Source organism: Thermoanaerobacterium sp. PSU-2 (assembly GCF_002102475.1).
In the GTDB taxonomy this organism is placed as follows: Bacteria; Bacillota; Thermoanaerobacteria; order Thermoanaerobacterales; family Thermoanaerobacteraceae; genus Thermoanaerobacterium.
This window is the reverse complement of sequence record NZ_MSQD01000015.1, coordinates 1-49,247: the sequence shown is the minus strand read 5'-3', so window position 1 is coordinate 49,247 and position 49,247 is coordinate 1. Positions and strand designations below refer to the sequence as shown.

Here is a 49,247-nt window from a genome sequence, read left to right as displayed (position 1 = left end):
GGGAGATTTTTTATATCTTGCTATTAAAATATTCTTCCGTTTTCCACCGTTCCCAACCGTCTCTTTCTAAAAAGCGCTTTAATTCCTTCCATGTTGGCATTTAATAAGCTTTTTAACTCCTTCAGGATTATCTTGTAGCAGTATATTTAATACATAAGGTAGATGCTCTCTACGGTTGGGAGCCGAATACCAATATTGAAAATCGTTATAAAAGTCTTCTGCATATTCAATCATGTCAGCAACAAGTAAATTTAATGCTTCATTTTCGTCTTTGCCATTGACAACAATGTCGATTTCATTTAAAGAAATTGTTACAGTACCATCATCTTCATTTAGAACATTTGCTGTAAAAGTATAAGCTGTTAACATTTCTTTAATCATGTCTATATTAGAAACAAAGACGTAATCCTTTGTTCGCTTTATAATTTTAGGTTTTTCCCGAACAACTGAATTGATGAAATCTGCCCATTCTTTGCGTACATCTGTAGCATTAACTGTAAACATCTTATTCATTCCCCCTATCACCTCCCATTATATCATATTATGTATATTATGTACACTATGCACATTTTATAGCTTTGAGTGTAAAAAAATTTTTTATCAAAGAAGGAAAATTATGTTTTATGTCGAATATTTAGAAATATAAACAAAATATATAGGATTCTGTGAAGCATAACCTGTATCTGGGCACCTGGGTTATGCGGAGATAGTGGTGCAACCGGCCGTAGTCTTTACTGCGGCTTTTTGCTTTATGGGGATAGGGGTTTATATACGGCAAAAGGATAAGCTTATGCTTATCCTTTTAGCGTATACAGCATAAAAATATACTTATATATGCTATAATATAATAAAGATTGATTTTGAGGTGAATTATTATGCAAGCTGCGGAGTTAATTGATTATTCACTGGAAAAGGAATTAAAAATTATAATTGATGCAATTATAGAAAAGTGCAATCCTGAAAAAATAATTTTATTTGGTTCGATGGCCAATGGAAAGTCAACTGTCTGGAGTGATATAGATTTAGTGGTTATAATGAACACAGATTTGAGATATATAGATAGGCTATTATATGTTTCTAAAGCTATAAAATCTGATGTACCTATTGACTTTTTTGTATATACGCCTGAGGAAGAAAGACGTTTTATAGAGACTAATAATTTATTCTACACAAAAGAAGTAATAGAGAAAGGTAAAGTTTTATATGAAAGAAAATCATGATGAATATAAACAATGGCTTAATTATGCAGAGGATGATTATAAAGCAGCCAATGAATTATTAAAAGCAAAGTTATACAACGTTGTTTGCTTTCATTCTCAACAATCAATAGAAAAATACTTAAAAGCATATCTAATATATAATGGAATAAATCCGCCTAAAGTACATCATTTAATAACTTTAATAAGAATTATAAATAAATTTTCAGATGCTTTTGATGAATTTATAGACGATGTAAAAACTGTTGATATGTATTATATACCATCTAGGTATCCAGATGCTCCTATAGGAAGTCTTCCTGATGGTATGCCTAATGAGAATGATGCAAAAAAAGCATTAGAGATTGCTTATAATATAAGGAAGCGTATTAAAGAAATTATAAAATAAAAGCAGGGAAAATAAAATCTCCCTGCCTTTATTTTTATATCTTGTACGGTATTCTTTTTCTCTTGTCAAAATAATTAAGTGTGTCAATTCCAAATGATTTCACGTAATTATATGCTTTGTCAAAATCTCTTGCCACATCTTCCGGCGTATGGGCGTCAGAGTTTACAAGAATAGGGATATTGTACTTTTTAATCATGGACATTATCTCTTTAGATGGATATATTTCACCTACAGGTTTTCTCCAACCTGCTGTTGAAACTTCCACAGCTATTCCGGTCTTTGCTATATTCTTAATATTTTCTTCTATTTTATCATAAACCATTGGCGTTGGTCTGTACTTAAAAATTTTTACCAAATCGATATGGCCTATAAAGTCAAAGATACCCGTTTCAGCCATTTTTTCAACCATATTAAAATACTCTAAATATACAGAGTCCACATCGCAGGACTCCCAGATATCAAGGCAGTCATCAAGATCTATGCCCCAGTCATCGATCCAGTGGATGGAGCCTATCACATAATCCCATGGATATGGCTTTAAGAAATCCATAAGCTCTTTTTCTTTGCCTGGTATATAGTCTGCTTCTATGCCTAATTTTACAGGAAGTCCCATAGACTTTGCTTCATTTATAAGCGATACATATTCATCTATGTCTTGACCGTTGTACTTTTTAATCCATTCCCCTCTAAAGCCGTCGCTTCCAAATGCATCGTATCCTTTATCAAATCTGTATCCATGCTCTGATATGCCTATCTCTTTAAGGCCTTTATCTAATGCCGTATCTACAAATTTTTTAAGCCAATCAATCGTGTACGGTCCTCTTTCTATGTGTACGTGATAATCTGATGGCATATATTTTCCCCCTTTACATTGATAAACTAATTATAATATCAAAACAAAAACATTGCAATAACTCAAGAAAACGTATGATATAATAATGGTAGCCTCCAAGAAGGGAGGTGAAACAATGGCCACTGGTGGCAAAAGGCGGAGAGAAAACCGCCAAATAGACTGGTACAAGATCACAGAAATACTGCTTAAGTTATTAGAGATAATAATTAAGTGGTACACGAAGTGATATGTACATAGTCGAGAAAAAGGTGAGGGTAGCAGCCTCACCTTTTTCTATAAACAATGACCACTGGTTTAAAATTTGCCTATATATATTATACCATATTATTTTATTTTTCAAACATTTTTCAGTAAAAACATTGCAATAACTCAAGAAAACGTATGATATAATAATGGTAGCCTCCAAGAAAGGAGGTGAACATTGTGACCATTGGTGGCAAAAGAAGGCGGAAAAGAAGCCGCCAAATAGACTGGTACAAAGTCATGGAAATACTGCTTAAATTATTAGAGATAATAATTAAGTGGTACACGAAGTGATATGTACATAGTCGAGAAAAAGGTGAGGGTACCATCCTCACCTTTTTCTATAACATTGTGACCACTGGTTTTAAATTTGTCTATATATATTATACCATATTATTTTATTTTTCAAACATTTTTCAGTAAAAACATTGCAATAACAGGTAAAAACGTATGATATAATAATGGTAGCCTCCAAGAAAGGAGGTGACAAAGTGTCCACAGGTAGCAGAAGGCGGAGAGAAAACCGCCAAATAGACTGGTACAAAGTCGCGGAAATACTGCTTAAATTATTAGAGATAATAATTAAGTGGTACACGAAGTGATATGTACATAGTCGAGAAAAAGGTGAGGGTAACGGCCTCACCTTTTTCTATGCAAAGTGTCCACAGGTTTTAAATTTGTCTATATATATTATACCACATTATTTTATTTTTCAACCCCCTTTACATTCAAAAAAATCTCATATATAATAAAAAAGTATTTATTTTTTTTGGGGTGTTTTTGATGAGTCATTATCGAAGAAAATTTAAAAAACTATCAAAAAATTAAAGGGATAAGAGTCTCTATTTTTAAGAATAGAGATTTTTTTAATGCCTTTCACTTAATTAAACGCATTTAATGCACGATATAAGATAAAATAAAAGATGAGGTGAGACGATGTCAAAGTATATATTTGTGACGGGCGGTGTTGTGTCATCATTAGGCAAAGGAATAACAGCAGCGTCATTAGGGAGGCTATTAAAAAGCCGCGGCATTAGCGTGGCTGTGATAAAATGCGATCCGTATATAAACATAGATCCTGGGACGATGAGCCCATACCAGCATGGGGAAGTATTCGTCACAGAAGACGGTGCAGAGACGGACTTGGATCTTGGCCATTATGAAAGATTTATCGATATAAACCTTACAAAAAGCAGCAATATAACGACAGGTAAAGTGTACTGGTCTGTCATATCAAAAGAAAGAAAAGGCGATTATTTAGGAGCTACGGTTCAGGTAATTCCCCACATTACAAATGAGATAAAAGAGAGAATAAGGCGAGTAGGGAAAGAGCAAAATGTTGATTGCGTCATCGTGGAGATAGGCGGTACCGTAGGTGACATAGAAAGTTTGCCGTTTTTAGAGGCTATAAGGCAGATAGGCGTCGAAGAAGGAAAAGACAATGTCATGTTCATACACGTCACACTTGTGCCACATCTCGGCAAGACTGGTGAACTTAAGACAAAGCCTACACAGCACAGCGTGAAAGAATTAAGATCCATTGGCATACAGCCAGACATGATCGTCTGCAGGACGGAGTTTCCTCTTACAGATGACATAAAAGAAAAGATTGGCATGTTTTGCAATGTAAAACCAGATGCTGTCATTGAAAATATCGATGTAGACTCCATCTATGAAGTCCCACTGGAGCTTGACAGGCAAAAAGTAGATGAATACGTCATAAATAGGTTAAACTTACCGGCAGGTGAGCCTGATCTTAAGGAATGGAGAGCATTTGTTGAAAAAGAGAAAAATCTGAAAAAAGAAGTAGAGATAGCTTTAGTCGGCAAATACGTCGAACTGCACGACGCGTATATAAGCGTTGTAGAATCGTTAAGACATGCAGGAATATACAACGACGCCAATGTAAAGATAAGGTGGGTAAACTCTGAAAATGTAAATGACGATACGGTTGACGAGCTTTTAAGAGGTGCGAAAGGCATCCTGGTGCCTGGAGGATTTGGCGATAGAGGCGTAGAAGGAAAAATAAGGGCAGCTCAGTACGCCAGAGAAAACAAGATACCGTACTTAGGGCTTTGTTTAGGCATGCAGTGTGCGGTGATAGAGTTTGCAAGAAATGTAGCAGGACTTAAGAACGCCCACTCTACAGAGTTTAACGGTGCTACGCCATACCCTGTCATAGACCTTATGCCTGAGCAAAAGGACATAGACGAGAAGGGCGGCACAATGAGGCTTGGAGTATATCCTTGCAAGCTAAAGGAAGGCACAAAGGCTTATGAAGCATATAAAGATGAGCTTATATATGAACGTCACAGACACAGGTACGAGTTTAATAACGAGTATAGAGAGCTTCTCACATCAAAAGGACTTGTATTGTCAGGCTTATCGCCGGATGATAGACTTGTAGAGATAATAGAAGTGAAAGACCATCCATACTTTGTGGCATCACAATTCCATCCAGAGTTTAAATCAAGGCCACTAAGACCACATCCATTGTTCAGGGATTTTATAGCTGCAGCATTGTTGATGAAGTAATAAGGATCCGCATTTGGGTCCTTTTTTGATTTGTACCTTTTTTGTGATATAATGACAATGAAAATTAGTAAATTGGTGATAGTTATGAGAAATTTAACAAATATCAAAAAACAGATTGATTTGCTTGTAGATTATGTAAAAGAAAATCCTAATGTACTAGCTTTGTATATCTTTGGATCGTATGGGACGGAATATCAAAATGACAATAGTGACATCGATTTTGCTGTTTTATATGAACGTATGCCAAGCCTTAATGATGAGCTTTCATTAGAAGTAAAATTTTCAGAAATATTAGGCACAGATGATATAGATTTAATAAATCTAAATAAAGCATCTCTTGAGTTTAAACATAAGGTAATCTATACAGGAGATCTATTGTATTGCAAAGATTTTTTAAAATTAGCCGATTTTAAAGAAAATGTTTTTAAATTTTACGGTGATTATGGAATAACAATGAAATTTTTTTACGACGATTATTTGAAAGGACTGAAAGAAAATGCCCTATGATATTGAAAAAATTCTAAAAAAAATTACCATCATAAAAAATTGCATAAAGAATCTTGAAGAACTTGCAAATTTAAAACCAAAGGAATTTGTATCAGATTTTATATATTATGACTCTGCTAAATATAATTTGCAAATAGCTATAGAGGCGATGATAGATATAGGAAATCATATCATATCAAGGAAGGGACTAGATTCCCCAAAAACTTATGCTGATACTTTTGAAATTCTAGGGAAATACAATATTCTGCCTATTGATATGGTAAATACATATAAGCAAATGGCGAAGTTTCGCAATAGAATCGTACATTTTTATGATGATGTCAATGAGGAAGAAATTTATAGTATCCTACAAAATAATTTAATTGACTTTAAAAAGTACATTAATTCTATAGGTACGTTTTTAGGTCAGAAACTAATATGAGTTGCACATGATATTTTTAAGGAGAGAGATTGATGACGAAATCACGCATAGGCGAGATCGATATACTTAAAGGGATAGCTATAATAGCGGTTTTGATGATACATACTACTTCAAATGCTGTTGTTCAATTAAACAAATCATCTTTATCTTATATCATATTTGCTATTATAAACAGGCTTACACAGTTTGCAGTGCCAGCATTTATATTCGCATCAGCTATGCTTCTTATGCACAATTATGGCGATGGGTGTGATTGGAAGTTATTTTACAAAAGACGGCTTAAAAACGTATTGATGCCGTATGCTGTCTGGACAATAATATACGGTGCATATTTGCATATAGTACATCATGTGCCATTAAGATCGATATTGACAATTAAAAATATCTTCTTTGGTGGCATGTTTTACCATCTCTACTTCATAATCATAATAGTACAACTGTATGTTTTGTTTCCTGTACTGCTTTATATATATAGACTCATAAATAAAAACATACATACGATTGTGTTATCTATTATAATACTTCAGGCAGCAAGTATATTGCTGTTCAAATACTTCATAAGTAGATATTACCAAAATTCTGGCGATCTTTTTATAACATACATATCATTTATAATCGCAGGCATGTATGTCGGTGAAAACATACATAAGTTAGGAGAACATTCCAGCAAAAGATTGATTAATTCGTTTTTTGCCGCAATTTTATTTGGCTATCTTTTTGTTGACATATCCCTTAGGGCATTTGCAAATAAGCATATAGACTCTAACCTGTACAATATTTATTATTATACATTTGCACTTTTAGCTTCGCTGTTCTTTTTCACTTTGTCGACAAAGATATTGAATTACCATGCTTTAAGCGGAATATTGTCAAGTACAGGCAAGCTTTCATTTGGCATATATCTGTCACATCCGCTATTTTTAGATGTGGTAAATCACTTTTTAAATACAGGCAACCCATATCTATACGATATTTACATTATAATGACATTTATACTGATTTACGCAGTGTCTTATCTTTTCGCAATGATTATTAAAAAACAAAAATTTGGTGTGGCTGTCGTCGGAAAGTGATTATTCACTTTCCTTCATACATCTCTATTTTTTTTACTATATCTTCTCCTGTATCAGTATTTCTCACAGTTATACGCTTCACTGCGTATGTGTCCCCTTTATACACATTGACGCCTTCTTCCATCGTAAATATTACTTTATATCCTAATGATGCCGCCACATCTTTAGACGTATCGCTGCCGACACCATACGGGTATGCCAAAGCAATGACCTCTTTCCCTAAGTTTTTTTCTATTTCTTTTTTTGCCTTTGAAAGATCATCCGTTATCCTTTTTCTGTATTCATCCATCGTTTCAAGCTTTCCATTTATATCTATAGGTCCTGCCAGCATAGGTATATTATGATTTCCGCTTTTCGCATACTTGTGAGAATCGTATGTATGGCTTTCGATCTCCATTACACCGTTTGACGACATCTCTTTCGCTTCTATCCAGTCAAAATGCGGATATGGAGTCACCACTTTGTTGGTAGGTGATGGTACATTCTTTACTATGACGTTTATGACACCTTTATACCCGATTTTTTTGAATAATGGATACGCATATTTATAGTTTCCCAAATACCCATCGTCAAATGTAATAAGTATAGGCTTCTTTGGAAGCATTTTGCCGTACTTCATAAAGTTATATAAGTCCTCTACAGTTATAGTTTCATACCCATGGCTTTTAAGGTACAAAATCTGCTTTTCAAAGTTTTGTGGAGTGATAAGCACACCGCTTTTGTTGGGAGGGATATTTCCAGCGTAGATGTTGTGATACATAAGGACAGGGACGCACTTTTTTAAATTTTCAGCTTTCTCATACCTATAAAAACCGAATGCGGCAATTATCACAATTAAAGAGAAAACAATCATGTATTTCTTCACTTATTTCACCTCGCAATAGCATTATATCACAACATATTGTAAAATAATATAGAAAGCGTGGACGATGGTTGATAAATGATAAAAGGAGAAATAGGTGACAATGAAGAAATTTTTTGTATTCATAATGATACTTATGATAACAATAAGCATAGTTTCCATTGACACATCTTATAAAGACAGTATGAAATATGTGTCAAAAGACAAGATAGTTTTTGTTCCTCTTGATACAAGACCTGTATCCCTTCAAAATGTAGAGATAATAGCAAAGGCAGGCGGAAAAGAGCTATTAGTACCTCCTATGGATGCACTTGACAATTACAAGAAAAAAAGCAACCAAGATATGATTTATGATTGGCTTAAAGGAGCTGTAGAAAGGCCTGACGTAAGTGCTATCATAATATCTACAAATCAGTTTATATCAGGTGGTCTTATAGGATCGCGAAATTATATTAATGATATTAATTACAAAGAAAGCCTTGAAAGATTAAAAGAGATAATAGGCTTGTCGGGAAATAAAAGGCTTTTTTTAATATCTATAATGTCACAGGTATCACCAGTTCTTTATCAGCAGGACACAATATACGTCCAAAATAATGCTAATATAAATTATTATGTTCAAATAAAAAAAGCCATATCAGAGAATGATACAAAGACGCTTGAGAGATTGAAATTAAGCATGCCATCTTATTTGTTTAACTACATGTCTGTAATAGCCTCGGAGGTTCTTATAAATGAAAAAATGGTGTCAGATTTAAAGCCAAATGTCACTTTGACAATCGGCCTTGACGATACCACCATGAAAAGCATGCTTAAATATTCCTATGATGATCTAAAAAGTGCCATTAAAGATTACAAAAATGTCTATATGCTTCATGGTGCAGACGAAATAAGCATGATGACTGTCGCAAAAATATTGAATGAAGAAAATGGTTTAAAACCATCTTATAAGATAGTGTACGAAGAAAGTGGCGATGAAAATAGTTATTTGCCTTTTGAGGGCGGGACAGTAAAAGAGATAACAGAGGAGAAGATAGGCTACATAGGTGGGGTGGTGTCGCAAGATGCAAAAAATATCATCTACATTCACATGCACAAAAATTACAAAACAGGAATAAAAAATGTAGTAAGCAAATATAAAATTAGTGGACAAAATTTTGGTATATCAGATGTAGCCAAGACAAACGGAGGTGATAAAGATCTTGTAGATGAGATACTTAAAGATAAGCTTATTACCAATGTCGACGCATATTCTGGCTGGAATACTCCCAGCAACACTATAGGGACAGTGGTAGCAGAGCTAAGCATAAAATCATATATTGATACGAAAAAGGATAAAAATGCTTTAGAAGATATGCAGAAATACTATTATGCATTTGCATTCATAAGATATGCTGATGACTACATATACCAAAGCATAGTGAGAGATGCGATGCAAAATTGGGCAAAATCAAATGGGTTAAACCCAGACAATTTGACAAACAAAAGTGAAGCAGACGCAGTGCTAAGAGAAAAGATGAAACCGTATCTCGATATGCTTATGTCTATATACGACGATTGCGGTATCAAGATAAAAGGCGCAGATGTAGAATATCCATGGAACAGGATGTTCGAAATAAAAGTTGCACCAATTTTGGACTAAAAATTTAATAATTTGTTAATAATTTTATGTTAAATTTGAGAAGGATATTTTAAAAGTTTGTCGTATATATCTAATTAATGCACTATTTGGTGACATAAGCATTGTTAATCGATTATTACAGATTTATTACAAAATGGTAACATTTATTGACTTCATGATTGACACGATGATATAATTAACTCAGGTTGGCAAAGAGCCACCCTACATAGTCAAAAGCTTTTTGGAAGGTACCACCTTTCAAAAGAAAAATATACATTATATATTAAGGAGGAGGATTTATTCCATGAAGAACCTTAAAAAGTTAATAGCAGTGGTTCTCACGTTCACATTGGTGTTCAGTGCAATGGCAGTAGGCTTTGCAGGAACATTCTCCGATGTGAGCAGTAGTGCACCGTATGCGAGTGCAGTTGCTCGTCTGCAGCAGTTAGGTTTAGTATCAGGTATGCCAGATGGCACATTCCAACCTGACGGTGCTGTGACAAGAGCACAGATGATCGCTTTTGTTAATGCAGCAGAAGGTTTACAAAATGCTGCAAAAGTAGCAGTAGGTCCAACAAAGTTTAAAGATGTTCCAGCAAGCTATTGGGCATCAGGCGATATAAATATTGCTGATCCAAGTGGTTATCCAGATGGGACATTTAGACCAGACAATACTGTAACATATCCAGAAGCTCTTGCTATGTTATTAAGAGCATTGGGTATTACAGGAGATCTTTCATGGCCATATGGCGTAATAGCTAAAGCTGCTGATGTAGGATTAACAAATGGTGTTAATTTATCAGCAAATGCTACAATAAATCGTGGCCAAATGGCTATATTAGTAAACAACGCTTTAGATTTGCCTTTGTACACATATGATACAAATGGTAACTTAGTAAAAGAGACAGATAAGAGTGGCAATGAAATTGATTTAATATCAAAGATTGCTACACCAACAGAATATGTAGTTTTAGCTACAGCTAATCAATCAAATGCTGGTACAGGCAATGTTAAACTGTACGATGTTACAAATAAAAAGGTTGTAATTAAGAGTGCAGGAAACATTGATTTCTCACAATATGTTGGTGAAGACGTAAATGTATATTTCACAAGCGATGGAACACCAGTATATGTTTCAGAGAATACAAATCCAGTAAAAGAATATGACAATGCTAAAATAGTATCTGGAGAAGTATATGACAATAGCACAACAACACCTACAGATACAGGTTTGTCATTAGCAAACACAGATTATATTCTCTACAACAATTATTTGACAAATTGGTCACACCTTAATGGCAAAGTGCCAACTTATGGTAGTGTTAAATTCATAAGCAATAAAGATGACAGCAATGGCAATCCAGTTTACAACTATGCAGTTGTTACAGCTTATGAATATCCAGATGCAAATGGTGAATATGGTAAGTTAGTAACATCAAATGTTGCTTCAGGTGCAACTTATATTGCAACAGATAGTGGTAACTATACATTAGTTGACAGCAACGGAAACGCATATCCTGTGACAGTTGCTGGCGATGTATCAAGCTTAACAGATATAAAAGCTAATGATGTATTGTACTATGGCAAGCAGTATGATGATAGCGGCAATCAAGTTGGTTTGTACTTGTATGTTGTAAGAAAGACTGTTACTGGTAAAGTTACAGAAACAGCAGGTACATCTTCGATAAAGATTGACGGAACATCATACGATTTAACAGATTCATATAATGCATCAAGCAACATAGCAAGTGTCGGTGATTCTGGTACATTTGTACTTGACAAAGATGGAAAGATATTCAGATTCTTAGGTACATCAACAGTATCAACTAATTTTGCTATAGCTTTAAATAATAGCAATACAAGTTCAAAACTTACATCAAAGATAGAATTATTAACATCTGATGGAAGCGATACTGTTTATACATGGGATCCAACAAATGTTTATGGAGCAGTATATAATGACAAATTAGTAGAATTTACATTTAATAGTGACAAGACAGTCGTATCAAATGTATATGGTACTAACACTGGTACAATATCAGATGCTAACAGCGTGTCAATTAATAACTTTGCTAGCAATCAAAGTGCATCATTTGATACAACAACAAATACTTTGAAATTTAATAGTGGAATCCTTAATAATAATAGTCAATACGGCTATTTAAGTGCTAGTACAGCTATATTTGTAGTTGATGCTAGTGGTAACTATTCAGTTGCAAAGCTGTCTGACTTAACAAGTGGTAGTTATCAAGTTCAAGCAATTGCTTATGACACTGTAAACAACGTAAAAGCAGTATTGTTGTATAACCCAACATTTGTATCAAGTAATACATCTACAGTTAATGCTTATATAACAAATGTTGTTCCTGTTACAACTTCAAGTAGCACATTTGATAGAATAACTGCTTATGTAAATGGCGTTCAAACAACGTACGATACAACAGGTACAACGGGCACATCAGGGACAGCTTATGCTAAAGGTGCTGCTTATACTTTGACAATAGATAATAATACTGGCAAGGTTGTGGATGCTAAAGCTGCAACAACAAATGGTATGACATCAGTAACAGTTTACAATAGCGATATAAATACTGTAAATATGACAATAAAAGTTGGAACACAATCTTTTGCATTAGCACCAGGATATCAGTTTATAGCTGTTGATAACTTGGCATCACCTACAACATATTCATTAGGATATGCATCTGATATAGCATCTACTGGAACACTAGTTAATTTGTATTTCGATGCTACAGGTAGAGTAGTAGCTATAGTATATGCAAAATAATAAAAGCAACTAAAGTTTAATCCAAAAGTCCTCCTCCTCTGGAGGACTTTTTTATGCCTAAAAATCGAATCATTTCTACCGAAACATGGCGGACTTTTATCTATTCGCCATGTTTTTTATTTTCACATACCTTTCACACAATTTCTTTATACATTTGTTATTTTTATGTGATAAAATAATAGACAAAGTAAGTATAGTGTAAAAGCTGGTGATTAAGTTGCCGAGAAAGATATATCTTGTAGAGGATGAGAAAAGCCTAAACCTTCTTTTGCAGAAGTATCTTGAGAGGGAAGGATATAGTGTTACTACCTTTTTTGATGGAAGCACAGCGATGGAGTGGATAAATGACATGCCTGACCTATGGATACTTGACATAATGCTTCCTGATGTAGATGGATATGAGCTTATAAAAGCCATAAAGGAGCACAACAAGTCCACGCCAGTTATATTTATGTCAGCCAGAAATGAGGAGCTTGACAGGGTGGTAGGCTTAGAGCTTGGAAGCGATGATTACCTTTCAAAGCCTTTTTTGCCTCGGGAGCTTGTCATTAGGACAAACAAGCTTATGGAGAGGATATACGGAAAAGAAGAAGATGGCAGCGATGATGCTTTGCAAGTGGGAGATTATACGCTTTATGAGAAGCAAAGGACTGTCTATTTAGGCGATAATGAGATACAGCTTACGAATAAGGAGTATGAGCTTTTTTGTTACCTTGTAAAAAATAAAAATATCGTGGTTTCAAGAGATCAGATATTGAATAACGTCTGGGGAGAGGACTATTTCGGCTCTGACAGGGTGGTTGACGACACCATAAGAAGGCTTAGGAAGAAAGTGGATAGATTGAATATAGAGACCGTATACGGATACGGCTATAAATTGGTGTGTAAATCATGAAGAAGATATTTAGATTTCGTTCACTTGCGATGCGAATATGGATGACATTTACCGCTGTCATACTTATCATAGTCTGCAGCCTGTCTATGCTTTATATCTTTGCATACAGGAGAGTAGAAGAAAACAACAAGATACAGGATTTAAAAGTTTCCCATGAGATGCTTCTTAAAAATAATAATAATTTCAGTGGCAACTACAACAATTTTTCCAGATTAAGAAATCTAAGAGGAGGAGACAATTTCATTGTTGATTTTGATACTGCAAATAGACCTTTGATTATAGACATAAATCACAGAGAGCCTCCACCAGACGTTCATACTCCATCCTTTGATTCACTTGGTGTTAAACTTTGGATGTCCAGCTTTATAAAAGGCGGAAACATGAATGAAAAGCTTTATAGAGAAGTCTACAACAATATGGAATATTTCTTCATCATAAGCACTGTAAATTACGATTCGTCTAATAAAGCTTATCTTGTGTCGTACGTGCCAAATATCGTTGACAATACTATTCTTTATCTGGTCATTGCTATAGGGATAATATTCATCATCATTGGATTTTTTACGTCTATAATCATAGCAGGATACATCTCAAAGCCACTTAAAAAGCTTGAGGAGTATACCATGAGGATAGCTCATAAAGACTGGAAGGAGCCTATAAATTTAGACAGAGAAGATGAGATAGGTATGCTGGCAAATTCCATGAATATGATGCAGAAAGAGCTAAAAAGGGCAGACGAGGAAGAAAAGCTATTTTTGCAAAGCATATCGCACGATCTAAAGACACCTGTAATGGTGATAATGAGCCATGCAGATGCCATAATAGACGGTGTGTATATCGATTCATTGGAAAAGACTGCAACCATAATTAAGGACGAAGCCATAAGGCTTCAAAAGAAAATAAACCAGATGCTTTATCTGAATACACTCGACTATGTGCTGGAGAATGACACCAAAACTGACTATATAAATTTAAAGGATCTTGTAAATAACATAATAAGCAGGTTTGAAATCATAAAAAGCAGTATTGAATGGGACTTAAGCTTAGATGAGGTGATAATAAAGGGTGATAGGGACAAGATAGAAGTCAGCATAGAAAACATTCTTGATAATGCCTTAAGGTATGCCAATGAAGTGATAAAAGTGACGCTTAAAAAAGAAGGCCAGTATGCTTATCTTGACATATACAATGACGGGCCAAAGATCGATGAGAGGCACATAAGCCATATATTTGACAGAATGTACAAGGACAAGACGGGAAATTTCGGTTTAGGACTTGCCATAACGAAGAAAATCGTAGACTTTTACAATGGCGATATAAAAGCTGTAAATAGGGAAAAAGGCGTAAGCTTCATAATAAAATATCCCTTAAACTATAGCCATAATTAAGAATAGTTTTAAATTTACAATTAGTGGTATAATTATTATAAAAGGATGTGGGCAGTTTTGTTATTAAAAGAGGTGAAAAATATGGCAGTTGCAGATAAAGATGAACATATAAAATACACATACAAAGATTATTTGAGCTGGGCTAATGATGAGAGATGGGAGCTTATAGATGGAGTTCCGTATAATATGAGTTCATCACCGACGCGGAAACATCAGAAAGTTGTAGGAGAATTATTTGCCTCTATCCATAATTATCTAAAAGGAAAAACTTGTGAAGTTTACAGCGCACCATTTGATGTAAGATTGTTTGCTGAAAATGTCAGTGATGATGATGTGACAAATTTAGTTCAGCCTGACATAGTGATAGTGTGTGATCCAAGTAAGCTGGATGATAAAGGCTGTAAAGGAAGCCCAGATATGATTATAGAGGTAGTTTCTCCTTCAACATTAAAGAGAGACTTAAAGGAAAAATTCTATTTGTACGAAAAAGCAGGAGTAAAAGAGTATTGGATCGTATTTCCTGATGAAAAAACTGTACTTTCTTACTATTTAGGTGAGGATGGCAAATACCAAAGACCTGAAGTATATTCAGAAGAAGACAATATAAAGGTCAGGATTTTTGAATTATTGGAAATTGAATTGAAGGATATCTTTCAGAATAAAGGTCAGGATTTTTGAATTATTGGAAATTGAATTGAAGGATATCTTTCAGAATTAAATGTAAGGTGTGATTTTTGTGAAGAAAAGCAATCAGCGTATGCTGGTTGCTTTTTTCACACAGAAATCACACATTTTTTTAATTTTTTTGCAACATTTAAGTCTTATAATTTCTTATAGGCAGAATAAAAGAAAAGGAGATAAGGCGATGGGTAAAAATGTGGCAAAGTACAGCTTGGCATTTGTCTTGGTCTTGTCAATAATTTTAAGTGTATATTCACTGTACCACTACAGTGGAAGCACAGAGGGGTTTAGGGGAAATTTTCAGCATAATTTCACACAAGGCAGCACAAATAGAAGTTGGGAAAGTGGAAACACAAATCAAGGTGTTTGGCAAAGAGGCAACTTTTCTCAAGGGAATGGACAAAATGGTCAATCCCAATGGCAGATGCCTCATAGCAGAGGAGATTTTGGGGGATTTAGGGGAACATCATCAAAGTACGGCGTGTATATAATGGCATACGCGGCGATCGTCTTTTTGCTGTTTATTTTAAGCTACTATGCTTTGAAGAATAAAAAGTTTAAGCTTGACTTCCAAAGTGACGCATTTATAATTGCTTCACTATTTTTGATAGGATTTTTTATGCGGCTTTACATAGCTGCAACTATTGAAGGTTTTTCAGGAGATATAGGGCTTTTTAGAAGCTGGGCACAGTCTGCATCGCAGGACATTTTAAACTTCTACAAAAATACTCCAAGCTGTGATTATCCACCACTTTACATCTACGTGCTTTACTTAGTAGGCAAGATAGCCTCAATTGGAAATCTATCGCATTACTACAACGTGCTATTGAAGCTTCCATCGATTTTAGCTGATATTGCATCATCTTACATCATATACAAAATAGCAAATAAGCATTTTGCAAAAAACATAAGTGCGTTTATGTCGGCTTTGTACATCTTCAATCCAGCCGTATTCATAAATTCGTCTGCTTGGGGACAGGTTGATTCGTTTTTCACGATGCTTGTGATAATGGCGGTGTACTTTTTGTCAGAGAAAAATCTGTGGCTTTCATCGGTGTTTTTTACAGCAGCAGTGCTTATGAAGCCGCAGGGAATCATATTTGCGCCGGTCTTGTTTTTCGAGATCGTAAATGAGAGAAGTCTGAAAAATTTCTTAAAGGCTCTTGTGGCGTCATTGGTTACGGCAGTTATAGTATTAGTTCCGTTTGCCATAGGTCAAGATCCCTTGTGGATATTTAAGCTATATGAAAAGACTATTTCAGAGTATCCTTACGTATCTGTAAATGGCTTCAATTTCTATGGATTGCTGGGAGCAAACTACGTGAATTCTGGCACAAGATTGTTTGTATTTAGCTACAGCACATGGGGGTTTATATTCATAGTTTTGACTACATTGTTCTCTTGGTTTATATACATCAAAGGGAAAAACAGCAACTTTGCATACCTTGCAGCGCTTTTGCAGATCGCTTTAGTATTTACATTTTCAACAGGGATGCATGAAAGATACTTATTCCCTGCTGCAGCATTAGCAATATTGGCATTTTTGTATGTGAAAGACATGAGGCTATTTGGGCTCTTTATCGGTTTCAGCGTAACAAGCTTTTTAAACATGTATTACGTCCTGTTTGGAGGTTTGAGAAATTCTTTTGGGTTTATACCTATGATGGTTTCATTGGCAAATGTGGTAATTGCCGTCTATCTTGTAAAAGTATCTTATGATGTGGCTGTATTAAATAAGATTTACATTGCTGATTTGGGTATGGAATCACACGAAATTCACACAACTATTTGAAACTTATAAGACATTCTGAGGTTATATTGAGATATATGGAATAAGCCTATATGAACGATAGAATTCAAGCAAGTACTTAATTTGTAATAATTTTATGAGCGAATATATTGCGGAGTGTTCGTTAATGTATCCGATGAACGTAGCGAAGTTTTGCGTATGAGCGTTAGCGAAAGCCGTCACAACGCATAGACGGCGTTAGCAAAACGAGGGAAGTGAATCGAAGATACATAGAACACGAAGCTTATATGAGCGATAAAATTATTACAATTGGTTAATAGATTGGAGGATGAACAATGAAAAGATTGAAGTTTAATAAAGACAATATCGGCTTGTATTTAATCTTACTATTATCAGCAATATTGAATTTTACCAATTTAAGCATTGAAGGATACGCAAACCAGTATTACGCTGCAGGTGTAAAAAGCATGAGCATGAGCCTTAAGAACTTTTTCTTTGTTTCATATGATCCGGCTGGGTTTGTCACGATAGACAAACCACCATTGGGATTTTGGATACAGACCATTTTTGCCAAGATATTTGACTTTAGCGGCATAAGCATATTGCTGCCGCAGGCCATAGCAGGCGTCGTGTCAGTAGCCTTAATATACGTCCTCGTTAAAAGGTATTTTGGCAAGACAGCGGGGCTTATATCAGCATTGGTTTTAGCCACAACACCTGTATTTGTGGCAGACAGCAGAAACAACACGATAGACAATATGTTGCTTATGACTCTTTTGTTTGCAGTTTTGGCCTTTATGAAAGCTTTAGATACAGGTAAACTTAAGTATTTGCTGTTAAGTTTATTTTTAGTAGGCGTTGGCTTTAATGTAAAGATGCTGGAAGCATACATGATAATTCCAGCAGTGTATATAACGTACATCTTAGCATCGAAGATAAGCGTTAAGAAAAGGATCGGCTATCTGTCATTGGCTACCGTTGTGTTACTTATTGTATCCCTTTCGTGGGCAATCATTGTTGACATGACTCCTCAAAGCATGAGACCTTATGTAGGCAGCAGCACAGACAATTCAGAATTAGAGCTTATTATAGGCCACAATGGGCTTGAAAGGCTTGGGCTTGGCAGAAACACAGGTTTCGGCGGTGGATTTGGCGGCGGCCGTATAGGAAACTTCAATGGCGGAGAATTCCGAAGATATTTTGGCAATTTCAACGGTCAATTTAATCAAGGTACATCAAGGACGTCAGTAGATACGGTGTCAAGCGCTACTAAGAATGGCAGTAGCTCAAATAGCGCTCAAAACACACCACCTGCAAACCAAGGCAATTTTCCAAGGTTTAATGGGCAAAATGGTGCAAATCCAAATTTCGCAGGCGGCAATTTTGGAAGGCCAAATGGCAATAGAGGCGGAATGGGCGGTATGTTCGGCGGAGATGAAAAAGCCAGCATATTGAGGCTTTTTTCAAACAACAGTTTGTCTGATCAGATAATATGGCTTTTCCCCATGGCCATCTTCGGATTTTTAGCAGAAATTTTAAGAAAAAGGCTTAAAAGGCCATTTGATGATGGTAGGAAGCTTTCATTGATATTGTGGATTTCATGGCTTGTACCTGTGTTTATATACTTTAGCTTTACAACAGGCATGTTCCATCCGTACTATTTGACGATGATGGCACCTCCTATAGCGGCACTTACAGGCATAAGCATCGTTTCAATGTGGGAGATGTACCAAGATGGCGGTACAAAGTCGTGGTTTTTGCCTTTATCATTTGTGGCTGACAGCTTAGTCGAACTTCTAATATTGTACTACCACTACAATACATCTAACATTACAAAGTACATCATGTTGTCTGTTGCAGTGCTTTCTATCGGATCGGCAGTAGTTTTGTCATTGATGACTTTTGCTAAGAATGGCGGATTTAAAGTCAAAAAGGCGATGCTTACAGTAGGTGTAATAGGGCTTTTGATAGCGCCTACTATCTGGTCAGCCACGACGCTATTTTATCCTATGAACGGTACAATGCCATCTGCAGGATTAGAGCTTATGACAGGTAGAAATAGGTTTGATTTCGGTGGCGGAGATATAAATGGCAGCACAGATTCTAAGCTTATAAGCTTCCTTGAGAAAAACAAAGGCAGCGCAAAGTATCTATTAGTCGTATCATCATCACAAAGCGCTGATAGCATAATCATAAAGACAGGTGAACCTGTGATGGCATTAGGAGGCTTCTCAGGATCTGACAATATTTTAACCCTAAGTCAGTTTAAAGAGCTTGTGAAAAAAGGCGAAGTAAGGTATGTGATGACAGGCGGAATGGACAGAGGCTCCAACAGTGAGATAATGAACTGGGTAAGAGAAAATGGAAAACTTGTGCCTATAAGCCAGTGGAGCAGCACAAATTCTACTCAAGGAGGCATTGGCTTCGGAGGATTTAGCAGAGATTTTGGAGAACTCTATGATCTTAAAGGTGTCAATGTCAACTGACATTGACACTTGGACATAAATATTTTGAAAGAAGGGATAGATATGTCTCATATAAAGTATTCTGTTGTCATACCTGTGTATAACGAAGAACTTCTTATTGAAGAATCGTACAGGCGGCTTAAAAAAGTCATGGACTCAACTGATGAGACTTACGAGCTTATATTTGTAGATGACGGCAGCCATGACAAGTCAGCAGAGATTCTAAGTGGGATAAGCATGAATGATAGAAATGTGAAGCTTATAAGCTTTTCGAGAAATTTTGGGCATCAGACAGCCATAACAGCCGGCATGGACAATGCCAAAGGCGATGCAATCATCGTAATCGACGCAGACCTGCAAGATCCACCTGAAGTGATATTAAAGATGATCGAGAAGTGGAAGGAAGGATACGATGTTGTGTACGGCAAAAGGGCGGAGAGAAAAGGGGAGTCATTCTTTAAACTTTTTACGGCAAGGGTTTTCTACAGATTGCTAAAAAGCCTTACAAATGTGGATATACCTGTTGATACAGGTGATTTTCGCTTGATAGATAGAAAAGTATGTGATGTAATGAATTCTATGACATCAATAAAAGAAAAAAACAGGTATATAAGAGGGCTTGTAAGCTGGGTAGGTTTTAAGCAGATAGGTGTAGAATACGTAAGAGATCCAAGGCTTGCAGGTGAAACGAAATACACACTTAAAAAGATGCTTAAGCTGGCCATGGACGGTATTACGTCGTTTTCGTATGCACCGCTTAAATTGCCTTTGAATTTGGGCATTTTTCTGTTAGTAACAGGATTTGCGTATTTGATTGTAGAGCTTGTCTTAAAAGTCGCAGGCGTTGATGTATCGATAGAAAATACAGTCATAGCTGTAAATATGATCTTATTCGGCTTAAACTTTTCGGTCTTAGGAGCATTCGGAGAGTACATCGGAAGGATATACGATGAAGTAAGGGATAGACCATTGTACATCATAGCCAGAAAGGTGGGTTTTGATGATGGAAAGACAGGAGAAACAAGATAATAGCAAAGCAGGGTTTTTGCAGTTTATAAAGTTTAATCTTGTAGGCATAGTAAATACTTTGGTGGATTTTTCGGTTTTCACCGTTCTTACGTTTTTTGGGATGTACTACATGGCGGCGCAGGTGATATCTTATAGCTGTGGTGTTGTAAACAGCTTTATCATGAATAAGTATTGGACATTTGGCGACAAATCAACTCCGCATGGATACGAAGTATTCAAATTTATCGCTGTAAATGGTGTGTCATTAGCGGTATCTCTTTCTATCCTGTATCCACTAAAGCCGGTTGTAGGAGTCATTTCTGCCAAGGTGATTGCCACATTGTTTTCAATGATGATAAACTTTGTAGGCAGCAAGCTTTGGGTGTTTAAGAAGGCCTAACGCAGATTGTCATGTAAAAATAAGGTAAAATTTAATTGTGTGATAAATTTATGATATAATGAAATGTGTATTAATGTGATGGGAGTTGAATAAATTGCCAAATGTCATTGTCATCATTCCGGCTTACAACGAGGAGAAGACCATCGATAGCGTCATCAATAACATAAAGAGAGTAAATAAAGATGTAGATATACTCGTTGTCAATGACGGTTCCAGCGATAAGACGTCCTTTATCGCTAAAAACAATGGTGTCACAGTCATAGATCTCCCTTTTAACCTTGGGATCGGTGGATGTATGCAGACAGGATATAAGTACGCTTACAGGTATGGTTATGATATAGCAATACAGATTGACGCAGATGGGCAGCACGATGCAAGATTCATAGATAAGCTTATAAAGCCCATATTAGAAGATAAGGCTGATCTTGTGATAGGGTCCAGGTATGTTTCAAAGACTAATTACAAAGGATCGTATCTGAGGCGAACAGGTTCATATTTCTTCACGCTTTTATTAAAAGCCTTGACGGGAAAAGCCATATATGATACTACATCAGGCTTTAGAGCAGCTAACAGGAAAGTCATTAAGTACTTTAGCGAAAGCTATCCTCAGGATTATCCGGAAGTCGAAGTTGTAGCAAGGCTTAGCAAAAGCGGATTTAAAATCATGGAGATACCTGTTGAGATGTATGAGAGATTGGGCGGACGTTCTTCTATCAATTTTAGGCGCTCAATTTATTATATGGTAAAGGTGACGCTGGCGATACTGATAAATTGCATCAAAACCAAAGAACAACAAAAAGCATAGGAGGTCTTTTTGTGTTTTTTAATGTCTACAGTTTTTCTTTAATTTTTAGCATACTGTTCTTAGTTATAATCGTAGTTGAGATAAAAAAAGGCAATCTTTTAGAGAAGTACAGCTTATTTTGGATATTTTTTTCTATAGTTATGATTGTAATATCAGCCAATTTGAGATTTTTAAATCTTTTAAGCCGTATGCTTCACATTTATTATGCTCCGTCTGTCCTGTTTCTCTTGGGACTTCTGTTTATCATCTCATACTGTTTTCACCTTACGTTGATAATATCTAAACAGACGGAAAGCATTGTTAAACTGACGCAGGAAGTGGCCATATTAAAGAATATGGTAGAAAAAAGCAGCAGAGATGTAGAAGGAGGCAAAGGCGATTGATATACTTACTTGTTGCAGTAAATGTTTTGCTTTTGGTGACGGGACAAGTGCTTTGGAAAATAGGCATTGGAAGTGCCAGCAGTTTTAAAGGCGTACTGATGTCACTCATGTCGCCGTACGTCATAAGTGGGATAATAGTATACGCATTAGCTACTGTCTTGTGGCTATACATTCTTGCAAAAGGAAAATTCAGCATCGTCTATCCTTTGCAGAGCACTGCTTATGCTTTAGGAGTATTTGTGGCATGGCTCATATTTAAAGAGACCATACCAATGACAAGATGGATTGGCGTAGTTCTCATCTTCGCAGGTGCATCGTTGATTGCGTTAAGATAGGAGGTAATCATGGCTATTAAACTGAAACTTAGCTCAAAGAAGTTTTTTGTCGCTGTTTCATTGATTGCTGTTTTAGCTATTGCTTTGTATTTGAGATTCCTATTTGTCTACAAAGTAATTCAGCCACCCCTTTCAGGTGATGCCAAGAATTACGACATAATGGTGAAACAGTTTTTGACAAAAGGCTTCTTAGGTTATATGTCAAATTCTCCAAATGCTTATGTGACACCGGGGTATCCTTTATTTCTCGCTTTAATCTACAAGATTTTTGGCTTTTCTAACGGTAGTCCGCTTCAAGCTGTAAGGATCGTGCAAAGTGTATTAAGCGTATTGACGGTTTTACTTATTTTTTTCATAGGTAGAGAAATCAGAAATAACAAAGTGGGCCTCATGGCTGCCTCAATATCAGCCATTTATCCTACATTTGTATGGGCATCTACGCTAATTCTTACAGAGACAGTGTACACTTTTGTTTTCATGGTGTATTTGTATTTGCAGGTTATTGCGCTTAAAAGACCTAAGGCGTATATAAATGTTTTAACAGGTATCTTATTTGGACTGGCAATCTTAATAAGACCTGCTGCAGCACCGCTTATAGTGATACCTTACATTTTAATGTACATCCAAAATAGAGATCTAAATTACACTGTAAGGAATTTTTTGCAGGTTTTAATCGGGTTCATAGTGATCATGATGCCTTGGTGGATTAGGAATATTGTGACGCTTCATAAGCTTATTTTATTTGCAACTCAAACTTGGAATCCAATGTTGGGAGGCGCCTTCCCTTTCTTCAATGGAATAGAGCATGTTCCACAGAACATTCGCTCCACTACGGATGTCATCAAATTCATCATAAAAGGCTTTGAGAAAAGCCCCATCTATTATTTTAAATGGTATACAATAGGCAAGTTCAATATAATATTCGGAAGCATGTGGTATGATCTTGACCCGAAATATCAATATTTGCAAAATATATATCTTATTCACAGCTTTGTGATGGCTATAGGTTGGCTTGGAGCATTTTATTCCCTTAGAAAATATGAAATACGTTTTATCGGCATATATGCTATTCTTGTGACGCTTATTCAGCTTATGTTTATACCGACTAATAGATATGCATTTTCAATCATGCCGCTTCTCATAATTCTCGCATCTTATGTGATTGATAAGCTGCTATTTGAAAAAAGCATTTGATTATTGTCGAGTCCTCTTTCTTGACACTTCCAATAGCTTTCTTTCCAGCTCATTTACGTCGTACTTCCTCTGTGGATATGAATTAAAGTAGTTTCTTGGTGCCGTATTTAATGATGAGGCATCTTTTAGTATCGATTTGTCTTTTAAGTAGTTTTGTATGACTTTTTCTAAGAACTTTGCTGGATATTTTATGTCCTTTCCCTTCATGCGAGATATGCACAGATTCATCTCGTCATCTGTAAGATGGTACTTGTCCTTAAGCATGCCTTTGTCTATGTACTTAGGCGCGTTTTCACTTTCTTGATACATCATATCATTGATATGATTGATAGATATACTATCAGAATTAATATCTATAATATCATTCATATCTGATATGATCATATTGTTTTCACTTTTTGAAAATGGAATGCTTTCAATGTTTTTAACATCATCTACCTTTTCACTATCTGAAATTCGGTTTTCAGTTTCTTTATCTGCGTATTCGCTTTTGTCGATGTATGGCATATGAGTGAAATCACCGATTGTCATATTTTGCCAATCGCAAAATTCGGTTATTCTACCGTTTTCGCCATATTTGTACGTGATGCCTTCGATGGATGTATTTTGTCTTAATGTGTAGTATTTCTTTTGCCGCAATTTGTCCTCGTTGTCGACGTAGCACACCAAAAATCCGTCTTTTATGGCATTTTTCAAGCTTTTACTTATGATGCCTGTAGATAGACCTGTGCCACTGTCTATTCTTTTGCCGTTTTCGTATTTTCCCTTCTGTATTTCATCTATAGTAAGTTTTACTGGAATGCACTTTCCATTCTTTATTGTATGCTTTGCGACGTACATTATGATTTTTAACTGTGAACCGGATATTGAAGATAGACTTTCAAAAAAATTCTTTGGCACTATCCCGTATTCTTCCTTAAAACCATTTATCATTTTTTAAACCCCCATTTTCATTTTTAAATAGATCTTAAATAGATGTTGCTTGAAAAATATTATTATAAGCGAACAATTAATGAAACTTTACATTTATAATGTAGTAAAAAAGTGAAAATCTTATATATAGGCAATTGACAAAAAAACATTTTCATTGTATAATCATAATTGAGCATAATCAATCAAAAATTATCATCTATTTTGAATGGATGTGATTGGATGTTTGGGGAAGAGCGCAGGATGAAAATAGCCGAGATACTAAGCAAGGATAAAAGCATTACGGTGTCTGAGCTTAGTGAGATCTTAGGCGTGTCAGAATCCACCATAAGAAGAGATCTAAAGATGTTGGAGATAGACGGGTTTATACAGAGGACACATGGCGGTGCCATATTGAATACGCATACACATTACGAGCCGTCGTTTGTTGAGAAAGAGGATTACGAGCTTCCATCAAAGATGCAGATCGGCAAGATGGCAGCTTCACTCATAGAAGAAGGCGATTCTGTAATCCTTGATGCTGGCACTACTACGCTGATGATTGCAAAATCACTTCAAGATATACATCTTACAGTTGTGACAAACTCTCCTATCATTGCCATAGAGCTTTCAAACCGCAATAATATTGAGCTTATAGTTACAGGCGGTATAGAGAGGCTTAATACAAAAGCGCTTGTTGGCCCTATAGCTGAGATGGTGATAAGGAATTTTAAAGTCGACAAAGCTTTTATCGGTGCAAATGCCATATCCTATGAGAACGGGCTTATGACACCAGATATCATAGAGGCAAACACGAAAAAGGCGATGATAGATGTCTCTAATGAAGTTTATGCAGTTGTAGACCACACCAAGTTTGGGAAGAAATCTTTTGTAAAATTTGCAGACATAAGCGATATAACTGCCATTATAACTGATGACGAGCTGGACTACGAGATAGTGAGAAAGTATGAACAGGCCAATGTGGATGTACTAAACTTTGGAAAGGATGTATTAGATGGTTACGACGGTGACGGTAAATCCGGCGATAGACAGGACGCTAATAGTAAATGAATTTAAAATAGGTGCAGTTAACAGGGTGTCAAGAACCATAATCGATGCAGGCGGTAAAGGCGTAAATGTCGCAAAAAACTTAAAAAATTTAGGCTGCGACGTTAAGTGTTTAGGCTTCATGGGACCAAACGGCAAGTACATCGAAAATGTCCTAAGTGAATTAGGGATAAAGTTTAACTTTGTACAAATAAAAAATGATATAAGGACAAACATAAAGATAGTTGATGAGATTAGACACACTTATACAGATATAAACGAAGCTGGTCCAGATGTTTCTCAAGATGAAATAGAAAAGCTGATTTTGAGCATAAATGAGCATGCTGATTTATCGGATGTGATTGTTTTGTCAGGAAGCTTACTACCTAACATGGATAAAGATTTTTACAGACAGATAATTGAGAAAGTCAGCGAAAAAGGCGTAAAAGTCATATTGGATGCTGATGGAGATGCTTTAAAGCTTGGCGTAGAAGGAAAGCCTTATATGATAAAGCCAAATATTCACGAGCTTAGAAGGATGACAGGGAAAAATCTTGAAAGTGTTGATGAGATTATTGAAGAAGGCATGAGGATAATTGAAAGTGGGATTTCAATTGTGGCAGTATCGATGGGTGGCAGCGGAAGCATCGTTGTGACAGAGGATAAAGCGTATAAAGTAAAACCCATAAAGGTTCAAGTTAAAGGGACAGTAGGAGCTGGAGATGCCTATGTGGCAGGTTTTGCCTATGGCTTAAGCGAGAATCTTTCCATAGAAGAAGCTATAAAGATGGCATCATCTGCATCTACATCAGTTATCATGAGGGAAGGCACTAAAGCTTGTTCTTTAAAAGATGTGGAAGAACTTAAAGAAAAAGTTGAGATTGAAGTAATAGAAAGGTGATAAACGATGATTGAAGAAATACTTGACAAAGACATGATGATATTTGATTTGAAATCAAAAGACAAATTATCTGTATTGAAAGAGCTTATAAAGCCATTGGCAGCAAAAGGAGCCATTGAGGACGAAGGCAAGTTTTTGGAAGTGGTATTAAAAAGAGAAGAGGAGTTCTCCACAGGCATTGGGATGGGTGTTGCTATACCGCATGGAAAAAGCAGTTTAGTGAAAAAGGCTTCATTAGTTTTTGGAAAGTCGAAAGATGGCATAGACTACAATTCGATGGATGGAAAACCATCGCATCTATTTTTTCTCATTGCAGCACCTGAGGATTCTGACAACCTGCATCTTAAGATTTTAGCTAAGCTTTCAAGGTCACTGATGCATGAGGAGGTGAGAGATGAACTAAATAAGGCTGAGACTTACGAGGATGTCATAAATGCTTTCAAAAATTATGAATAAGGGGGATTTTTGATGAAAAAGATTGTCGCCATTACTGCATGCCCTACAGGTATAGCCCATACCTATATGGCTGCAGAAAACTTGGAAATGGCAGGTAAAGAGCTTAATGTGGCTATAAAAGTTGAGACACAAGGGTCTATAGGGGCAGAAAATCAATTGACAGAAAACGACATAAATGAAGCGGATGCAGTCATAATTGCTGCTGCGACAAAAGTCGACAAGTCCCGCTTCGAAGGTAAACCTATACTGGAAGTTCCAGTTGAGGAAGCTATAAAAAATCCGAAAGAATTGATTGAAAAAGCATTGAAGATGGAAAAACCAAAGAATTACGTAGAAAAAGTGGAAAAGATTCACGAAGAAAGGGCCAGTCAAAGGACAGGCGCTTATAAGCACTTGATGACAGGTGTATCATATATGATACCTTTCGTAGTAGCAGGAGGTATATCCATAGCACTTTCATTCCTATGGGGATACAAGGCATTTCAGGTGCCAGGGACATTGCCTGCTGCCCTGATGCAAATTGGCGGTGGCTCTGCATTCGCACTTATGGTTCCAATACTTTCGGGATTTTTGGCTTATTCTATAGCAGATAGACCTGGACTTGTACCAGGTATGGTAGGTGGTATGTTAGCAGTATCAACTGGTGCAGGATTTTTAGGCGGTATCATATCTGGTTTTCTTGCTGGTTATACAGTCTACTACCTGAAAAAGACCATAAAATTGCCTAAGACGATGGAGGGCTTAATGCCAGTTCTTATACTACCTGTATTATCGACGCTTATCGTAGGCCTTCTCATGATATACGTTGTTGGTACGCCTATGAAGACCATAATGACAGGTCTTACAAATTGGCTTAAAGGCATGAGCTCTACAAATGCAGTCATATTTGGCGCACTATTAGGACTCATGATGGCATTTGACATGGGTGGTCCTGTCAACAAGACAGCATACACATTTGCAACAGGTCTTTTGGCGTCAAATGTGTTTATGCCTATGGCAGCGGTTATGGCTGCAGGAATGACACCGCCTTTAGGTTTGGCACTTGCTACAGTCATATTTAAAAATAGATTTACGAAAGAAGAAAGAGAAGCAGGTAAAGCGGCATGGGTTTTAGGTGCATCATTTATAACAGAAGGTGCTATACCGTTTGCTGCAGCAGATCCATTTAGAGTAATACCATCCATCATGGTAGGATCTGCAGTTACAGGCGCACTTTCCATGTTGTTCCATATAGAACTTAGAGCGCCACACGGCGGAATATTCGTAATACCAATCGCTGTATCAAATCCGCTTTTGTACATTCTTGCTATACTTGTAGGTATGGTAGTGACAGCCTTCATGATAGGACTTTTGAAAAAGAAAGTATCGTGATTTATATAAAACATCGCTCCAGAATATGGGGCGATGTTTTAGTGTGCCCGGCGTGGGTGGTAACTTGGCGGTGTGAGTTTGCTGTGGGCTTGGTAGAGGGAACCACTAGCTGAACCGCAAGGGTGTCCATCGTGAGGTGGAATCTGAAAGAAGCGGTAGGCAAAATCTCGATCTGAGGAATACGAACCAGATAAGAGGCTGAATTGGGGTGGACGAGTCTGCTAAACAAAACGAAGTCCAACACTACCCGAACCCCATACAGTAAATCTGGCAGATAAACGAGATGAAGGTTATTGTTCTTACCCGGAGAGGTCTCAAGGACAAGTCATTAAAGTGAACTCTGAAATGACAATCTATACAGTGATTTATGCTGAATCTTGAAAAAGTCAGTAGAGGCTATAGTACTTGTCTAGTCATGAATAGATAAGGAAGGACTGAACATTAGGAGGTTTTGGAAATCTTATGAACTATATTATTATGCTAAAATTATTTAAAAAGTATCAATTTTTACGTATAAAAGCCGAAAACACTATAATGTAGATAAAAAATATATAAGTTAATTTTAATATTTAAACTAAACTTATAAATGGAGGCTTTTAGATGAAAAGTATAAAAACGAAACTTCTTGTGTTTATAGCATTATTAATTTCTGTTTCATTGATAGTAACTGGATATTTTTCTATGAGCATTGCAGAAAGTGTATTAAAAACAAAGGTTAATGAATCCAATCAAGCTGCGTTAGAAGTATTCAATAGATACGTAAATTCTTTTAAAACGGATACGGAATCATTGTTAACTGCTGTATCAGAGTCGAATGAATTTATAAATTATGATGGAAGCAATACTTCAGAACAATTGATATTTAACAAGTTAGAAGAAACTAAAAAATCGATGCCTAATATATTATACGCGTATTTTGGAACGCCTGACAAAAAATATATTTTATATCCACCAGATCCAACATTAAAAGATTATGATCCTACGAAACGACCTTGGTATACAGAAGCAGTAAAAGCAAATGGCAAAATTATTTGGACTGAACCATATCAAGATTATGGTACAAAAGAGCCTATGATAACCATTGCTAAAGCTGTTATAAATTCCAATGGCAAAATGCTTGGGGTAATTGGTATTGATATAAGTTTATCTCAGCTGTCAAAAGATTTGTCAAGCATAAAATTAGGTCAATCAGGATATATATATGTTATAACAAAAGATGGCACAATAATTTCAGACCCTAATCAGAAACGGCTATTTACATCTATAAAAAAGTATAATTATGGAAATGAGCTACTTACAACAAATGATTCAATAGTTAGTTACATATCAAATAATGATTACAAATATGCAAGCATAAGAAATCTTAGTGATTTTAATTGGAAGGCTATAGTTGAAATGAGCAGCAGCAAATTAATGGGCGATCTTTCGAAAATACGTGAAACTGTGATTGTTGTGAGTATAATTGTACTATTAATTGGTTTCTTTATAGCATATATATTTGCAAATTCAATAACTTCTGGTATAAAAAAGGTAGTTAATGCAATGTCATTAGCATCTAAGGGAAACATATCAGTAAAAATTGATTTAAAATCTAAAGACGAAGTGGGTATATTAGCCAAAAGCTTTAATAATATGATCGAGCAAATTAAGAATCTAGTATTAAATATAAAAAATGTTTCTAATTCTTTGTCAGAGTCAGCTGTAAATATGTCAAGCTCATCTGAACAAGCTGCACAGGCTACGCAGGATATAGCTAAGGCAATAGAGCAAATGGCACAAGGTGCAATGAGCCAAGCGAAAGATGCAGAGGAAAGTGCAAATGAAGCTGTTCTGCTCGGTGAACTAATTGATAAGTCTGTAGGTGATGCTGAATCAATGAACAACGAAATAAAAAATGTTAATACTGTATCTAATGAGGGATTAACAACAATAAATAATTTAGTTGAAAAAACAAATATAACAATAGAAACGAACAATGATCTAAAGAAGTCGACAGATTATTTGATGGAAAAATCAGAAGAAATCAGCAAGATAATAGACATGATAACAGAAATCTCCGATCAAACTAAATTGTTATCTCTTAATGCTGCTATAGAAGCTGCAAGAGCAGGTGATGCGGGAAAGGGTTTTGCAGTTGTAGCTACAGAGATAAGAAAACTGGCTGAAAAGTCATCTGAAGCTACAAATAATATAACAAACTTAATAAAAGATATAAAGGATACTATTTCTGAGACTTATAAGACAGTTGAAACTTCTGTTAATTCAATAGAAGAACAAAATAATGCAGTTGATATGACGAGAGGTGCATTTGAAGGAATTATTTCTGCCGTCAATTTTATTGTAGAAAAAATAGATAATTTAAATGATTCTCTAAAAGAATTAGAAATTCATAAAAATAAGATTGTAAGTTCTGTTGAAGATATTGCTGCTGTTTCTGAAGAAACTGCGGCATCAACACAAGAAGTATCAGCATCTTCAGAAGAACAATCAGCTATCATTGAAGAAATGGCTTCAACGGCTAATCAGTTAAAAGAGTATTCAAATATTCTTAGTAAAGAAGTTGAAAAATTCAAAATAGATTAGTTAAAACTTAATAAGAAAATACATAAGGTTGGATATATTCAACCTTATGTATTTGTTAAACAGTAAAATATCATATCCTGAAAATAGAGATTAATTTATAGAAGGGATAGTTCTATTTTTAAAATCTCGATTTTTTTAGCAAAAGTTGGAGTTTACATATTTCAATCGCAATTTATTTAATCATTGATATATAAAAGGGCTTCGCTTTATATATTTTATTAGTTGCAAAATTTTTGGAAATTCATTTACTTTTTATAGTAAATATATTATAATATGTTAAGCATGTCCAAAAAGATTTCTTTAAGAAGATAAAAGCTTTTGGACATTGCTACAAGTGGTGCAAAATAAATCAATGTTAAATTTTTAATAATAGAGGGTATATCATGAAAAAATTATCTAAAAATGACATTGTTTTTGGTGTTATATATTTTTTAGCTGCGACATTATATTTTATTGCAGCAGAAACAATATGGAGACTGTCCGCAGAAATAAATTTATTTGTCAGTTTAGGGTTTATTGCTATTGCAACTGTATATAGGTACGCTAAGAAGAAAAGATTTTTTAAGGCAAAAAAATAGTATGGTTACAGTTTTAAAAAGAGGCACATTTTCAAATTGTAGCAGATAAGGGAACTGGTGTGCGTTAGTCATGGCTGCATAATTTTTATAAAATACCATATGTGTCTATTCAATATCCTTATTGACATTTATTGTGATAAGATATATAATAAATTACGAAGAAAGTGTTCACGTTAACAATTGTTTAGATATACTTACATAAGAAGCTAAATGAAACGGTTCAACCCAAAATATGTAAATTTAATGATTTTAAACTTGTATTATTTATTATTCATAGTATTATTTGCTATTGTTTTCTGTTGTTTTGCTAAATTTCTAAATCTTTATATTTTTCAATAAACATTTTTGGCAGCTAAAATTGTTAACGTGTGCATGAGGTTTTAAACTCTAATATGGGCTTTTTAAGCATTGCTAAATAACTCTTTACGCACAAATTTGTTAACTGATGTAAATTTTGAAGACGGGAGGTGTAAAGGTTTATAAGTCTATTTGCAAGTTTAAAATGATTGAAGAACAAATAATGTTTTAGGAGGGAAAACAATGGGTATAGGAAAGAAACTTAATAGTTTTGTTTCGTTCTTATTGACATTTTTGATGGTGTTTACAATGCCAATGAGTAAAGCATTTGCAGATACTACTTCTGCACCGGCAGCACCTTTGAATCTGCAAGTCTTATCAGGTTCTGTAACAGATACGGGTTTTACTCTTGTTTGGCATAAACCGGATAATTACAGTGATATTACCGACTACAAGATTACTGTAAGCGATAGTGTCTATGAACAAGTATACTATGCAAGTGAGAATCAAACAGTGGCAAGTCCATATATTAAGCAATTTTACGATAATAATGTTGGAGATTTAAAGGATGACAGTGGGAATACTGTGATGAGTGCATATAAGATTTCTATGCATTCATTTGTGCTTACAGGGCTTAAGCCTGATACGTTGTATACGATTCAAGTACAATCTGTAGATGCTAATGGCAATACATCAACACCAGTTACAATCACTCAAAGCACTGCGCCTTCAATACCGAGTGAAAACATCATAAATATAGAGTCAACAGGCGCTATAGGTGATGGCGTGCTGGCGGACGATGTAAACGGAATACCGTCATCAGGTACTTTAAATACGGCAGCAATACAAAAGGCGATTGACGAATGTCCAGACGGTGGCGTTGTATTGGTGCCTGCAGGGAAAATATTTGTCACAGGACCTATACATCTTAAAAGCAATATGACACTTGATGTAGAAGGTACGCTTTTAGGTACCACAGATCCAGACCAATATCCAAATCCATACGATACTGATCCGAGCCAAGTAGGACAGAAGTCAGCGCCTCTTATTTCTACAGTCAGCACGGATGTGTACGGCAATACGATACAGTATCAAAATATAAGGATTGTAGGACATGGCGTGATAAACGGCAATGGATGGGCGCAAGTTTCCAGCAAAGATACCAGCGTGCCTATTGATGATCAGTTTGACCAATATCAAAAGGGAAATAGCAGCAACATATCGACTACTGCGAAAAACCACCTTGCCTTAAATCAGTTTAATAAATATTCATCTCAAGGCACCAGCAATGCCTATGCTACAAGGTCTAACTTGATGGTATTTAACAATGTCAATGGGCTTTACATCGGTGACGGGCTTACGGTGACAAATCCGTCTTTCCATACAATATCTGTCACGAATTCGCAGAATGTTGTTTTAAACCAATTGATTGCCTCAACTTATGACTGCAATAATGGCGATGGCATAGATTTTGGCAACAGCACAGGTTTGACTGTCGTAAATTCTGTATTCAATACAGGGGATGACGATGTCAACTTCGATGCAGGCGTTGGACTTTCAGGTGAACAAAATCCTCCAACGGGAGATGCATGGGTGTTTGACAACTACTTTGGCAGAGGACATGGTGTAATAGCCATGGGCAGCCATACTGCAGCGTGGATTCAGAACATTTTAGCTGAGGACAATGTCATAAATGGAACCGCTATAGGGCTAAGAGGTAAATCTCAAAGCGGCAATGGCGGCGGTGCAAGAAATATTACATTTAGAGATAGTGCCCTTGCGTATATAACAGATAATGATGGATCGCCATTCTTGCTAACGGATGGATATTCAAGCGCATTGCCTACAGATACCAGCAATTGGGCACCAGATGAACCGACATTCCATGATATTACGGTGGAAAATTGTACGGTAAATGGATCTAAAAAATACGCCATAATGTTCCAGGGTGCGCCGGATGGATTTGATTACAACATTACTTTCAACAATGTATTTTTTGGCGCTGGAACGTATCAGACGAAGATTTACTATTTGAAAAACAGTACATTCAATAATGTAGTTTTCTATGGCTCTACTCCTAATTATGATGGCGATAAGACGACACCTGTAAATCCATGGCATCTTGTTCATTCAACTAATATACAGTTTACGGGAAATACTACACAGCCGCAGATTCCAGAGTGGCCATCAAATAGCACAGCTACAGTGTCGAATGTGACGTACGACAGTGCATCGATAACTTGGACAAGTGCAGTTTCTGGCACTTATACAGGATATCAGCTTGTAGGTACAGACGGCACCATATTGGGAAAGGCTGATGGAAACACTACGACTTACGACCTTACGGGACTTAATCCAGATACTCAGTATACAATAACTGTTGAAGCAACAGATGATCAAAACAATACTATCTTTGGACCAATAGTTACATTTACTACTGCCAAGGCAAATACTACAGGTCAGGAAGGTGGCGGAACGGAGACGATAGATTACAACAAGATAGATGTATGGGACTTTGGCGCGGAACAGTTAGATCCGACAAAATATAACAATAAATTAACGGTGGACATTATAAATAGCTTGTATCCAGGTGTTACTCCGGGAACATCAGGTGTTACAATAAATGGTTTTACGCTTAACAATGGAGAATTTGTCTTTAGCGATGGAGGAAAATTAAACACACACAGGCTAAGGACAATAAATACAAGTCTAACCCGGTATGACTCGAAATCTTTGAAAAGCAGTGATGGAAGTATAACTTATTCAGGGTATCTTTATTCAAATTCAAGTGCAAATCCTAATGTATATATAGGAGTTTACTTGCAAAAAGATGATATTGTGACTTTGGTAGTAGCATCAAACGGAAATCCTTCTACAATTGTTTTTCAGTCACCCAGCGGAAATGTTTCTACACAAGTCCATACTTTAGGTTCAAGTACTGCGAGTGTAATGACATTCTATGCATCTGAAGAAGGACTTTACAAGATATACTCTAAAGATGAAAAGCTTGTAGTGGCCAGAGTTTACAGACAGCATACAAGGCCAGTAACTGTCAGTGGAACAGTTTCAGCACCATCAGATCTTTCAAATTATGGAGTTACATTCACAAATAAAGAAAACGGAGAAGTTACAACGGCAGATGTTGTCAATGGAAAATATACAATAACATTAAACGAGAATTATGATTATGACGTAAGCCTAAACAATGCCAATGGATACCTTATTACAAGTGCGAAAACACTGTCAATAGCAAATGGTGCTGGCGATCAGACGTTTGATGTTAGTGTAGAAAAGGCGTCTCTTGTAACATTGACAGGACATATTACAGGGCTCTCGCAGGATGCGCTGGCAAAGTTGAAACTAAACTTTGTATCTTCAAATATTTATGTGCCACAAATAAGTATATCAAGTGATGGCTCTTACACTGTTCAGCTTGAGACTGGTGTAACTTATACCTTAGATGCGGAAGGTGTTAATGATTATACCCTTAATGAAAATACAATAAGTGCGAATAGCGATGGAACGCATGATTTTGTGTTTACACCAAAGCCTACTTATCAAATTACTGTAAATACAACAGGACTTGACGATTCTATAAAAAACAGTGCTACAATTACATTTACAAATATAAACGAGCCAGGCTATAGCTATACGTTTAATCTAACTGATAGCAACATTAGTTTGAGAGATGGGCAATATAAGATTAGCATAAAAGGAACAGGTGAATATCCGGTTGTATTAACTCCAACACCTGATTTAATAGTAAAAGATGCACCTAATACAGTTGATTTGAATTTTAAACCTATAACAAAATGGGATTTTGCTATGTATAACTCCATTGCATTGGGACCAGGCATTGAGGCGATTAATGGTTCTAACTACTATTTAGGTCTTAAGCTTTCAAGCAGTGGAGTCTCTGAAAATAATTATTATCTGCTGCTTTCCAAAGGCGGAACTATAGATGTTCCTGTAAAATCAGGAGACATAGTCTTTGTAAGTTACACAAGTAGTGCGGCATTTAATTTTAATAATGACGCTACTACAAATGTAGATGTCAACTTAGGAAGCACAAATCAAATTAAGACGGCTACTTATGTTGCACAAAGCGATGGATACGTGACTTTAACTGGTATTGCTGGCAATAATGCATCACAAACATATTTGACCAGTATCAGGGTTTATACTCCTGTTCCTTATAAAGAAACTATAACTGTAGGACCAAAAGATTGTGATTATACTTCAATTAGTGATGCGTTAGATGCTGTTAGAGCGATGTATCGTCCCAATAACGAAAGAGTTACTATTGAAGTTCAACCAGGTAATTACGAAGAGATGTTGGTCATAGATGTGCCCAATGTTACCATAAAAAATGCAAGCATACAACCAAGTATTAATTTGACAAATGAGGGCGTTGGAATTGACAAAAATGCAGTAAGAATAACTTCATATTATGGTACGGGGTATAGCTACTATAGCATGGGTCCAGATGGCAAGTATCATGCAGATTTATTAGCTGTAAATAAAGCAAACGGCTATTTGACATACCACAATCCAGGTGCAGGCACTACGAATGGAAGTTTCTGGAATGCAACAGTGGTTGTCTATGCTGATGGATTTGAGGCAGATGGGATAATATTTGAAAATTCATACAACCAATATATATCTGATAAAGAGGCTAATGATGTGGTAGTGCCTGATGTTGGCAATAAAGGCGTAAGACCTACAGATGCAGGTGACACTGCAGTCCAAAACAAATCGTTTGTAGAAAGAGCTGCTGCGCTTGCAATAGCTGATAATGCGAAACAAATTTACTTTAACAATTGTAGATTTGTTGGAAGACAAGATACACTATATGGTGGAAACAATTCAATAGCAGCATTTAATAAAAGCGTAATAATGGGTTCAACTGATTATATATTTGGACCTATGACAGCAGTTTTCTATAAGTGTCAGCTTGTTTTCAACACAAGCGATGCCAGCAACGATGTAGGGTATATTACCGCTGCTCAGCAATCATCTGGGAGAGGTTTCTTGATGTACAATTGTACTATAACATCAACGACACCTGGTGTTGATACTGCATCTACAAAACATTCTAAACCTGGTTATTTTGGTAGACCTTGGCTGGCAAATACCAGTGAAGTTGTGTTTGATAAGACTATAATAGAACCTACTGATTATTCCGGAACTTTACAATCACTGATACAGCCAGCAGGGTGGCTTTCAACGCTCGGAGGAACATCGCCGAAGATGTATGAATATGACACTATGGAAGCCTTAGCAGGTACTGACAATACATCTCAAAGAGTTTCATGGGCTACAGTAATTAAGGATGGGAAATTGACAGACGGCACAGATATTTCCACTGCAGATAAGGCCATAACAGCATTTCTTGGAGATTGGATACCTTTTAATATAGATCCTCAAGACGATGTTGCGGTTATAGTAAATCCAAGCGATAATGGCAACAATGGCAATGGCACTACAGGTCAGGAAGGTGGAAACACTGGCGGCAGTACCGGCAATAGCGGCAGTAGCACAGGCAGTACAAATAATAACAGTGGAAGCAGCACAAGTAATATAAGCAACAATAGTGGTGCTGTAAGCAATACAATAGGTGTAATAACAAAGAATGGCAACATTATCACATTGACGCTTGATGCAGGAAAAGCTAAAGACTTGATAGTAAATTCAAAAGACAAGGAAGTCGTATTTGACATAACCACAATAGGTCAAGGACAACAGAAAGTCGTACAGATTTCTAAAGATATTTTAGATACAAGTGCTGCTAACGGCAAAGACATCGTCATAAAATCAGACAACGCATCAATATCACTTACGAAAGACGCACTTAACCAAAACCAGATACAAAACGGTGTCAATGTATCAATAAAAGACAATGGAAAGCCTAATGTGACAAATTATGTGCCACTTTCTAATGTAGTAGACATAACGATAGGCAGTAGCAGTGGCAATGCAACATTGGCAAAACCAGTAGAAGTAACATTAAATATATCAAAAGCCAACGATCCAAGAAAAGTAGCAGTGTACTACTACAACCCAACGACAAATCAATGGGAATACGTGGGTGGAAAGGTAGACGTGTCATCTGGAACAATAACATTCAATGCGACGCACTTCTCACAATACGCAGCATTTGAGTACGACAAGACATTTAATGACATAAAAGACAATTGGGCGAAAGACGTAATAGAAGTATTAGCATCAAGGCACATAGTAGAAGGGATGACAGACACCCAGTATGAACCAAACAAGACAGTAACGAGAGCAGAATTCACAGCAATGATACTGAGGCTATTAAACATAAAAGAAGAAGCATACAGCGGAGAATTTAGCGATGTAAAGAGTGGAGACTGGTATGCAAACGCAATAGAGGCAGCATACAAAGCAGGATTAATAGAAGGTGATGGAAAGAACGCAAGGCCAAATGACAGCATAACAAGAGAAGAGATGACAGCAATAGCCATGAGGGCATACGAGATGCTGACACAGTACAAAGAAGAAAACTTAGGTGCCACATCATTTAGCGACGACAAAACCATAAGCGACTGGGCAAGAAATGTAGTGGCAAATGCAGCAAGATTAGGAATAGTAAATGGAGAGCCCAACAACGTATTTGCACCTAAAGGAAATGCCACAAGAGCGGAAGCAGCAGCTATCATATACGGCTTATTAGAGAAAAGCGGAAACATATAATCATTTCAACTGCCAACACTTCTTAAGAAGCTGTTGGCAGTTAGCTTTTGTAAAGCATAGTTTAAATATTTGATATGATGTAATTAAATTAAAGGTTATTAATATATGAATGATTTTGATATAAAAATGATCAAGAAATTGATATTAAAAGGTCAATTACTCCAGAATTACCCAAATGGGTTGATGAAAGAACAAGAGGATATAAATATCATGAATGACATGTGTTTAAGTGTGGTGGGAAATTAGAAAAGAAAGAGACGAGAATAGAAAAATGGGTAAATGATAAGCTTATTGTATTGAGCATGTGCCAGTATTTGAATGCGTAGAATGTGACGAAAGGTATTTTGATGCAGATACATCACTAAAGCTTGATGAGTACTTTTATGAGAAAAACCTGTAAAAACAATTGAAGTTCCAGTTTTTTTGAATATAAAGAAAGCTAAACATTAAGGATTTTTTTATAGAAATGTTGAATTATTTAATCAAAAATGATATTATATATAGTATCAAAATGTATAAGATAATTTCGCTTTGGAAATGCTTATATATGGAGGATTTCAATGAGTCAAATAGAAAAACTCTTTGAAAAGATGGAGAAGAATCCTAAGAATGTCAGGTATGAACAACTTGATAAAATTTTAAGACATTTTGGTTTTGGTGTGCGAGAACCAAAAAGTGGTTCTAGTCATGTAACATATTTCCATCCAAAATTAGCGGATATATTGACAGTGCCTAAAAATAAACCTTTTGTCAAAGAGATCTATGTTAAAAAAGCCTTAAAGATGATTCAGGATATTAGATATTATGATTAAATTGGTGTTGATTGGAGAGGTGTTGGAATAATGGCAAACGAATTAAATTATAAAGTTGAACTTGTTAAACTTTCTGAAAAAGATGGTGGTGGCTATTTAGCCTATGTACCTAAATTGCCAGGCTGTATGAGTGATGGTGAGACTCCAGAAGAAGCTTTAAAAAATGTTCAAGACGCTATAAAATGCTGGGTAGAAACTGCAAAAGAATTAAACAGAGCGATTCCTGAATTTGATGAATATAAAGATGAAAATGATTATAGTGGGAAAATTCTTTTAAGAATGCCAAAAACTATGCATAAAATACTTTCTGAAATGGCCGAAAAAGAAGAAATAAGTTTAAATAATCTAATTCAGAATTTACTTTCGTTTGCTATTGGATATAAAAAAGGAGAAAGAAACGTGAATATAAATCATAATGTAGTAGTTACAAGTAAAATAAACAAAAAATCTAAAGATAAATGGCATGAGAGAAAAAATTCAAATATTGATATAATAGAAAAATTAGCAATGAGGTGAAATTATGTCTAAGAAAAAAAAAGAAAGTATTATTGAAAAAATTGAAAACAATGAGATTATACTTAATAAAGTTGCTGGTGAAATAGTATCTAATACTATTCTTGAAAATGATGATGACATTAAACCTGTAGAAGAATTTGAATATGAAATATTGCATGTTGATGATAATTATGCTGAAATAAAATTAATAAGTCAAATAGGATTTGAACCAAAGACAATATTTAATATTGAAATTGAATTAATAGGAAAATTTAATTTCAAACAAACTATAACAATAAAAAAAATTGAAGAAAATATAATAGATATTTTGAATTTTATGGCGGATAAAATGAGTTTTATCGTTAGCTTTATTACTAATGAAATGTTAAAACAACCATATGTTTTACCGCCAATTGTTAAATTAAAAAATAATAAAAACTAAAAAATCAAAAAAGCAGGTTTGATTCCTGTTTTTTTAATGCTTGTTAAGCTTCTGATCATTTTGAGGATTTTTTTACTAAAATTTGTTGCAATTGTTTTGTCCTCAGTGGTATAATATCTGTAGTTTCTCTTTGAAAGGAAAGATTGTGATGATTAAGGGTGTTCTTAAATAAGCCATTAGACTGAAAATGGCAAAAGTATGGCATTTTGTTTTGTAGCCGTAAATTTATGGTAATTTATTGGCTTTGTTTGCTATACTTTAAATTGTTTAAGAACACAGTCAAAACACGATCTTTGCTTTTATGCACGATAATTGTACCTATGATTATTGTGTATCGAAGTTTGCTTAAAAAGACTGTATAAGACTATGTTCTTGTACAGTCTTTATTTCTTAAGGGGGGATTTTTTTGAGGAGAGTTTTAAAATACGTCTTAAGGTACAAATTGTACGTGATAGTGCCGTCTATTGCCATGGTATTGGCAATCGCACTTGATATGTTTAATCCATACCTACAGGAGGTAATTACTGATAAGGTCTTTTTAGGCGGTGACAAGAGCCTTCTTTGGCCAATTTTGTGGGCTTTTATTGCTATCACAGCAGTGAGGACCGTATTAGGATACTTAAGAGAGTATATATTTGATGTGCTGTCAGCAAAGATAAGCGTAGACATAAAGAAGGACCTTTTTGACCACATTCAAAGCCTTCCTTTTAGCTTTTTTGATAATATGAATACAGGTGAGCTTATGTCCAGGATAGGTGAAGATGTTGACAATGTGTGGAGGAGCATATCATTTGGCATAAGGCTTTTTATCGAAAACATGATATATTTTATCACTGCATCAACAATACTCTTTTTTATAAACTGGAAGCTTACTTTAGTAAGTCTTTTGGGAATGCCTATCATTGGATATCTTGCGCTTCAGTTTGAAAAGAAGATTGGCATATCTTATGGGAAACTAAGCGATCAAGGTGTGCTTATGAATACGGCGGCACAGGAGAATATAGCTGGCGTAAGGCTTGTGAAGGCTTTTGCGAGAGAAAAGTACGAGATCATGAAATTTTTAAACTTAAATAATGAAAATTTTGAGCTTAGCATGGAGCAAAACAGGATAGTGGCTAAGTATTTTCCGCCTATAGATTTTTTGACGAATTTTTCTATCGTCATATTAGTGGTCTTTGGTGGCATGTTGGTAATCAGAAGCTCTCTATCTATTGGAGAATTGGTGGCTTTTAGCGGATATATATACATGCTTATATGGCCTATGAGAATGCTGGGATTTTTGACAAATCTGATTGCACAGTCAGATGCGTCAGCTAAAAAGATAATGAGGATCATGGACATAGTTCCATCTATAAAAGACAGTGAAGATTCTGTAAGGATAAAAGAATTAAAAGGTGATGTGGAGTTTAAGCATGTGTTTTTTAAGTACAATGATGATATGGTTTTAAAAGATATAAATTTCAAGGTTTCAGCAGGTCAAACTGTTGCCATAATGGGCACTACCGGCTCTGGAAAGTCATCTTTGGTAAATCTCATCGGGAGGTATTACGATGTCTCTGATGGGGCTGTGTACGTTGACGGCTATGACGTAAAAACCATAAATCTTCACGATTTGAGAAGCCAGATGGCGGTGGTGCAGCAGGATACATTCTTATTTTCTGAAAGCATCGAAGAAAATGTGAGATTTGGAAAAGAAGATGCTTCGTTTGAAGAAGTAAAGGAAGCATTAAGACTGGCCTGTGCAGATGACTTTGTTGAGGATTTTGACGACAAGTATGATACGATAGTAGGTGAAAGGGGCATAGGATTATCAGGTGGTCAAAAGCAAAGGATAGCTATTGCCAGAGCCCTTATAAGGGATGCCAAGATATTGATACTTGATGATGCTACATCTGCTCTTGACATGGATACGGAATTTAGGCTTTTAAAAAATTTAAGTGAAAGGCGAAAAAATGCTACGACATTTATTATTGCTCACAGAATATCGGCTGTTAAAAACGCAGACATGATACTTTACATGGAAGACGGACGAATCGTTGAGAAAGGAACGCATGATGAGCTTTTAGGAAAAAGAGGCAGGTACTATGAGATATACTTAGAGCAGTTTAAAGATTTTAGCGATGAAGAGTACGGCATACCGGATGCTTGCAGCTAAAATATTTGTAAAAAGAGGGAGGCGGGAAAATGGCTAAAAATACGGTGAAGCAAGACGAAGACTTAAGGCGAATGTCAAATTTCGTCATATTGAAAAGGCTTTTTAGTTACCTTGGAAAATATAAATTTAAGGTATTTGTGGTAATAATGTTTTTGATATTTGAGATGGCTGTAAGCTTGATAAATCCAGTTCTTATGAAGACGGCTATTGACAAAAACATACGAAATGGCGATATAAATGGTCTATTCATAATCGGTATTTTGATGGTGGTATTAAATTTTCTATCAATGATGGCGTCAAGAACCAGGATAGTGAAGATGGCATCTGTCACAAATGACATACTTTTAAATATAAGGCATGAACTATATAGCCACATACAGAAGCTTTCGTTTTCGTTTTTTGACTCGAGGCCAGTAGGCAAAATTTTGGCAAGGGTCATAGGAGATGTTAATTCACTGCAGGATTTATTTAACAACAGCGTTACAAACTTTATACCGCAGATTCTTACAGTAATATGTGTTGGTGCCATGATGTTTTATTTAAACAGCAAATTGGCTTTGGCTTCTATGATATTGTTGCCGATGCTTGTGATTGGTCTTTTTTCGGTAGAGACTTTATCGAGAAGAAGATGGCAGGAATTTAGAAGAAAGAGATCTACATTTAATGCGTACACACATGAAGATTTTTCAGGGATAAAAGTCGTGCAGGAGTTTGCGAATGAAGACAAGACTTCTTCAGTGTTCTTTAAGCTTGTCAAGGATATGATGGATAGCTTTGTTAAAGCTGTAAGATTGAATGACCTTTTTTGGCCTATGGTTGATGCATCTTATGGGATTGGAGCTGTCATACTTTATTATTTTAGCGCAAAGTTTATGGGATACGGCATTACAATCGGGACAATAATAGCATTTACCATGTATATAGGCATGTTCTGGAGACCGATTCTCGATATAAGCAATTTTTACAACAGCTTAGTCATGTCGTTTGCATCTGCAGAGAGAATATTTGAGATAATGGACATTGAACCAGATATTGTAGACATGAAAAATGCCATTAAGATGCCTAAGATAAAGGGAAATGTTGAGTTTAAAAATGTCACGTTTGGCTATGAAAATGGCAGTGTTGTCTTAGATGATGTAAGCTTTAAAGTGAACGCTGGCGAGACAATTGCGCTTGTTGGGCCTACTGGTGCAGGAAAGACTACGATTGTAAATCTCATAAGCCGTTTTTACGATCCGTCTAAAGGAGCTGTCTTGATAGATGGTAAAGACATAAAGCATGTGGAGCTGGAGTCGCTGAGAAGTCAGATGGGCATAATGTTGCAGGATACGTTTTTGTTTTCGGCTACAATAAAGGAAAATATAAGGTACGGAAAGCTGGATGCTACAGACGAGGAAATCATAGCCGCTGCAAAAGCCGTAAATGCCCATGAATTCATAATGAAGATGGAAAAAGGCTATGATACAGAGGTAAACGAGAGAGGATCAAGGCTTTCTGTAGGACAAAGACAACTTATATCATTTGCAAGAGCGCTTCTGGCAAATCCGAGAATATTGATTTTGGATGAAGCTACATCTAACATAGACACTCAGACGGAAAGGCTTGTGCAAAAAGGTATAAAGAGGCTCCTTTCAGGAAGGACGTCTTTTGTCATAGCCCATAGGCTTTCTACCATAAGGGATGCCGATAGGATAATGGTGGTAGATGGAGGGAGAATCGTAGAAGTAGGGACTCATGATGAGCTTATGAATCGTAGAGGCCTTTATTACGACCTCTACATGTCACAGTACAAATTTTTAAGTGAAGGAGCTTAAAATATATAGGCGGAGGGTGAATATTTCATCTTCCGCTATTTTTATCTATCACATAAATTTCACAAAATTTTCACATCAAAACTATAAAGTCCAGTTGTAGTATTGTTTACATAGAATAAGTGAAAATGATGGGGATGATAGGATGTCAAAATTATTGACAAAAGAAGAGGAAAAAAATTTATTTGAAAGGCTTAGAAATGGAGATGAAAGTGCTAAAGACGTATTGGTGGAATGCAACATAAGGCTTGTTGACAAAGTTGCCGCTGGTTTTTTAAAGTCTGGAGTAGAATTTGATGACCTTGTTCAGGAAGGATTGATAGGCCTTCTTACAGCGATAGACAAGTTTGACCACACCAAAGGATACAAATTTTCTACTTATGCTACGTGGTATATACAGCAAAGCATAAGAAGGTATATAGGCAATTACGGCAAAATCATTAGGCTTCCGATTCACATAAATGAAAAAATAAACCGCATATTGAAAGCACGGTATTTGATAGAGCAGAAAAAAGGAAGTCTTGCTACAACAGAGGAAATATCCAGATTGACAGGATATACCGAAGAAGAGATAGAAGGTTATCTGTCATACGCTGCAGATGTCATAAGTTTAAATCAATACGTCAATGATGAAAGAGTTGATGCGGAGCTTATCAATTTTATACAAGACGATACAATCGATGTAGAGGAGATGGCCATAGAAAAAGAGGTTAAAAAAGAAATCAGAAAGATTTTAGATAGCCTTCCAGAGAGGGAAAGAATGATACTTAAGATGCGCTTTGGCTTTGGTTGCAATTTAAAGACCTTGACAGAGATTGGAAATATCTTTGGACTGACACGAGAGCGAATACGCCAGATACAGAACAATACCATAAAAGAATTAAGGCACAATCGGAAAGTGAAAGAGAGATTGAGAGAGATAATCACATAAATTTCACAAAATTTTCACATCAAAACTCTAAAGTCCAGTTGTAGTATATGTGTAATAAATTGATGAGAGGAAGGCAGTGTCATGAACAAGAAAGTAATAATTATAACCAGCATTATTTTGGTAATTGCAGCAGGCGCTACTTACTACTTTACAAAAAGCAAAACTACGCCTACATTGTCTAGAACTTCCTATGTAGAAGTTGCAAAAGGCAGCATTTCGATGACGGTTGATGGAACAGGAAACCTTGATACAGACAAGAGAGTGATTACACTGAAAGGAAGTGGAACAGTCAAGAAAGTCTATTTTAAAGTAGGCGATAAAGTAAAAGCAGGTGATCTTCTTTATCAAATACAGGACGATGATCTTAATTCACAGCTAAATAACGCGTTGATTAGTTTGGAAATAGCACAACAGCAGCTTCAAAATGATACAAAATCATACAATGATACAATATCAAAGCAAAACATAATATCTCCATACTCAGGCATTATAGACAGCATCGATGTAAAAGTAGGGCAGGTTTTAAACTCTGGTACCACAGTGGCAACTGTCAGCGATTATTCTACTGCTACTATAAAAGTGCCATTTAACGGTTCTCAGATAGGCAGCATTCATAATGGACAGACAGCAGATGTCTATTTGTACAATTCATTTGCAACAGTAGAAGGGACTGTGACAGATGTCTCAACAGAAGCCATACCTGAAAATGGTGCATCATATTACTATGTCACTGTAACTTTGCCAAATGCTGGTGCATTGACAGATGGTGCTTCAGCACAGGTGACGATACATACAAGTAATGGTGATATAAGGGCTATTGAAAATGGCACATTAAGTGTCAAGAACACAAATGTAGTAACATCGCAAATTCAAGGAACAGTTGCATCGATAAATGTGAAAGAAGGACAGAAAATTAATGCAGGAACGTTGATTGCTACGATAACTACAACAGTGGATGATTCTACTATTAAGAAAGATCAGCTTAATCTACAACAAGCACAAAATAACTACAATAACATTTTAAGCCAAGTCAACAATTTGAATATTTATGCGCCTATTGACGGAATAATTATCTCCCAGAATATAAATGAAGGAGATGAACTTTCTAACTCAAATTCTTCTGCATCAACATCTTCAAGCAGTAGTTCTAATACGACATCTTCAAGTAGTAGCTCTAATTCTAATACTGGCAGCAGCACGTCTATAAGCAATCTTTCATCTGTCTACAACCAAGCTGATACTGCGGTTATAATAAGCAACAGCGGTTATTCAATAGATGTTCCAATTGATGAAACTGATATAAGCAAAATCAAAATAGGACAGAAAGCTAATATTACAACAGATGACTTGCAAGGTCAAACATTTGAAGGGACTGTGACGGAAATATCATCAGTGCCAACAATACAAAACAATGTAGCATCTTATGATGTGACTGTATCACTGCCATATACAGATAAGTTAAAGTTAGGGCAAAGCATGAATGTATCTATTGTAGTGGCACAAAAAGAAAACACTTTGTTGCTTCCAATAGAAGCAGTTCAGACAAATGGGAATAACAAATATGTGATATTGTATGATGAAAGCAATTCAAATAGCAATGGGAAAAATATAAAAAATATAAAGCAAGTTACAACTGGCATATACAATGACAAATATATTGAAATTTTAAGCGGATTGAGTGAAGGAGATAAAGTAGTTGTGCCGACTGCCACAAGTTCCAGCAGCACAAATTCCAGCAGCAAAAATAATCAAGGTGGTGGATTTGGAGCTTTAGGTGGCGTAGGAATGCCTCCTATGCACTAATTTTACAGGATGGGAGCAATTGACGATGGAAAACAAAAATGTCATAACCATGAGAAACCTGTCAAAGATATACAAGATGGGAGACAACGAAGTAAGAGCTTTGGACAACATAAACTTAACTGTCGACGAAGGAGAATTTGTGTCGATAGTAGGACCATCAGGGTCGGGAAAATCAACACTGATGAATATAATAGGGTGTTTAGACGTAATGACAGAGGGAGAATACTACCTAAACGGAAACGACACAAGCAAGCTAAATGAAAACAAACTGGCTGAACTAAGATCCAGCGAAATAGGGTTCATATTCCAAAGCTTCAACCTGCTTCAAAAACTTACAGCATTAGAAAATGTAGAACTTCCAATGATATACAAAGGCATACCTGCAAAAGAAAGGTACAATAGAGCAGTAGAGCTCCTTACCATGGTAGGGCTGGAAAAAAGAATACACCATAAACCTACAGAATTATCAGGAGGACAGCAGCAGAGAGTAGCAATAGCAAGAGCCTTAGCCAACAATCCGCATCTTATACTGGCAGACGAACCGACAGGAAACTTAGACTCCCAAAGCGGCAAAGAAGTCATGAAAATAATAAAAGAATTAAACGAAAGAGGCAACACCATAATACTCATAACCCACGACATAAACGTAGCAAACCAAGCAAAAAGGACTGTAAAAATAATGGACGGCAAAATATATGAATAAAAGGAAGTGCGTAGAATGGCATTGATGCAGGCAATAAAAATGTCCTTAAAAAGCATAATAGACAACAAACTAAGATCATTTCTTACCATGCTTGGAATAGTAATAGGCGTAATGTCAGTAATAGGACTGGTAAGCTTAGGACAAGGAGCCACAGAAGGAGTAACATCACAAATAAAAAGCATGGGTTCAAACCTGATAATGGTATCAATAATGGGCAGGGGTATGGACACATCCTTGTCCTACAACCAAGCCATGTCAATAGGAGACTCACCGTACATATCGCAAATATCTCCCATAATGAGTGCCAACGCATATGCCAAGTACGGTGACCAATCATACGAAGAAAACATAAGCGGAGTAAACGAAAACTATGCCACACTGAGAAATTTAAAACTTGCTGAAGGTAGGTTCATACTATCAATAGACAATGACATGAGGCAAAAAGTAGCAGTAATAGGCAGCAACGTAGCCAGTGACCTATTTGGATTCACAGACCCATTAGGAAAAACAATACAATTGGATGGAAACAACTTCACAGTAGTAGGAGTATTAGCATCAGGAGGATCATCAATATCAAACTCCTATGATGACTCAATATTCATCCCGATAAAGACGATGTTCGTATTTCAGCGAAACAGAGGAATAACTCAGATATACCTAAGCGCATCATCAGAACAATACGTAAACATAGCACAGTACCACGTAGAAAACATGCTAAACACCATATTCAAAGGCGACACAAACGCATATAGAATATTAAACCAATCAGACCTATTATCAACAGTAAACAGCGTCAGCAATACCCTGTCCATGATGCTGGGTGGAATAGCAGGCATAGCATTAATAGTAGGCGGAATAGGCATAATGAACATAATGTTAGTATCAGTCACAGAGAGGACGAGAGAAATAGGCATAAGAAAAGCATTAGGAGCTAAGAAAAGGGACATACTGCTGCAGTTTATGATAGAATCGCTGACCATAAGCGGAGTAGGAGGGATAGTAGGAGTAATCTTTGGATTTATAGCATCGTATCTGATGGGACACTTTATGAACATGACAGTAAGCCCATCTGTAAATACGATATTAATATCATTCTCATTTTCCCTCTTAATAGGCTTATTCTTTGGGATATATCCTGCAAACAAGGCAGCGGGGCTTAAACCGATTGAGGCTTTGCACTACGAATGATTAAGACTAAGAAATTTATATTCAAATATAGGCAAATCATGATATAATCAACATATGAGAAATATGTTGAGGTGATTTTTTTGCCTAAGAAGTATTTTATAATCATCATTACGCTTTTCATCGTATCAGTATTAATAATAACAGCGGTAGGCGGGTATTTTTATGTGGAAAAATACAAAAAAGTACCTCAAAAGACGACATCAAAGGTTATAGAAGAAAATGAGAATCTTCCCAAA

The 49,247-nt window shown here is 36.0% G+C and carries 40 protein-coding genes and 1 riboswitch; of the genes, 36 read left to right on the top strand and 4 right to left on the bottom strand.

The features are described 5' to 3' along the window. Positions 1-78 precede the first annotated feature (78 nt). Positions 79-504 carry a RelB antitoxin-like protein gene (locus tag BVF91_RS11170; RefSeq protein ID WP_085113480.1) on the bottom strand — a complete coding sequence of 142 codons (426 nt, stop codon included), beginning with the start codon at positions 502-504 and terminating at the stop codon, positions 79-81. A 145-nt stretch (positions 505-649) separates the two neighbouring features. Beyond that, a riboswitch (cyclic di-GMP riboswitch) is annotated at positions 650-733 on the top strand. Positions 734-875: 142 nt separating this feature from the next. On the opposite strand from BVF91_RS11170, the gene BVF91_RS11165 reads away from it, so the two are divergent. Then, positions 876-1,220, top strand: coding sequence for a nucleotidyltransferase domain-containing protein (locus tag BVF91_RS11165; RefSeq protein WP_206199052.1), 345 nt, complete (start codon positions 876-878; stop codon positions 1,218-1,220). Then, positions 1,204-1,605: a HEPN domain-containing protein gene (locus BVF91_RS11160; RefSeq protein WP_085113478.1), complete on the top strand. Its 402-nt coding sequence runs from the start codon at positions 1,204-1,206 to the stop codon at positions 1,603-1,605. The genes BVF91_RS11165 and BVF91_RS11160 overlap by 17 nt, the downstream gene beginning before the upstream one ends. A gap of 34 nt (positions 1,606-1,639) precedes the next feature. Here the strand turns inward: BVF91_RS11160 and BVF91_RS11155 are convergent, their stop codons facing one another. Continuing rightward, entirely contained in the window at positions 1,640-2,458 is an 819-nt protein-coding gene (locus BVF91_RS11155; RefSeq protein ID WP_085113477.1) for a histidinol-phosphatase, read from the bottom strand. Between the two features lie 1,179 nt (positions 2,459-3,637). On the opposite strand from BVF91_RS11155, the gene pyrG reads away from it, so the two are divergent. From pyrG to BVF91_RS11135, 4 genes are all read left to right on the top strand, one after another. Further along, positions 3,638-5,236, top strand: coding sequence for a CTP synthase (gene pyrG / locus BVF91_RS11150; protein WP_085113476.1), 1,599 nt, complete (start codon positions 3,638-3,640; stop codon positions 5,234-5,236). Positions 5,237-5,320: 84 nt separating this feature from the next. Then, a complete protein-coding gene (gene mntA / locus BVF91_RS11145; RefSeq protein WP_085113475.1) occupies positions 5,321-5,743 on the top strand; it encodes a type VII toxin-antitoxin system MntA family adenylyltransferase antitoxin in 423 nt (140 codons plus the stop codon). Further along, the gene (gene hepT / locus BVF91_RS11140) at positions 5,733-6,164 is read left to right on the top strand and encodes a type VII toxin-antitoxin system HepT family RNase toxin (protein WP_085113474.1); all 432 of its coding nucleotides are present in this window, start codon (positions 5,733-5,735) and stop codon (positions 6,162-6,164) included. The genes mntA and hepT overlap by 11 nt, the downstream gene beginning before the upstream one ends. A gap of 32 nt (positions 6,165-6,196) precedes the next feature. After that, positions 6,197-7,237, top strand: coding sequence for an acyltransferase (locus BVF91_RS11135; protein ID WP_085113473.1), 1,041 nt, complete (start codon positions 6,197-6,199; stop codon positions 7,235-7,237). 4 nt (positions 7,238-7,241) lie between these two features. Here BVF91_RS11135 and BVF91_RS11130 read toward each other — a convergent pair whose 3' ends face one another. Then, positions 7,242-8,102: a polysaccharide deacetylase family protein gene (locus BVF91_RS11130; protein WP_085113472.1), complete on the bottom strand. Its 861-nt coding sequence runs from the start codon at positions 8,100-8,102 to the stop codon at positions 7,242-7,244. A gap of 100 nt (positions 8,103-8,202) precedes the next feature. Here BVF91_RS11130 and BVF91_RS11125 point away from each other — a divergent pair, with 100 nt between their 5' ends. The 13 genes from BVF91_RS11125 to BVF91_RS11065 all read left to right on the top strand — a co-directional run bounded on the left by BVF91_RS11125 (position 8,203) and on the right by BVF91_RS11065 (position 23,812). Next, complete coding sequence (locus BVF91_RS11125) at positions 8,203-9,741, top strand: DUF4127 family protein (protein ID WP_085113471.1); 1,539 nt, start codon at positions 8,203-8,205, stop codon at positions 9,739-9,741. 283 nt (positions 9,742-10,024) lie between these two features. Then, the gene (locus BVF91_RS11120) at positions 10,025-12,508 is read left to right on the top strand and encodes an S-layer homology domain-containing protein (RefSeq protein ID WP_085113470.1); all 2,484 of its coding nucleotides are present in this window, start codon (positions 10,025-10,027) and stop codon (positions 12,506-12,508) included. 217 nt (positions 12,509-12,725) lie between these two features. Further along, complete coding sequence (locus BVF91_RS11115) at positions 12,726-13,403, top strand: response regulator transcription factor (RefSeq protein WP_085113469.1); 678 nt, start codon at positions 12,726-12,728, stop codon at positions 13,401-13,403. After that, positions 13,400-14,791 carry a HAMP domain-containing sensor histidine kinase gene (locus tag BVF91_RS11110; RefSeq protein ID WP_085113468.1) on the top strand — a complete coding sequence of 464 codons (1,392 nt, stop codon included), beginning with the start codon at positions 13,400-13,402 and terminating at the stop codon, positions 14,789-14,791. The genes BVF91_RS11115 and BVF91_RS11110 overlap by 4 nt, the downstream gene beginning before the upstream one ends. 81 nt (positions 14,792-14,872) lie before the next feature. Further along, a complete protein-coding gene (locus BVF91_RS11105; RefSeq protein ID WP_085113467.1) occupies positions 14,873-15,469 on the top strand; it encodes a Uma2 family endonuclease in 597 nt (198 codons plus the stop codon). 187 nt (positions 15,470-15,656) lie between these two features. Next, positions 15,657-17,264 carry an MptA/MptB family glycosyltransferase gene (locus tag BVF91_RS11100; RefSeq protein WP_085113481.1) on the top strand — a complete coding sequence of 536 codons (1,608 nt, stop codon included), beginning with the start codon at positions 15,657-15,659 and terminating at the stop codon, positions 17,262-17,264. A gap of 293 nt (positions 17,265-17,557) precedes the next feature. Next, on the top strand, positions 17,558-19,708 hold the full coding sequence (locus tag BVF91_RS11095) for a glycosyltransferase family 39 protein (RefSeq protein ID WP_085113466.1): 2,151 nt from the start codon (positions 17,558-17,560) through the stop codon (positions 19,706-19,708). A 42-nt stretch (positions 19,709-19,750) separates the two neighbouring features. Then, entirely contained in the window at positions 19,751-20,716 is a 966-nt protein-coding gene (locus BVF91_RS11090; protein WP_085113465.1) for a glycosyltransferase family 2 protein, read from the top strand. Next, positions 20,688-21,095 (top strand): GtrA family protein, encoded by a 408-nt coding sequence (locus BVF91_RS11085; RefSeq protein WP_085113464.1) that lies wholly within the window; start codon positions 20,688-20,690, stop codon positions 21,093-21,095. Before BVF91_RS11090 ends, BVF91_RS11085 begins: the two co-directional genes overlap by 29 nt. A 94-nt stretch (positions 21,096-21,189) precedes the next feature. Then, on the top strand, positions 21,190-21,900 hold the full coding sequence (locus tag BVF91_RS11080) for a glycosyltransferase family 2 protein (RefSeq protein WP_085113463.1): 711 nt from the start codon (positions 21,190-21,192) through the stop codon (positions 21,898-21,900). Positions 21,901-21,911: 11 nt separating this feature from the next. Next, positions 21,912-22,283: a DUF2304 domain-containing protein gene (locus tag BVF91_RS11075; RefSeq protein ID WP_045413114.1), complete on the top strand. Its 372-nt coding sequence runs from the start codon at positions 21,912-21,914 to the stop codon at positions 22,281-22,283. Beyond that, entirely contained in the window at positions 22,280-22,618 is a 339-nt protein-coding gene (locus BVF91_RS11070; protein ID WP_085113462.1) for an EamA family transporter, read from the top strand. Before BVF91_RS11075 ends, BVF91_RS11070 begins: the two co-directional genes overlap by 4 nt. 9 nt (positions 22,619-22,627) lie before the next feature. Beyond that, on the top strand, positions 22,628-23,812 hold the full coding sequence (locus BVF91_RS11065; RefSeq protein WP_085113461.1) for an ArnT family glycosyltransferase: 1,185 nt from the start codon (positions 22,628-22,630) through the stop codon (positions 23,810-23,812). Here the strand turns inward: BVF91_RS11065 and BVF91_RS11060 are convergent, their stop codons facing one another. Further along, positions 23,813-24,745, bottom strand: a complete 933-nt coding sequence (locus BVF91_RS11060) for a hypothetical protein (RefSeq protein ID WP_085113460.1) — start codon at positions 24,743-24,745, stop codon at positions 23,813-23,815. It abuts the gene before it with no gap. Positions 24,746-24,964: 219 nt separating this feature from the next. Between BVF91_RS11060 and BVF91_RS11055 the strand changes: the two genes are divergently transcribed. The 17 genes from BVF91_RS11055 to BVF91_RS10975 all read left to right on the top strand — a co-directional run bounded on the left by BVF91_RS11055 (position 24,965) and on the right by BVF91_RS10975 (position 49,011). Next, positions 24,965-25,792 (top strand): DeoR/GlpR family DNA-binding transcription regulator, encoded by an 828-nt coding sequence (locus BVF91_RS11055; RefSeq protein ID WP_085113459.1) that lies wholly within the window; start codon positions 24,965-24,967, stop codon positions 25,790-25,792. Further along, positions 25,737-26,669 (top strand): 1-phosphofructokinase, encoded by a 933-nt coding sequence (gene pfkB / locus BVF91_RS11050; protein ID WP_085113458.1) that lies wholly within the window; start codon positions 25,737-25,739, stop codon positions 26,667-26,669. Before BVF91_RS11055 ends, pfkB begins: the two co-directional genes overlap by 56 nt. A 6-nt stretch (positions 26,670-26,675) precedes the next feature. After that, positions 26,676-27,125 (top strand): PTS sugar transporter subunit IIA, encoded by a 450-nt coding sequence (locus BVF91_RS11045; RefSeq protein WP_085113457.1) that lies wholly within the window; start codon positions 26,676-26,678, stop codon positions 27,123-27,125. Positions 27,126-27,137: 12 nt separating this feature from the next. Continuing rightward, a complete protein-coding gene (locus BVF91_RS11040) occupies positions 27,138-28,496 on the top strand; it encodes a PTS fructose transporter subunit IIC (RefSeq protein WP_085113456.1) in 1,359 nt (452 codons plus the stop codon). Between the two features lie 600 nt (positions 28,497-29,096). After that, positions 29,097-31,079, top strand: a complete 1,983-nt coding sequence (locus BVF91_RS11035; protein WP_085113455.1) for a methyl-accepting chemotaxis protein — start codon at positions 29,097-29,099, stop codon at positions 31,077-31,079. Between the two features lie 383 nt (positions 31,080-31,462). Then, positions 31,463-31,657 carry a hypothetical protein gene (locus tag BVF91_RS11030; protein ID WP_085113454.1) on the top strand — a complete coding sequence of 65 codons (195 nt, stop codon included), beginning with the start codon at positions 31,463-31,465 and terminating at the stop codon, positions 31,655-31,657. A 540-nt stretch (positions 31,658-32,197) separates the two neighbouring features. Further along, the gene (locus BVF91_RS11025) at positions 32,198-38,671 is read left to right on the top strand and encodes a pectinesterase family protein (RefSeq protein ID WP_085113453.1); all 6,474 of its coding nucleotides are present in this window, start codon (positions 32,198-32,200) and stop codon (positions 38,669-38,671) included. 304 nt (positions 38,672-38,975) lie between these two features. Then, positions 38,976-39,071 carry a hypothetical protein gene (locus BVF91_RS13520; RefSeq protein ID WP_240495879.1) on the top strand — a complete coding sequence of 32 codons (96 nt, stop codon included), beginning with the start codon at positions 38,976-38,978 and terminating at the stop codon, positions 39,069-39,071. Positions 39,072-39,231: 160 nt separating this feature from the next. Then, complete coding sequence (locus BVF91_RS11015) at positions 39,232-39,483, top strand: type II toxin-antitoxin system HicA family toxin (protein WP_085113452.1); 252 nt, start codon at positions 39,232-39,234, stop codon at positions 39,481-39,483. Between the two features lie 30 nt (positions 39,484-39,513). Continuing rightward, on the top strand, positions 39,514-39,999 hold the full coding sequence (locus tag BVF91_RS11010; protein WP_085113451.1) for a type II toxin-antitoxin system HicB family antitoxin: 486 nt from the start codon (positions 39,514-39,516) through the stop codon (positions 39,997-39,999). 4 nt (positions 40,000-40,003) lie between these two features. After that, the gene (locus BVF91_RS11005; RefSeq protein WP_085113450.1) at positions 40,004-40,420 is read left to right on the top strand and encodes a hypothetical protein; all 417 of its coding nucleotides are present in this window, start codon (positions 40,004-40,006) and stop codon (positions 40,418-40,420) included. A 406-nt stretch (positions 40,421-40,826) separates the two neighbouring features. Continuing rightward, positions 40,827-42,575 carry an ABC transporter ATP-binding protein gene (locus BVF91_RS11000; protein WP_085113449.1) on the top strand — a complete coding sequence of 583 codons (1,749 nt, stop codon included), beginning with the start codon at positions 40,827-40,829 and terminating at the stop codon, positions 42,573-42,575. A 29-nt stretch (positions 42,576-42,604) separates the two neighbouring features. Then, entirely contained in the window at positions 42,605-44,389 is a 1,785-nt protein-coding gene (locus BVF91_RS10995) for an ABC transporter ATP-binding protein (protein WP_085113448.1), read from the top strand. 142 nt (positions 44,390-44,531) lie between these two features. Then, positions 44,532-45,317 (top strand): sigma-70 family RNA polymerase sigma factor, encoded by a 786-nt coding sequence (locus tag BVF91_RS10990; RefSeq protein ID WP_085113447.1) that lies wholly within the window; start codon positions 44,532-44,534, stop codon positions 45,315-45,317. Positions 45,318-45,398: 81 nt separating this feature from the next. Next, positions 45,399-47,120, top strand: coding sequence for a biotin/lipoyl-containing protein (locus BVF91_RS10985; RefSeq protein ID WP_085113446.1), 1,722 nt, complete (start codon positions 45,399-45,401; stop codon positions 47,118-47,120). A gap of 25 nt (positions 47,121-47,145) precedes the next feature. Then, positions 47,146-47,823, top strand: a complete 678-nt coding sequence (locus tag BVF91_RS10980) for an ABC transporter ATP-binding protein (RefSeq protein ID WP_085113445.1) — start codon at positions 47,146-47,148, stop codon at positions 47,821-47,823. 15 nt (positions 47,824-47,838) lie between these two features. Next, complete coding sequence (locus BVF91_RS10975; RefSeq protein WP_085113444.1) at positions 47,839-49,011, top strand: ABC transporter permease; 1,173 nt, start codon at positions 47,839-47,841, stop codon at positions 49,009-49,011. The last annotated feature ends 236 nt before the right edge of the window (positions 49,012-49,247 follow it).

Excerpts from the sequence above, each read along its gene's own strand:
- BVF91_RS11170 (WP_085113480.1), bottom strand. The coding sequence starts at position 504 with ATGTTTACAGTTAATGCTACAGATGTACGCAAAGAATGGGCAGATTTC.
- BVF91_RS11165 (WP_206199052.1), top strand. The coding sequence starts at position 876 with ATGCAAGCTGCGGAGTTAATTGATTATTCACTGGAAAAGGAATTAAAA.
- BVF91_RS11160 (WP_085113478.1), top strand. The coding sequence starts at position 1,204 with ATGAAAGAAAATCATGATGAATATAAACAATGGCTTAATTATGCAGAG.
- BVF91_RS11155 (WP_085113477.1), bottom strand. The coding sequence starts at position 2,458 with ATGCCATCAGATTATCACGTACACATAGAAAGAGGACCGTACACGATT.
- pyrG (WP_085113476.1), top strand. The coding sequence starts at position 3,638 with ATGTCAAAGTATATATTTGTGACGGGCGGTGTTGTGTCATCATTAGGC.
- mntA (WP_085113475.1), top strand. The coding sequence starts at position 5,321 with ATGAGAAATTTAACAAATATCAAAAAACAGATTGATTTGCTTGTAGAT.
- hepT (WP_085113474.1), top strand. The coding sequence starts at position 5,733 with ATGCCCTATGATATTGAAAAAATTCTAAAAAAAATTACCATCATAAAA.
- BVF91_RS11135 (WP_085113473.1), top strand. The coding sequence starts at position 6,197 with ATGACGAAATCACGCATAGGCGAGATCGATATACTTAAAGGGATAGCT.
- BVF91_RS11125 (WP_085113471.1), top strand. The coding sequence starts at position 8,203 with ATGAAGAAATTTTTTGTATTCATAATGATACTTATGATAACAATAAGC.
- BVF91_RS11120 (WP_085113470.1), top strand. The coding sequence starts at position 10,025 with ATGAAGAACCTTAAAAAGTTAATAGCAGTGGTTCTCACGTTCACATTG.
- BVF91_RS11110 (WP_085113468.1), top strand. The coding sequence starts at position 13,400 with ATGAAGAAGATATTTAGATTTCGTTCACTTGCGATGCGAATATGGATG.
- BVF91_RS11105 (WP_085113467.1), top strand. The coding sequence starts at position 14,873 with ATGGCAGTTGCAGATAAAGATGAACATATAAAATACACATACAAAGAT.
- BVF91_RS11100 (WP_085113481.1), top strand. The coding sequence starts at position 15,657 with ATGGGTAAAAATGTGGCAAAGTACAGCTTGGCATTTGTCTTGGTCTTG.
- BVF91_RS11095 (WP_085113466.1), top strand. The coding sequence starts at position 17,558 with ATGAAAAGATTGAAGTTTAATAAAGACAATATCGGCTTGTATTTAATC.
- BVF91_RS11090 (WP_085113465.1), top strand. The coding sequence starts at position 19,751 with ATGTCTCATATAAAGTATTCTGTTGTCATACCTGTGTATAACGAAGAA.
- BVF91_RS11085 (WP_085113464.1), top strand. The coding sequence starts at position 20,688 with ATGATGGAAAGACAGGAGAAACAAGATAATAGCAAAGCAGGGTTTTTG.
- BVF91_RS11065 (WP_085113461.1), top strand. The coding sequence starts at position 22,628 with ATGGCTATTAAACTGAAACTTAGCTCAAAGAAGTTTTTTGTCGCTGTT.
- BVF91_RS11060 (WP_085113460.1), bottom strand. The coding sequence starts at position 24,745 with ATGATAAATGGTTTTAAGGAAGAATACGGGATAGTGCCAAAGAATTTT.
- BVF91_RS11055 (WP_085113459.1), top strand. The coding sequence starts at position 24,965 with ATGTTTGGGGAAGAGCGCAGGATGAAAATAGCCGAGATACTAAGCAAG.
- pfkB (WP_085113458.1), top strand. The coding sequence starts at position 25,737 with ATGGTTACGACGGTGACGGTAAATCCGGCGATAGACAGGACGCTAATA.
- BVF91_RS11045 (WP_085113457.1), top strand. The coding sequence starts at position 26,676 with ATGATTGAAGAAATACTTGACAAAGACATGATGATATTTGATTTGAAA.
- BVF91_RS11040 (WP_085113456.1), top strand. The coding sequence starts at position 27,138 with ATGAAAAAGATTGTCGCCATTACTGCATGCCCTACAGGTATAGCCCAT.
- BVF91_RS11035 (WP_085113455.1), top strand. The coding sequence starts at position 29,097 with ATGAAAAGTATAAAAACGAAACTTCTTGTGTTTATAGCATTATTAATT.
- BVF91_RS11030 (WP_085113454.1), top strand. The coding sequence starts at position 31,463 with ATGAAAAAATTATCTAAAAATGACATTGTTTTTGGTGTTATATATTTT.
- BVF91_RS11025 (WP_085113453.1), top strand. The coding sequence starts at position 32,198 with ATGGGTATAGGAAAGAAACTTAATAGTTTTGTTTCGTTCTTATTGACA.
- BVF91_RS11015 (WP_085113452.1), top strand. The coding sequence starts at position 39,232 with ATGAGTCAAATAGAAAAACTCTTTGAAAAGATGGAGAAGAATCCTAAG.
- BVF91_RS11010 (WP_085113451.1), top strand. The coding sequence starts at position 39,514 with ATGGCAAACGAATTAAATTATAAAGTTGAACTTGTTAAACTTTCTGAA.
- BVF91_RS11005 (WP_085113450.1), top strand. The coding sequence starts at position 40,004 with ATGTCTAAGAAAAAAAAAGAAAGTATTATTGAAAAAATTGAAAACAAT.
- BVF91_RS10995 (WP_085113448.1), top strand. The coding sequence starts at position 42,605 with ATGGCTAAAAATACGGTGAAGCAAGACGAAGACTTAAGGCGAATGTCA.
- BVF91_RS10990 (WP_085113447.1), top strand. The coding sequence starts at position 44,532 with ATGTCAAAATTATTGACAAAAGAAGAGGAAAAAAATTTATTTGAAAGG.
- BVF91_RS10985 (WP_085113446.1), top strand. The coding sequence starts at position 45,399 with ATGAACAAGAAAGTAATAATTATAACCAGCATTATTTTGGTAATTGCA.
- BVF91_RS10980 (WP_085113445.1), top strand. The coding sequence starts at position 47,146 with ATGGAAAACAAAAATGTCATAACCATGAGAAACCTGTCAAAGATATAC.
- BVF91_RS10975 (WP_085113444.1), top strand. The coding sequence starts at position 47,839 with ATGGCATTGATGCAGGCAATAAAAATGTCCTTAAAAAGCATAATAGAC.